The organism is Pseudomonas sp. BN415, from assembly GCF_029871195.1.
Taxonomy (GTDB): domain Bacteria; phylum Pseudomonadota; class Gammaproteobacteria; order Pseudomonadales; family Pseudomonadaceae; genus Metapseudomonas; species Metapseudomonas resinovorans.
In genome coordinates this window covers 1-56,673 of sequence record NZ_SSOK01000053.1, presented here as the reverse complement: position 1 = coordinate 56,673, position 56,673 = coordinate 1, and the positions used below count along the sequence as shown (strand labels likewise).

Sequence of the window (56,673 nt, the reverse complement as noted above, 5' to 3'; positions counted from 1 at the left end):
GCGTCCTCGATATTGCCATCATTGGCGCAGGGCTAGCTGGTCTGACGGCTGCCCGCGATTTGCAAGCTTCGGGCTGCGACTCTTTCGTTGTCCTGGAGGCAAGAGACCGGGTCGGCGGCAGAACACTCAACCACGACTTGGGCTCGGGATATATCTCCGAGGTCGGTGGACAGTGGATTGGGCCTGGGCAGACTGCAGTTGCTGATCTTGCAAGGGAGCTGGAGGTCGGAACATTTCCGACCTACTACGAAGGCAAGACCGTCTTCCTTAGTGGGGAGAAAGGGCGTCTGGCGCTGGACCTACAAGGTGGCTTTGGCACCAATGAGGAGATCGCCGCCAAGCTCAGTCAACTCTCCCGAGAGGTTCCTTCGGGGGCACCCTGGAAGTCACCAAGAGCAGCCGAGCTGGATAAGCTTTCAGCCGGCGATTGGCTCTCGCAGCAAAACATCAAGCCTGAGGATCGTAGAGGCTGGGATGTCAGCTTTGCTCTGACTTGCGGCATAACGCCTTCGAAAATGGGGCTTCTGCATTTCCTGTCGATGATCAACTCGGCGGACTGTCAGTACTCGAGGCTTGAATCGATCAAGGACAGCGCACAGGGCACCCGACTAGTAGGTGGCTCGCAGATTCTTTCCATTCGTATGGCCGAGCAGCTTGGCGATAAAGTTCGTCTTTCCTGCCCCGTGCGAAGTGTCTCTGGTTGGAATACGGATGTCGTCGCTCTGCATACCGATCAAGGCACAATCCGCGCCCGACGAGTGATCATGGCTGTTCATCCGGCCCTCTGTAACCAGATCCAATTCACGCCTGCATTGCCAACTGGCCGAGCGGCGTTGCAGCGAGCTTGGCCGGCTCACAGCCCAGCTCGTAAGACAGCAATGGTCTACAAGCGACCGTTCTGGCGGGACAAGGGCCTCAATGGGCATACCCACCAAATTGACGTTAACGGTGCCGTGCTTTGGGCTTGGGATAACTCGCCGCCAGGTGCAGAGATCGGCGTTATCAATGCCTTTATAACCAACGCCCAGCTGCCATCCGGTCACCAGGATGCGATGAAAATATTGTCCGAAATCTATGCGCGAGCCCTTGGTGACGAGGCTCTCAATCCGGTGGCTTATTACGATCACGATTGGGGGTTAGCCGACTCTTGGAGCCTTACCTGTATTTCAGCGATTCCGCCTGGCTTCTGGACCACCCACGGCGAGTCATTACGCCCGCCATGCGGCAACTTGTTCTGGTCGGGCACTGAGACCGCGGATATTTGGGCTGGTTATATGGATGGGGCCGTACGCTCGGGCCGCCAGAGTGCTCTGCAGGCGCTCAATTCCCTGCGCCAGGTTTGAGGAGGCTGCTATGAAGAAAAAATTATTGTTGGGTTTGGGCGTTCTATTTGCGATCCTGCTGGGTGTTTACGGGCGTGACGCGATCGGCCTGTACTATCTCGTGGACACCATTGAAACCGATGCTAAAGCACATGATGCAGACGCTGGAGTGTGGCCCCAAGTGGTTGACGGGTGTAATGGTTGCCATGGCTCGCAAGGTAATTCTTTGCATCAGCGCTACCCGAGTCTGGCAGGGCAGCCAGCTGCCTATATAGAAACCCAGCTTCGCAACTTCGCGAGTGGTGAGCGTTCGTACCCCGCCATGGGGCCAATGGCGATGATCCTCAGTGAAGAAGAAATCAAAACCTTAGCGGACTACTACGCTCGGCACAAAGCCGCTGAAAACACTTGGTTCAAGCCTGATCCCTCGCTTCGTGAGCAAGGTATGCAACTTGTGAAGGCCGGCGCCTGTGCTGCTTGCCATGGTGAAAATCTGATGGGGCAGGGCGCGTTCCCACGCCTTGCAAGCCAAGGTGCCGATTACCTAATGGCTCAGTTGGATGCCTTTGCTGATGGGCGGCGGGTGGATCCGGCCGGTTCGATGCAAGCCATTACCGCGAAACTGACCGCGGATGAGCGCAAGGCTATTTCCCATTATCTGGCGTCGCTTGCTCCCAAAACGCAGTGAAGCTGTAGCATCCATTTATTTGAAGAGTATTAAGCTATGGAACTCAAAGAGATTCTGGCGTTGCTTTCGTGCGTCTTGCTCATATTGTCGGGAGTGGTGTACGGAACAAAATTTGTTCGAAAGCGAAACTTTTTGCTCGGCTTCGAGTTTTTAATTGTCGCGTTCTCGGCCTCGAACTTCTTGATCTACCTGTTGACTGAGATTAAAATCAACTATGATATTTCATTTTTTCTTGACGCCTTTTCGAGGGCCTTTGGTATTCCAATTGTCGCTGTGCTTGGTCTGATGGCTTTAACCCACGACTACAAGCCTTCGGCATTCAAGGATGTTTTAATATTTGCGATTACATTCGCAGGCACTTTTGTGCTGATCTCCGCCGATTTTATGGCTCAGCCTTTGCCGTACTTCTATGTGGTCATGTGGGCTGCTTACACGCTTTACATTTCCTACTTCATTATCAGGCTGATCGGGTTGGGCGAGAAGTTGCACGCCATCGGAATGACACTTTCTGCTTTGCTTGGATTGGCGGTAGCCTGCATTTACGATTTTGTCCCTATCCCTGGGGATGAGTCCAAGGTGATATTCCTGACGATCGCGCTAAGCAGTTGGGCCTACATGATGGTTCAGCAGTATTATGCTTATCTGGCCTTCGAGCGTGCCAAAGTGGCAGTGTCTGGCTCGCGTTGATATGTGCGCCCTCGCCTTGTAGGTGTGGCAGGGCAGCCGCGCTGAATTACCTAGCTTTGAACCGGTTCATCCTCTACGCAGGTGTGCCGGTTCCTTTTTTTGTGTAGGTAACGCCTGCCAACTTTCCAGATCACTGGGTTAGGCTTTGCCTGTAACCGATGCACTGTGCAAGGCAGTGTAGTGGTCCACCTATCCCGGACAGTGGGTTAAGTTTTTCGTCGGCAACGGCGGGTGCTAGCCCATGGTTGAATTTATGCGGCCTGAGCCAGATGTAGCGATGCATGAGGTAATGGCTGATGCATCGCCGAGCTGTAGCCGGTCGGTGGAATCCACTCCGACTTCAGGCTGCGAAAAAACCGCTCCATCCGGTATCGTCACAGCCGCTGTCGAAACAGACCGCTGGCATATTGGCTGCCCTAATCCGAATGGAACAGCACGTGCTGTGGTTTGCCACGTTGTTCGTAGGCCATGTCTAAAGCTTTAATCACCAGCTCGGCATCCGGCGTGATCGAGAACGCCCGGCCAACGACCCGCCAGGTATGCAGGTCCAGCAGCGCCGCCAGGTAATGCCGGCGGCCTTGTGCCCAGATGTAGGTGATACCGCCGCCCCAAACTTGGTTGGGGCGCTCGGTGGTGAACTCGCGGTTCAGCCGGTTCGGGATATCTGGCTGGGCCGTAGCCTACTTGTAACCTACAGCCCAGCCAGATACTGATACTCGAAGTATTCGTGGTGGGCCAGTCATGCAGAAAGTCGGGTTGAACCAGCCATCCGTGGCTGACTCTCTGAGTGCTCAGTGGGTTACCGACACACAGGGTCGGCGGTGACAGGGTCTTGTGTCTTGCGATTCTCCCACTGCAGGAGAAGGGAGAGGGCGCACGGGAGGACGGTGAGTGTTACAACCGTCGCGACGGCTAGCCCACCAATCACGGCGAACGCCATCGGTCCCCAGAATATTTGAGGAGCAATCGGGATCATGCCGAGAATTGCTGCGCAGGCCGTTAGGACAATCGGGCGAGCCCGATGCTGGGCGGCACCTGCAATTGCGTCGTGCGGAGTCCTACCTGTACGCACCAAGATGTCTACTTCCTCGATCAGGATGATCGCATTTCGGACGATCATTCCGACCAGCGCAATGACCCCAAGTTGTGCTACGAAACCCATTGGCGTTGCGGTTGGTAGAAGCGCCAACACAACGCCGATCAGACCGAAAGGTGCCATCGCGAGCGCCAGGAACATCCGAGAGAAGCTGCGCAGCTGCACCATTAGCAGCACGCACATCACTAGAGCGGTCAAAGGGAGGACGGCAGCGACTGAGTCACTGCCTTTCGCGGCTTCCTCGACAGCACCGCCTGTTTCGATCTTGTAGCCCTTGGGAAGCGTAGCGGCGAGTTGTGCTACTGAGGGTGCCAGTGCTTGCACGACGGTCGCTGCCTCTAGACCTTCACCTACATCCCCTTGGACGGTGACGAGAGGGAGGCGTTGACGTCGCCAAACGATAGGATCCTCAACGCCGTAGCGGAGCTCGGCGATCTGCGACAACGGAATCGTATGGCCCCCAGAGGTTCTGATTTGCAAGTTTGCGAGTGTTGTAAGGTCGGTGCGTTCACCGACTTGCGCCCGCACGACGACATCGACGAGTCGGTTTTGATCGCGCACTGTCGTGACAGTCGTGCCAGAGAAGATCGTTGCCATGTTGTTGGCAACCTCTTCGGACGAGAGTCCCAGCGCTCTTGCTTGGGTCTGGTTGATTGAAACGAGAACACTTCTTTGTGGTTCACCCGATAGCAGATGTACTTCACGGGTGTCCGGGTTATCCGAGAGCAGATTGGCGAGTTGCGAGGCAATGTCACGAACTTGTGTCTGATCAGGACCGGTGACGCGGTACTTGAGTGGCCAGCCAACGGGGGGGCCGAGTTCTAGAGGTGTTGCTCGGGCAATGAGATTCGGGAACTCTGTTTTGAACGTTGCGGCGAGTTTGGCCTGCAGAGCGTCCCGTTCTTCGATGCCTTTGGTTACCACCACAGACTGGGTGACGTTGTCATTCTGCAGCAGTACCTCCATCGGTAGGTAGAAGCGAATGGCACCGGAGCCTATATAGGTCGAGAAACGATCTACGTTAGGGTCTTGCTTTAGCAGCTTTTCAAGCTTCAATGCCTCTCGCTCTGTAGCATCCAGCGACGCATTCTGCGGCAGCGTAAGGCTGATCAGGAGTTCTGGACGATCGGAGGGAGGAAAGAACTGTTGCTCCAGATAAGCCGAAGCACCGAGCGACAAGATAAACGCCAGGCCGGCAACCGAGAGGGTAATTGCACGATGACCCAGGGACCAGGACAGGGCGCGATTGTAAGCAGCCATGATGCGACCGTCTGCATGGCCTTGCTGGGGCATGGATTTGGGCAGGATCAGGGTACCGAGCAACGGTGAAAACAAGACCGCGACCACCCAGGATGCCGACAGCGAGATCAGCACCACCATGAACATCGAGTAGCAGTACTCACCTGCGCTCGATGCCGCAAAGCCTACCGGGATAAACCCGGCGATCATGACGAGCGTGCCGGTCAGCATTGGAAAGGCGGTCGAGTCATAGGCAAAGCTTGCCGCCCGTTTGAGGCTCCAACCCTCTTCAAGCTTTCCGACCATGGCCTCGACAGTAATCATTGCATCGTCAACGAGCAGGCCGAGAGCGATGATCAGAGCACCGAGCGAGATGCGCTGGAGACCTATGCCGGTTAACTCCATCCCTATAAAGGTCAGCGCCAGGACGAAGGGGATAGAGATGCTGACGACAAGGCCGGCTCTCACACCGAGTGAAAGGAACGAGACCGCGAGCACGATCAAGACTGCTTCGGTGAGTACTGTAAGGAACCCATTCACAGCTTGCTTCACAACGGTCGATTGGTCTGCGACCTGATGCATATCGATGCCGTGGGGGAGTGAGAGCCTGATCGCATCCATGCGGTCGCGCACACGTTGTCCAAACTCTAGGAGGTTACCTCCTGTTGCCATGGATATGGCCAGGCCGAGCGCTTTCTCACCGTTGACCCGGAACTGCGGCGCGGGTGGGTCGGCAGGAATTCGCCGAACGGTGGCGAGCTCGGCCAATGGAACAAAGCGGTCATTGGCGCGTAAAGTCATGTTGCGCAGACTTTCTTCGGATTCGAAGCCGCCACTGACACGGAGTGCGATCTTGTCAGCTGCTAGGCGAATCGTGCCCGCGGGTCTGACCGCATTCTGGGCGTTTATGGATCGAAGTACAGCCTCTTCATCCAGTCCATAAGCAGCGAGTCGCCCGGGAGAGAACTCCACCGAGATTTGTTCCTCTTGCACGCCGAGTAACTGCACCTTGCCGATGCCAGGAATCCGAAGTAGTTCTGCTCTGATATCTTCGAGGTGGTCACGGAGTTCCCGGGCTGAGAAGCCCTCGGCGGTGAAGCCATAGATCTGGCCGTACGTGTCACCGAATTCATCGTCGAAGAAAGGACCGTGTACCCCACTGGGCAGTGTCGATGAAATATCCGAGAGCTTCTTGCGCACCTGGTACCAGGCGTCAGGGACAATGCGCGCTGGGGCGTCGTCGCGCAGGTTCACCATTATCACGGTCTCGCCGGGGCGAGTGTAGCTATCGATGCGGTCGAGATAGGGGATTTCCTCGAGCTTTCTTTCCAAACGATCGGTAAGAAGTTTCGTCGTGTCATCGATTGTCGCACCTGGCCAATAGGCAGAAACCACCATGGTCTTGATGGTGAACGCGGGATCCTCATTTCGACTCAGTCTTGTGTAGCTGAGCGCTCCAGCCAGTAACGTGATCAACATGAGAAAGAAGATCAGCGGCTTCTGTTCAATGGCCCAGGCTGAGAGGTTGAAATTTTTCCGGTTCCCTTCGTGGAAAGTGTTGGGGCTCATTTCACTGCCTCTGCGGCTTTGTAGGCGATCTTTTGGCCAGGCCTGAGTTTGCTCACGCCGGCGGTTACGACAGCCTCACCTTCATTGAGTCCTGATTCGATCAGTACTTGAGCTGCTGTATAGCGCGCGACTACGACGGACTTACGGATGAGCACGTGACTAGTTGGCTCCACCACAAACACGGCGGGTTTGCCATCTTGGCTGGTCAAGGCCGAGGCCGGGAGCGCAAAGAGGGGGACACCAGGTTGGATTAGGCGTCCTGTTACAGTCGCGCCCAGCGTCATGGCATCAGGGGCGTTGGGCAGGGCTATGCGGACACGGTAGGTACGAGTTGCAGGGTCTGCCGTCGGGCTGGCATCTCGGATGGAGCCTATGACTCTGATCGAAGGGTCTGATACGAGCGCCACTTCCACCTGAACATCAGATGGCACACGGGTGTAGATCCGCTCTGATACGTTGAATACCGCGTCACGCTCGTGCGTTGAAGCCAGCTTGACTGCGGGCTGCCCGGCGTCGACGACCTGTCCAGGGTTCACTGTGACCGCACTGACGGTGGCATCATCAGGTGCGCGCAGCTCGGTGTAGGTGAGTCTGTTACGCGCGGTTTTCAAGCCCGTCTTGGCGACGTTGAGTCTTGCGTTTGCGGCACGCCAGTTGGCTTCAGCCTCATCGACCCTGGCGCGCGCAACAAAGTCCTTCATAAAGAGGGCACGCTGCCGCTCGAGCTCTGATCTTGCTAAGCCCTCGGTTGCTTCGGCACTTTTCACTTCGGCTTCGGCGCTCAGGACTTCGTTCTCAGCGTCATGAGGATCCAGCGTCGCCAACAATTGCCCTTTGGTGACGCTCATGCCGACTTCTACTGTGCGAGTCGCGACTCGGCCACCGATGCGAAAGCCGAGATTTGTTTCGGTATTGGCTTGGATTTCACCTGTCTGTGCGACCTCTTCACCTACGGATGACGCCTTTGCAATCTCAGTGCGGACTGGTCGCGGAGGTTCTGCGACTACCTGGGTTTCATCTTGGCAACCTAGAAGAATGAGCAAGAGGCTGCCAACACAGCCGGAGGACAGAATCGCTTTGAGTCGTTTCATATCTTTCTCTTCGCTCAAGGACAAGAGACGCTGTATACGCAGGTATGTGGGCGCGTCTCTGAAAGGAGTGTTGTGAGCGGGCAGGGCAGGGAGGATGTCGTATGCTTGATAGATATCAGGAATGTGTGTGCTGGCATGGGGTCCCTCAGTCAAAGTCGCTCGGTGACCGGGGCTCTAGAGTGTGGGGGCATGCGCATTGACAAGTATGGTGGATTGCATGCACCCACCTCCGGTGGGTGCAGCCAACGCTAACCTTTTCCAGGTTGGCAAATGCCAATTAGGACGAGGCAACCCACTCAGCACCGCGCTCGGCGATCATTATAGTTGGTGCGTTGGTATTGCCTCCGACCAAGGTTGGCATGATTGAGGCGTCTATGACTCGTAGGCCTTCGATACCCCGGACTCGCAATTGACTGTCGACTACAGCCATTTCGTCCTGGCCCATTTTGCATGTACCCACTGGGTGGTAAATAGAGTCGGTGCGCTTGCGTAGAAGCTCGATCAGTTGCTCGTCGCTGTGCAGGTTTTTGCTGTAGATATCCTTGAGCCCGAAGCGCGCCATAGCGGGCTGGTCGACGATCTCCCTGGCAATTCGATAGCCCTTGAGCAACGTTGTTACATCGTCTTCGTGACTCAGGAAATTTGGATCAATACGCGGTGCTGAATGTGGATTGGCTGACGCCAGGCCTACGCTGCCAATGCTTTTTGGGCGCAGCACACACACATGACAACTAAATCCGTGCCCCCAATGTAGCTTGCGATTGTGGTCGTCAACCGCACCAATCACCGAATGAAGTTGGATGTCCGGCCGCGCCAGATTCGGATCGGTTTTCAGGAAGCCGCCGCCTTCTGCGCAGTTGCTCGACATGGGGCCCTTTTGCTTACGGATGTAGTCGAGCAGCGCCTTGCCCATTTTGGGGCTGCCAGTGATCGAAACGCCCAGCAGCGACGTATCTTGGCTCTTATAGCAGAGCACCACGTCGGGGTGATCCTGCAGGTTCTGACCGACTCCCGGCAACTCGTGCTGCACGGTGATGCCCTGAGGCTTGAGTTCGGCCTCAGGGCCTATGCCTGAGAGCATCAGCAGGTGCGGGCTGCCGAAAGCGCCTGCGGCTAGCAGCACTTCCTTACGCGCTTTCAGTTGAACCTGAACGCCCTGGATTAAAGCCTGCACGCCGACAGCTTTCTTGCCTCTAAGGACGATGCGCTCGGCGTGGGCCCCGGTCATCACGGTCAAATTGCTACGTTCGCGAATCGGTTTCAGGAAGGCCGTGGCAGTGCTCCAGCGCCGGCCATTGCGGATGGTCACGTCGTAGTAGCCGACGCCTTCTTGCTGTTCGCCATTGAAGTCAGGGTTAAAACGATGACCAGCAGATAGGGCGGCTTGTACAAAGGCTTCAGTGGCCGCATGCCGATGGGCCTTGCCAACGTAAAGCTCGCCGTCGCCCCCATGGAGCTCGGTGCTGCCGCTGTGGTGCATCTCACTCTTGCGGAAATAGGGCAGCACGTCAGCGAATGACCAGCCATCGTTTCCCAGGGCCTGCCAGTCGTCAAAGTCACTTTGATGTCCGCGAATATAGATCATGCCGTTGATCGAGCTGCTACCTCCGAGAACCTTGCCGCGCGGTTGGTATCCGATTCGGTCGCTCAGTCCAGGCTGAGCAATGGTCTTGAAGGCCCAGTTGACATGGCGAGTCGGTACGATTGCAGCCACGCCAACCGGCATATGGATAAGCGGCGAGCTGTCTTCAGGTCCTGCCTCTAGCAGACAGACGCGGACATCTGGATCGGCACTGAGACGATTAGCGAGGACACAGCCAGCAGAGCCGGCACCAACGATGATGTAGTCGAATTCCATCATGGGCTCTCAAATAGGCAAGGGTAAAAAAGGTAGAGGGTAGAAGCTGGGTACATTCCAGAATCTCTCGCTTATCCCCAGCCAGCATGTTGGTTAATGAAGTTCCGAATGCTTTTCGCTGCCTCTTGCGCCTGGGGTAAGGCCGGGACCATCTGAAAGACATGGGGAAGCCGCTTCCAAACCTCCAACTGGACCGGTACACCGGCAGCATTCGCCCTGCTAGCCGCTTGGGTGGAGTCATCCAGGAGCATTTCCGTGCTTCCTACCTGAAATAGCAGTGGTGGCAGACCTTCAAAGTCACCGAATAGCGGGGATACTGAAGGCTGTGAGTAGCTTTGGCCTGGGGCGTAGAAGCGGCGAATACCAACAGCGAACGCAAGGGTGAAAATTGGGTCCCGGTGCGCATTGTCCAAAGCACTGGCGCCACTGAGCGTGAGGTCCAGAAATGGAGACAGCAGCACTGCGCAACTGGGCGGCGGCAGCTTTTGGTTTTTTAGCTGCTGCAAGGTTGCCAGCACCAGATTGCCGCCGGCGGAGTCGCCAGCGATCACGATGTCCTTTCCCTGGTAACCCTGATCCAATAACCAGCGATAGGTTTTCAGGCAGTCTTCCAACGCCGCCGGGTAGGGGTGTTCTGGTGCCAAACGGTAGTCGACCATCAGTGCGCGGGTTTTAAGGGGGGCGCACCAGGAAGCGACCATGGCGGAGTAGGTATTAGGCGTATAGGCCACAAAGGCTCCACCATGGATATAGAGAAGGACTCGATCTTTCTGATAGTTCGCAGGGGTCAACCAATGTGCGGCAATCCCATTGCAGTCGACACTTTTTTTCTGCGCGTGCTGCAACTCGGAGCGAGATGCTTGGCGATCCAGTTGGCTGAATTTTCCTCGGAGTGTCGAAATGTCGATGTGCAGCCCATGCCGAGATTTCACCAGCATTCGAAGCAGCAAATTGAGCATTTCACTCATCCAGCGGCCCTTAGAGGGCTGTAGAGTTCGAGTGAAGGCATTTTGCTTGTGCTTGAACATGGTGCCACCTCAGTTTGGGATTGTATTAGTGGTGGGGCGGAGGCCGGCGCAAAGGCGGCTTGCTCCGCAGTCATTGTTGAAGCCTGCATGACGCTGTAGTGATGAAGTGGGGCCTTGCATCGTGACTCTCGTCTGTAGGCCAGAGTTGCTCACCGCCAGCAGCGGATCTCCGTGCTGGCGGTCGAGGTTCTGCTTTCCGGACGCAATACCGGACGGATTCAGCTGGCGATTGATGAGGGCTCCTTGATGGAGACCCCCTGCTTGGCACGGAGGAACTCCAGGCGCCCATCTTCAACTGTGTCCTTGAGCAGCATCTTTTTGTCTCTCCCGTAGTGCATGAACACCTGCCAGGGGTAGGACTTGCCCTGACGCGGGAGAAGTTTCTGGTCGCGCTCGAGATAGCCGGACTTCAGGGAGCTCATGATGCTGACGTCCAGAGCGCAATTGTCATTGTCGTGGGGCGTTACGACATCGAAGCCGTTCTGCTCCATATGCTTGAACAGGCGGCAGAGGTATTCCGCAGTCAGGTGGAGCTTCAACGTCCAAGAGATATTGGTGTAGCCGAAGATCCAGGCCATGTTCGGAAGGTTCTCAAGCAGCACTCCCTTGTAGGTCATCTGCTCTCCGACCGGGTAGGGTGTGCCGTCCACCGAGAGTGACATCCCCCCCAGCATCTGCATCTTGAGTCCGGTAGCAGTGATGATGATGTCGGCTGGCAGTAGCTTGCCCGATTTCAGCAGGATGCCGTTCTCGGTGAAGCGTTCGATGTGGCCGGTCTCTACAGAGGCCTTGCCATTGCGTATGGCCTTGAATAGGTCACCGTCTGGAACCGCGCAGATTCGCTCGTCCCAAGGCATATAGGTGGGGGTAAAGTGGCGCATATCTGCGTCTGGCCCAATCTGGCCTTTCACATGCGAAAGCATCACGCGGCGCATCAGCTTTGGCCATTTCTTGCAAGCGATGTAGACGAAGCGATAAAGCATGATATTGCGCTTGCGCGCCAACCATTTAGCCCAGCCTGCCGGCAGGACACGAGACAGTAGGGTAGTGATCTTGTCCTGCGCGGGAAGCGAGTAGATGTAGGAGGGCGAGCGCTGCAGCATGGTGATGTGCTCGGTTTTATCCGCCATGGCAGGAATCAGCGTAGCGGCGGTTGCACCGCTCCCGATCACGACAACCTTCTTGCCCCTGTAGTCCAGGTCTTCGGGCCAGTGCTGGGGGTGGACGCGGATGCCTTTGAACTCTTCTTCACCTGGAAAGCTCGGGAGAAAACCTTCGTCATGGTTGTAGTAGCCAGTGCAGCACAGCAGGTACTTGCAGCTGAAGTACTGAACCTTTCCACTTGGCTCATGCATGGCAGTGAGATGCCAGAGCCGCTGCTGGCTTGACCAATTGGCGCTGGTGATCTTCAGGCCAAAGCGAATCTTTTCGCTCAAGCCGTATTGGTTCGCAGTGCTCTGAATATAGCGTCGAATCTCTGCTCCCTCTGCCAGCACCTTAGGGCTGTCCCAGAGGTGGAACTTGTAGCCATAGCTGAGCATATCGGAGTCGGATCGTATTCCCGGATAGCGAAAGAGGTCCCAGGTTCCGCCAATGCAGTCACGGCGCTCCAAAATGGCGAGGCTGCGGTTGGGGAACGCTTCTGTCAGATGGCAGGCCATCCCAATTCCTGACAGGCCAGCACCGATGATCAAAGTGTCGAAGTGAAGGTTGCTCATAAGGCTCTCCTTGCCTGAGTCAACAGGCAGGGCAATCAATTGGCTAATGGGTGCCGGTGTTGAAGGCCCCAGTGATTTGCACGCGTCAGCTGCTCAGGTTGTGTCTAGGTCAGTGCGCCACGGATTGCCGCGTAAGTGGCCCTGTCAGTTCGCTTAGTGCGGCCGAAGGAGCGGCAGGTGTGTTGCTGGCTGTGGCGAAATCGATAGACCCTTTCATGAGCTGAGCTCCTGGAGCTGTTGTTGTTTTTAAGCACTGTAATCCGGAGATCAAATTTACGCAACTAGTGTTATGATAATTGTTGTGATGGTAAAGGTGCGCCATGTGGCAGCAGGGCTCGCGAGCAGGGAGGCACTGGGTGAAATGGCGAGTACTGGTGGGCGTCCTTGCCCACGCAGTGTCGAGGATGTCTAGCGCGCAGTAGGTGTTAGGCCTGCCAGGTAGTGCGTCACGGCTTCGATTTCATCATCGGTGAGCATTCTGGCTAGCACATTCATAGTCTGGGCAGGGTCCTGTCGTTGACCTTGGCGGAAAGCGTTCAGCTGGTCCCGCAGGTACTGTTGGCCCTGACCGGCGATACGTGGGCCAAGAGGGTTTCCTGAAAGATCGCCACCATGGCAAGCGACGCATCCGCGGTCGGTAATGGTGTCTTTTCCTTGTTGCGCGAGTGTGTCGTTATGCTCTGGGGTTTCTGTAATGCTCGGGCGTTGACGGGCGAAGTGGTCCGCTAGGGTCTCGATCTCGGCATCGCTCAAGCTTGCTGCGAGTGGCCCCATCTGTGGGCTATTTCGTTGCCCGCTGGCGAAGGCCTGTAACTGCATCTTGATGTAACTCGCAGGTTGACCGGCGAGAGCTGCGTACTGCCCATTACTGGGCTGGCCTCCACTGCCGTGACAGAATGTGCAGGTGTCCTGAATCTGCGGCCAGGTGCCGACACTGGATTCATAGTCTGCGTAGTAGTGATCCAGTGCACCCATGAATCGATAGCCCGAAACGAGTTCCGGGCCCACGACGGCGGTTGTTGCTGTGATACCCGTGGCGAGCACTGCAGCGCTTATGAGAAATGCTCGTTTCATCCTGCAGTGCTCCGTTCGCCAGTGAGTGCATGCAGTGCTTCGAGAGCAGAACGTCGCCCCGAGCGCACTGCGCCTTCCATACCACTTGCCCAAATATCGGCAGTCTCAGTGCCGGACCAGATCAATCGGCCAACCGCTGGCTTCAAGTAGCGGCCCCAGCGCGTAAGGAACCCGGGAGGGATAGAGCCCACGCAAGTCAGCGTCCAGGAGTCAACTTTGCCCCAGTCGTGGTCATGGAACTGTTTGGGGCTCAGGGCTTCATCGCCCAGAGCCTTGGCGTAGATGGTCGCGAGGGTACTTTGCGCCTGGCTGGCATCAAGAGGCAGCTGGGCCGTCCGCACAAAGGCCGCCAGAACGCCAAGGCTGCCATCCTGTGGTGAGTTGTCGTAGGAAAGAATCAGGGGGCCGTCGGCCTGGGAGACTTGTCCATTTAAGCCTTTGTCCCGCCAGAATGGGCGTTCGTAGACATGTACGGTCTTTCGCATCGGTGCGTGGGATGGCCAGAGGCGCTGCAGCTGTGCGCGACCCTCTGGTAGCGGTGGGTCGAACACGATCTGATTACACAGACCTGGGTGCAGCGTGACGATGACTTGTCTAGAGCGAATGACTCCTTGGTCGGTGTGTATTTCGACGATGTCGCGATCCCAGTCGACGATCTTTCGGACTGGGCATGAGAGCTTGACCTTGTCGCCCAGGTCTTCTGCCATCCTGATACTGAGGGCCTGGGAACCGCCCACTATTCGGGTTTCTTGGGCGCCGTCTTTGAATCTTTCCAGCTTCTCGATGCTGCAGTCGGCCGAATTGACGATGGAAAGGTAGTACAGTAGCGAGAGGTTTGCCGGAGGGGTGCCTGTGGTGAGGCCAATCGATAAATCGAAGCTGAGCTTGGCCTCATTGTCGATGCCTTGCTGTGCCAACCACTGGCCCACCGACAGTTTGTCGAGCCTGGCAGCATCTACTGCCGTCCAGGGCTCTTTGCTGGGAACTCCGCGAGCCAGTTCATTGATCTTTTCTGCGACCGGTAAGCTCAGGCCGTCGCTGATGTCCTGCTCGTACTTGGCATCCCCTACTAGGTAGACGTTCTTGCCTTGGTAGTAGGAGGGAAAGGTGCCGATTCCCAGCTCTCTGGCAAGATCGAATATTGCGGTCTGGCTGGGGCCTATCCATTGACCGCCTGCTTCGGATATGACGCCATCTCCGAGGTCGTGGTTATAGGTGCGTCCCCCTACTCGGTTCCTCGCTTCCAGTACGACGAAGGACTCGCAGCCTGCTCGTTGAAGATCGCGTGCTGCAGTTAGGCCGGCCAAACCTCCGCCGATGATGGCAACGTCAAGGGCTTTGCCCTTGTCGGGGGTAAGTGTCTGGGCCAGGGCACGCCCATTCAGAGAGAGTCCACCGACCAAGGTGGAAGTGCCCAAGGCTTGCAAGAGCAGGCGGCGCCGCTGTCCTAGCTGGGAGAGGTCGCCATTGTCCGAGTCCATCTTCGCCTCCGTGTATTTACATAACGAGTGTTCCGTAAATATACATCGTCGCCGCTGTAAAGCAAGGGCTGGTGCGGGGGTTCGGTTGGTGTGGTCGTCAGTAGCTCGGTATGTCTCATTCCTGCTGTAGAGCGCTCTTTTTCACAGCGAGGCTGAGGAGGCTCTTGGCCTTCGCGGAGATGGATGGGCTCTGTATACGGAGGCGCCGTGGCTTGAGCAGCTCACCTCATTTCAAGGGTGGCTGTCAGTCCAAGCTGCTTTGATGGCATGCCTTTTCTCAGTTGATAGCTCTTCACTCATATATAGGCGTCGCCGCTCATGTTGGGTTGGGGTGATCCGTTCCGCGGCTAACTGCTGGTTGTCCAACGGGCGCTGACTGGTGCTGGGGATGAAGTGGTTCCGCTTTGAATTGCGGGTGGCAATCTCAGGTTGCAGTAGGTAGTTGATGAAACGGTGTGCCCCGGATGCGTTACTGGAGCTGGCGGGGATGGCCAGGCTGTGGATGAACAGCAGGCTGCCTTCCTCCGGGATGACGTAACGCAGACCGTCATCGAGGTCGGCTTTCGAGACCTGGCCGCTCCACGTCATGGCAGCGCATATCGTTCCTTCTGTAAGTCGGGAGGCGATTGAGGTGCCAGGTTGTGGAGGCTTAGTTAGGCCCAGTCTGCGAATCTCGCCGATGGCTTTCTCTATGCTTTGAACGTTGCTGCTGCGCAGGCTTCTGCCTTTGTACGTTAGATACAGCGAAAGAATCTGTATCGGCTCGTCCTGCACCATTACCCCGCATCCCTTCAATCTGTCGAATTTTGCTGGGTCGAACAGGAGACTCCAGCTATTAGGCGTGGGGGTCTGCAGGGCCTCGGATGCCGCGCGTTCGTTGATGAGCAAGCCGACCGTGCCCCATGTGTATGGGGTGGCATAAAGGTCGGTGTTGGTTCTGGCGTTTTGTCTCAGCAGCAGTTCTTTGCTGATCCTTGACCGATTCGGTAGCTCGCGAAATTCAAGCGGAACCAACTGATTCTCTTTGATCAGGAAGTCGACTTGCATGTCGGTGGGGACTATCACGTCGTAACGCTTTCCCGAGTCCAGGTCGGCGTCCAATTGGGCTGAAGAGGCGTAGGTGGTGTGTTCAACCTTGATGCCGGAGTCGCGCTCGAAATCCTTTAGAACGCTAGAGTCAAAATAGTTGGCCCAGCTGTGGACCTTGATGACTTCCTTGGCGGCTGCATGAGTTGATGTGGCAACGAGAAATATCCCTAGCAAAACCTTGACGTGCATGTGGGGGCTCCGTCGGGTGGGCAAACTGACCCTGGCGTTAATCGGCTCTTTGACCGGTTTTGGTGCCGCTAAGCGACTAGGTAGTCGCTGGATAAGCCCCCATGCATGGCTGGGGGCTATCTGAGAGATGAGATTGATGTCCAGTTGACTGCGCCGCTATAGGGCAACGTTGTCTACTGGCGTTCATTGGACTCCTTCGGATCTGCGGAGTCGTTCTGCAAGCTATTGGCTGGAACGGTGTAGCAGCTCCAGTTGCTCATGATTCATGCTGAGCGATTTATTATATCGAATGTTTTCTAAATTGCACGGCTAATGCTGGGCTGCCAAGAGGGGTTTAGGTATGGCTCTGTAAGGCGAGCAGCACAGAGCCCCGGCTCGGAGCAATGCCGTGCTGTGCGGGAGGAGGTGTCGCGGGGCGAGGCGTCGACTTATTTGGCTTTAGCCGGCTTCTTCTGCGTAGCGGGAGAGATCAGGGTAATTAGGGCGTCGAGAAGGGCTCTCGCCCGCTTATCGCTGAAGCGCTCGGGTTCTATGGGGAGCATCATCATCCAGCCGTCGCTCATCGCGCTGAGTTGATCAGCAAGCAAGTCGGCCGCGATATCCTTTCGGATCAGTCCCTGCTTTTGTCCTCTCTTTAGCGCGGCTGTGAATACTTCTCGAAATCGGGCATAGCGCTGCTTGATGACGTCCGCAAAAGCGGGCTCCTGTCGGGCGTGAGATAGCAGTTGAAGCCATGCAAGCCACGAGATTTGTTCGTCGGTATTAGTCCAGTCGAGCAATTGCGTAACCAGTGCCCTGACATCGATGTGCTCTTGGCGTTCCATCAGCGTATCGACTTTATCGAAAAGATCCTGGGCGACTGCTGAGACCATTTCCTCTTTATTTGCAAAATAGTACGTCACTGCCCCCGTCGTATAACCCGCTCTCTTCGCGACTTTGCGGAGTGAGGCGCCAGCATAGCCTTCCTCGGCGATGACTGAGACAACTGCTGCGAGCAACTCACCCCTTTTGGCGTTGTGATCGCCAACGGGGCGCCCACGGCGGGCCGCGGGTTCTTGCTTATCCTTACGCACTCTGTGATTGCTCCTTTGGGGTTTATCAGGTTGTGAGTCGTTCATGGCAATTAAAGGGTAGGGGCGGGAGAGCTGGTCGTTTGCAGGTCGCCCAGCATAGGGAATTTGTGCGCACAAATCATCCACGTAGTCCTACTGGTCATGGTCATAGGAGGCTATTGCTTGTGCCGACCGTACCGAGCGAGGGCGGGCATGTTGTCCTAATCGCGCATTGGCTTGGCGGTTTCGAGTTGGCCGCAGCCTGCCACAGCAACTGCCCGAATCTCGATGTGTAGCTCAGGCATGGCCAGCTCTAAGATGCCGATTGCTGTCCAGGAAGGATACTGGCTGCGAAAATATTGGTCTTTGACTTTGCTGAACGTTTGCATGTCGCCATGCAAGTTGGTGTGGAATGACATGAGCTCAACTACATCAGCAAGGCTGGCGCCAGCGGCATCCAAGGCGCGCTGTAGGGATTGGAACGCGAGGTGCGATTGTTCCTCGACCCCTTTGCCTGGGCGCAGGCTGGCGTCCAGACCAACTTGCCCTGAGACCCAGATCATGTCCCCCACTCGTGTCGCCTGGGGAAAGTGATAGTTGTCGTAGAGTGCTTGGGTGGACGGTGTGTTGAAATGGCGTCTCTTTGGGCTCGTGCTGCTCATTATCCGACTCTCGGCTAAACGAGTTGACGAAAGGTTGGATGGCGGAACGGGGCGCCCGGCTCGAGGTTCGATAGCTCCTCGGTGAAGAGGAATCCTTGGCGGGGATAACCTGAGGCGCTCGGCTGGGGAAGTGGGTTGAAAGTCGCATCATCACCAAAGAAGCGAAATACAAAGGTGTGTCGGTCCGGAAAGGCTTCGTCGACAGGAGCGCCTCCGTGCAGTGTCCCAGGATGGATTAGCAGCACATCTCCAGGCTCGGTTGGCCATGACAGAACTTCATAGGCATCTGGTTTCAGTTTCCGCTCCGCTTCGATATCGGGAAGGCGAGGCCACAGCCCGCCGCCATGTAGTGGCTGAGTAGGGTCGTTGGGATCGAGGAAGGTGGTGCCATCGTAGCGTGGGCCTAGATGAGACCCGCGAATTACCTCTAGCGCATTTTCTTTCGGGACTGACTCGAAGCTGATCCAAGCGTTGGCCCAGTGCATGCCTGCCCAAGGTAGGTAGGACGTATCTTGGTGCCAGAGAGTACGTGACCCTTTCCCTCCGGCCTTCAGGAAAATCTCTTCTGCGAAATACCAGACGTGGTTTGAGTTCCACAGCTCTGCAAGCAGATTTCCGAATGGCAGCTTGGCAACCAGATTTTCCAGGTGTTCCTTGGCGCGAGGGTTGGCGTTGTCGACATGTGACTGCTGTACGGTGCCGTCAAACATGCGGAATGCGTTAGGACCATGGTTTTCCACTGCCCAGTCGAAAGCTGCTTGGCAGAGTGCTAGTTGATCCGGGCTCAGCAGGCCTTTGATCACAACCGCACCGTCTTCGAGGAATGCTTTGCGGAGAGTGCTCTTCATGTTGCTTTCTCCCTAGGTTTGCGTATGGCGATTTGAAGCTAGCAAGCTTTTTATGTTGACGCAACAACTGTTATGATAAATCATGAGTCGATCCTTCTCGGCCTCGGATGGCCCACCGAAAAGCGTGCTAGCAGGGCTATGGGGGATAGGGTGGTGGGTTGTTCGTTAATTTCTGCTGCTAGCAAACCCAGCGCTTAAGTGGCGCAGCTCCTTTGTGCTGAGGTGCTCCTGGGGTTGCAGATTGCTTGAGGGGGTTGAATGCGCACGAGGATTACTGAGCTCACTGGGACGCGTTACCCAATTGTCCAGGGTGGAATGCAATGGGTAGGGCGAGCCGAATTGGCCAGCGCGGTATCGAATGCTGGTGCTCTGGGGATCCTAACGGCCCTGACACAACCTACTCCGGCCGATCTTGTCGCGGAGATCAAGCGATGCCGTGCTCTGACGGACAAGCCTTTCGGCGTCAATCTCACGATTCTTCCTACTACGACTCCGCCACCCTATGAGGAGTATGTCGCTGCCATTATCGAGACTGGCGTGAAGGTGGTTGAGACAGCCGGTCGTAGCCCTGCCGAGTACATTGCGAGGTTCAAGGCAGCTGGGGTCAAGATCATTCATAAGTGCACGTCGGTGCGCCACGCGCTATCGGCGGAGCGTGCTGGGGTCGATGCAGTCAGTATTGATGGGTTTGAGGCTGCGGGGCACCCGGGCGAGGATGATGTGCCTGGCTTGGTTCTAATTCCGGCTGCAACGGCCGCTCTGCGGATACCAGTGCTGGCATCTGGAGGCATAGCGGATGGTCGCGGCATGGCAGCTGCACTGATGTTGGGTGCTGACGGTATCAACATGGGAACGCGCTTCATGTTGACAAAGGAGGCGCCGATTCATGCTGCAATCAAGTCGGCAATTAGCGCGGGCAGTGAGCGGGATACGCGATTGATCTTCCGGCCCTTCCGCAATACCGGACGGGTTTTCAGTAATGCGGTATCAGAAGCGGTTGCCGAGATCGAAAGCTACCCCAACGCACAGTTTGAAGATATCCGGCCTTTGGTCGCAGGGGCGCGAGGTCGTGCAGCATTGGAGGCCGGCGAGGTCGACGGTGGCATTCTGTGGGCAGGGCAAGCCATTGGGTTGATTGACGATATACCTACCTGCTCTCAGCTCGTCGAGCGCATCGTTGAGGACTGTCGGCGAGCTATCGCTCGCGGTGCTCAACTGGCAGGAGAGTAGGCATGTACTACGAAACGATCCGTTACGAGGTCGGGCGTGATGGCATCCTGCTGCTTACTTTGGCGCGGCAAGAGCGCCTCAACGCCTTTACTGTTGAGATGTGCAACGAGTTGGTTCACGCATTTGAGCTGGCCAGCGCCGACGATGCTGTAAGGGCCATCGTAGTCACAGGTGAAGGGCGAGCATTCTGTGCGGGTATGGATCTTTCCGTCGATGGCAACGTCTTCGGCCTAGATGAAAGCTTAAGCCCAACGCTTGAAGATGTACGGGAAAGAGGCAACGCACCGGAAATACTGCATGGCGTGCGTGACACCGCTGGGCGGGTTGTGCTCGCCATGTACGCTTGTCTCAAGCCTACTGTCGGGGCGATTAATGGTGCGGCCGTGGGTGTGGGCTCCACCATGCTGCTGCCAGTGGACTTTCGCTTCGCCTCGGACAAGGCTCGCTTCGGTTTCGTATTTAGCAAGCTGGGCGTCACACCAGAGGGGTGCTCCACCTGGTTCTTGCCTCGTATCGTAGGTATGGAGCAGGCCATGGAGTGGCTTTATCGGGCGGAAATTTTCGATGCCGCAGAGGCCTTGCAAAAGGGGCTAGTGCGGGCGGTAGTGCCTGCTGATCGCTTGCTAGATGAATCACGCTCATTCGCCTTGTCCTTGATTCGAGATCGCTCTCCCGTATCGATTGCGCTGATCCGGCAAATGCTCTTGTGCAATGCAAGCAAGACCTCCCCCCTTGAGGCTCATGAGGTCGAGTCGCTGGCGATGTTCTACACGAGCCAGGCCGATGGGCGCGAAGGTGTTCGGGCCTTCCTGGATAAACGCTCACCGCGCTTCTCGAGCAGGGCCTCGGCCATGCCGCCGTTCTATCCCTGGGAATAAATCTCGTAGCTGGACCTGGTTGGCAACATTGGAGCCCGCCATCTGGTCGGTGACGAGTTTGCCATCAACTGATCATTCGGTCCTGCCAGCGCTAGAAGTGCTTGCCTGCAGAGCGCTTTAGGGCAGTAGTGCCCTTGAGGAGACGTTGTCGTGCTTAAGAAGCTTCCACTGGATTTTAAGTTGTCTCTGCTACCTGCCGTAGCCTTGCTTGGCCTCCTGCTGTTTGTCGTTTACACCTCGGTACAACTAGGGGCCAACGACGAGCGCTTGGATGCCCTTGAGAGTTACAGCTTTCCCACTCTTGAGAAGGCAGACGCCGTGATTTTTCAGTTTTCACGGCTGCCTGGCTTATTCAATAGTTCGGTGGCTGCTGGCGAGCTATCGACATTGGCTCAGGCCGGTCAGATCTTGGGTGAGGTTGACGTTCTCTTCCAGGGGCTGAACGATCTGACCCGCAATAATGCCGAACGAGCTGCGGAGTTGGAGGGCTGGAGGCAAGCTATTGCCCGCTATGCCGACAACGCCATGGCTGCATCCGAACAGTTGATCAAGGGCAGTGCCGGCTTTGAGGATCTGCGACCCAGTCTGGACCGCATGGCCAGTGACCTGGCTACCGCGCAAAAGCTTGGCGAGGCCTTCCGCAACAACGCGTACAAGGACTTCCAGAACACTCTGGGCCAAGCCCGCACCGACAACGCTGAGACCACGCGCACCGGCTATATCCTCAGTGCTTTGTTGATGACTCTGGTGGGGCTAGGTGCCTGGCTCATCATCCGGGGCATCATGATCAATGTGCACGGCGTGATTGAGTCATTGCAGTCCATCGCTGGGGGGGACGGCGATCTGACTCGCAGGGTTAACGTCGACTCGCATGATGAGATCGGCACCATGATCCGGCTCTTCAATGCCTTTCTGGACAAGCTGCAGGCCACCATTAGCCAGGTTGTAGGTGCGGCCAAACCATTGGGACAGATTTCACAGGAACTGTACCGATTGACAAAGCAGTCCGAGGAGCGGGCCAAGTCTCAGCAGGGCCATACCGACAGCATTGGTCACGACATCCAGACCATGACCAGCAGCATCAGGGAAGTTGCGCAGCGTTCAGAGCAGGCATCGGAAGGGGCCGGGGCCGCTTCGCGTCAGGCCGACGCCGCTCGTGCCAGCATCGGCAGCCTGTCAAACAGCATCAACGATCTTGGAAGCAGCGTGATGGGCGCTGTACAGGCAATGCGGCAGCTGGAAGAAGAGACACAGCAGGTGGGCTCGGTACTCACCGTGATTCGTAGCATTGCCGAGCAGACAAACCTGCTGGCGCTCAACGCTGCAATTGAAGCCGCGCGTGCAGGGGAGCAGGGGCGAGGATTTGCCGTGGTGGCAGATGAAGTACGCAACTTGGCGCAGAAGACTACAGCTTCCACTGCCGAGATCCAGCAGATCATCCAGCGGCTGCAGAACAGCGCAAACGGTGTGCTCAACGTCATGACCGCTAATGGCGACAAGGCCCAGCACAGCATCGAGCGTTCAGTGGAAGCCACCCGGATGCTCGAGTCCATCGCCGTCGCGGTCGGCCAAATCGATGACCTAAATGCCGGCATCGCTCAGCTCACTCGTGAGCAGATTGGTCTTTCCAGCTCCATTCAACAAGAAACCCAGGTCGTTCAAGAGGATGCCCAGGCAACTGCGAATGGCGCCGGAGCTACCGCACGTCTGGGCGAGCAACTGGTTAGCACAGGTGATCACCTGCGTGCGGCGACCGCCCAATTTCGTGTTTAACCCTCCATCGGAGCACAACCGCATGACTACAAATCGTGTCCTTGGCCTGGTCGTTTGTCTGGCCAGCACTTCGGCATTCGCACTGGAATCAGGTGAGGTCCTAATCAATGGCTTCGGCACTGTCGGCGTCACCCATTTGGGTGGCGAAGGGGATGGTCGAGGCTACGGCGTCTCTGGACAGACCACTGACTCCTGGCGTGGCGAGCAATTGAGTAAGTTCGGTGCTCAGCTTAGCTACGGCATTACCGACACCGTCGGGTTGACTCTGCAGGCCACCGCTAAGGCCTACGCAGACGAGTGGAAGGCCAACTTGGAATGGGCCTACCTGTCGTGGCAGAGCACGGACAACTTGATGCTCCGTTTTGGCCGTCTGCGCACCCCGGTTTACATGTATTCAGAGAGCATCGATGTGGGTTTCAGTTACCCCTGGTTGCGCTTGCCAGACGAGGTCTACAGCCAGGTTCAACTCTCCAACTATGAAGGCGCGGACCTGATATACAGCCTGCCTTCATCGATTGGCTTGACTTCCATTCAGGTTGCAATTGGTCAAGCCAAGAATCGAGAGGAATTTTATTTTGACGACAAGTTCGATGTTGATTACAGCAAGATTTTCGGAGCAAGCGTGAGCTTGGCTACCAACGATATGGGGTCATTCCGCTTGGGTTACGTTGAAGCGGATATCGAGACCGAGATCCGCGGAAGCTACATCGACATCTTCGGTAATCCGGGCTCAGATGCCTTGCTGGCTTTGGACAAAGACAAGGGCAAGTTCACCTCGTTTGGTTACCAGTACGACAATGGTACTTGGATATCTGCCAACGAGTGGACCCATCTTCAGGTGGAGCGAGATGGAGCAGGTAGTACTGAGGCTTTTTACCTAATGGGGGGGCGCCGCTTCTACGACCTTCTGGTCCATCTTACTTATGCCCAGTTAGACGAGGATGAGGGGCGGCAGAGTTCCTGGACTTTTGGCCTGAACTATAACGTCCTGCCAACTGTAGTGCTGAAGGGGGAATACAAGCGCGTCGATACCCGCAGCGGTTATGACGGGGTGTTCGTACGTAACTCGCAGGAGATCTACGATAACGCGGCCAACAATATTACTAATGGGGCCTTTGGTGTTCCGGTTCGCAACTACGACGGTGACATTATCAGTGTCGGCGTTGATTTCGTGTTTTGAGGGTCAGGTATATGAAGCAGATTGTTCGTATCTTCCTCGCTGCATCGAGTTTGACTGTCACTGCCGTGGCGCAGGCCGAGGTGGCTGTGATTATTAATGCCGGCTCGTCGGCGGCGCCAACACAGGCCGAGGTGGCCAATATCTTCCTTGGCAAGAGCAAGTCATTAAAGGGCGTGGATCAGAAAGACTGGACGCCAACCAAAGAGAAGTTTTATTCCGCCGTAACCAGCAAAGATGAGGCACAGTTGAAGTCCTATTGGTCCGGGCTGGTATTTACCGGTAAAGGCCAGCCGCTTCCGAGCGTACTGGGTGATGCTGAGGTGGTAGAGAAAGTCTCTTCGGCAGATGATGTTATCGGTTACGTGGACAAGAGTGCCGTGACTGATAATGTCAAGGTCATTCTGACGCTTCCTTGATGCCTGTATAGTTATTCGCTTCACAATATTTGATTTTCTAACCGGAGGATGAGTATGGGTGTTCTCGATTGGAAACATTGGCTTGTGGTGTTGTTGGTTGTTTTGGTGCTGTTTGGCGGTAGGCGTCTACGACATCTAGGTAGCGATCTGGGAGAGGCAGTAAAGGGCTTTCGGAGGTCAGTTGGCTCGGAAGACGTTCTGGTCGAGCAGCAGCGGGAAAACACCAAATAAAGCAATTGGTGACATATCAGGGAGCAGATGGCCAGGTCGCCGTGTAAATCAGGGGCCAGAAATGATTTTCTCTGGTTGTGTGCTTCCTATTATTTTGGTTGACTATTTATGTTTGGCTTTCATGATCCTTTGATGAGTTTTAATGAGGGGCCCAAGACACCGTTCGATGCTGGCTTTCAATCCGGAGTTCATCAAGGGACGCTTTTCGATTGCCCTTATGGTCATGCAACTAACGGTGAGCTTCGACTGCGCCACGAATGGCTTGATGGATATATGACGGCATTATCGGAAATGGGGCTGTCGAGCCCGCTCTAGGTTCGCGCGCTAGAACTCAATCGCGGATCAGGGTCAAATGTCTAGTTTCCAGGAAATCCCCGGCATTATTCGCTCGCCACGTTTGCTGACTATTGTGTACGTCGAAACCGATCTCGATAGGCTGTGGGGGTCATTTTCGTGCGCTCGTGAAACAGCCGTGTGAATGAACTGGTGTCCGAATAGCCGGCCTCGCCGATAAGCGTCTCTATGTTCAGGTCGGTGATCTCCATTAGCAGTTTGGCCGCTTCTATTCTGAGATTTTGAGGATAGGTCAGAGACTGCATACCAAGCGCAGCATTGAATCGACGGGTGAGTGTGCGTTGGCTGACTGCTAGGGCATCGGCCAGGGCCTTTATGGTCAGGGGCTTACGCAGATCTTGCTGCAACCGGTACTGGGCTCTGGCGACCAGGCTGTCGCCATGGTCGCTAGCGTCAGAGAGCGGAAGGAAAGGGGCCTGCGCCGTTTGGCCGACATCAACCAATAGAGTCTTGGCGCACAATGAGGCTATGGCTGGCGAGAAGAAGCGCTCAACCATTCCAAGAGCCAGGTGTTGATAGGTAGGGATGCCTCCGGCGCAGATCAGACGCTCTGGTCTGTCCCAGAACTCGTGGACAGGTAGTCCACGCATGGCGCGTACCGGAGCGTTGTACGGCTTCATGGATGATTCTTTTGATGGCAGGGGGGGCGCCCCCTGCTCTTCAGTGGGAGGTTGCAGTCGCGATACCTAGTCCAGTCTCGGCACGCACCATCTGGTCATCGAAGCCTTGGCGATCCTTGGCAGCCTGAGCGCTGCGGTCGAACTTCGACACCAGAACGAGCACCAGGAAGGCCAGCGGCATAGAGAACAGTGCCGGGTGGTCGTAGGGGAAGATGGCCTGATCATGCCCAAGCACGGTTACCCAGACGGTGGGAGATAGGATCACCAGGGTCAGTGCCGATAGCAGTCCTGCGAGCCCCCCACAGATCGCGCCACGTGTGGTCAGGCCTCGCCAGTACATGGCCATGATCAGTACCGGGAAGTTGGCCGAGGCGGCGATGCCGAAGGTCAGCCCTACCAGAAAGGCGATGTTCACCTGCTCGAAGAGGATGCCCAGTGCGATGGCCACCAGCCCCAGACCCACAACCGCCAGGCGTGAAACCTTCATCTCCTCTGCCTCGCTGGCCTCGCCACGCTTGATCACTGTGACATAGAGGTCATGAGAGATAGCGGAGGCGCCAGCCAGAGTTAGCCCTGCTACCACTGCAAGGATGGTGGCGAAGGCCACAGCCGACAGGAAACCGAGGAACAGGCTGCCCCCGACGGCTTTGGCCAAGTGCATGGCCACCATGTTTCCGCCGCCCACCAGAGCGCCGCCCAATTGCCCATTCACGAAGTACTGTGGGTCGGTGCCAACTATGACGATAGCGGCGAAGCCCAAGACGCAGACCACCAGGAAGAAGAACCCGATAAACCCTGAGGCGTAGAACACCGACTTACGAGCTTCGCGTGCATTAGGTACGGTGAAAAAGCGCATCAGAATATGCGGCAGGCCGGCCAGGCCGAACACCAGGCCAAGCGCCATGGAGGCGACATTTAGCGGGTTCGACAACATGCTTCCGGGACCCATGATGTTCCATCCGTTGGCGTGGGTTTCTACTGCCCGTTTGGCCAGTGTCTCCAGGCTGAAGCCGAACTCTGCGAGGGCGAGCAGCATCAAGGTGGTGCCACCGGCCAGCAGCAGGACAGCCTTGATGATCTGAACCCAGGTAGTCGCCAGCATGCCGCCGAAGATGACATAGACCAGCATGAGTGCACCCACCACCACCACGGCGACAGCATAGTCCAAGCCGAACAGCAGCTTGATCAATTGCCCGGCACCGACCATCTGCAGAAGCAAGTAGCAACACACCACTGTCAACGATCCGCAAGCGGCAAGTACCCGGATGCGTCGCTGGTCGAGACGGAAAGAGACGATGTCGGCGAAGGTATAGCGTCCGAGGTTGCGCAAGCGCTCGGCCATCAGGAAGGTGAGGATAGGCCAGCCAATGAAGAATCCGGCGACATAGATGAAACCGTCATAGCCCTTGGCGAACACGAGGCTGGAGAGGCCCAACAGGGTAGAGGCCGACATGTAGTCGCCGGCGATGGCCAGGCCGTTCTGGAAGCCGCTGATTCCTCCGCCAGCGGTGTAGAAGTCATGGGTTGATTGAGTGCGACGTGATGCCCACCAGGTGATGACTAGGGTGGCGAACACGAACAGCATGAACATGCCAATGGCATCCAGGTTGAGCGGCTGCTTGCCGCCGTCGGCGGCGCTGGCCAGCAGGGGAAGGGCGCTGAAACCGGCAGCAAGGCCGCAGGTGTAGATACGTTTCATACCTGGCTCTCCGTGATGATGCTGTCGCCAAGACGGTCGAAGTGCTTATTGGCACGGTGCACGTACCAGCCGGTAAGCAGCCAAGTGGTAAGCAGCAGGAGTGTCCCCAGAGGTATGCCCATACTGAGGTGGCTGCCAGGGTAGAGCGGCTGTTGCAGTAGCTCCGGTCGCATCGCGGCAACCCCCATGAACAGGAAGTAACCAGCGAGCACCAAAGCGGAAAGCAACCAACTGGTGCGCGAACGGGTCCGGGTAAGTTCGATGAACTTGGGGTTCTGCCGGATGCGCCGATAGTGCTCGGCATGTGGATCAGGCATACAGGTCCTGAGGCCTCCGATTGTTTTTGTTATAGGACTGGGCGTCGACCTACCGTTGGGCAGGTCGCTGGTTGGTGCCGATAGGGGGGCTCAGGGCCAGGTGTAATCGACGTAGCGTTCGCGCAATGTCTTCTTACTGACCTTGCCGGTGGCTGTATGGGGCAGCTCGTCCAGTAACTCGCTGGCATCCGGTAGCCACCATTTCGGCACCTTGCCCTCGAGGAAAGTGATCAGTTCCGCATGGCTCGGTGCGGCATCGGCCAATCTGGGAACAATCACCAGTAGGGGGCGTTCGCTCCAGCGCGGATGAGGAACGCCCACCACTGCCGCTTCAGCCACTTGTGGGTGGGCCATCACGGCGTTCTCGATTTCCACCGAGCAGATCCATTCCCCGCCGGACTTGATCACGTCCTTGATGCGGTCGGTGATCTGCATATAACCCCGAGGGTCGATGGTGGCGACATCGCCGGTATCGAACCAGTCTTCCGAACTGTCCTGGCCGTAATAGCCGTTGCGTACCCAGGGGCCGCGTACCTGCAGGGCGCCTGACGCGATGCCGTCATGCGGCAGTCGCTGGCCGGCTTCGTCAACGATGCGCATCTCCACGCCAAACAGAGAACGTCCAGACTTGAGCAACTGAGGTCCGCGGGCCGCATCATCCAGCTCGTCATACCAGGGCTGATGGCGGTTGTAGCTGCCCATGGGGCTCATCTCGGTCATGCCCCAGCCGTTCTCCAAGGCCACGCCGTGCCGGCCCATGTCCTCGATCAGAGCCAGCGGGCAGGCGGCGCCGCCGGTCACGGCACGCTGCAGGCTGGGCACCTCAAGGTCATGGGTTTTCAGATATTGGTTGATGTTGGCCCAGAGAGTCGGAACCGCGAGGGAGAAGGTGACGCCTTCGTCGTTGATCAACTGCACCATTGCCGCTGCATCGCCAACCTTAGGCCCTGGCAGTACCAGCTTGGCGCCAACCATCACAGCGTTGTAGGGCATGCCCCAAGCGCTGACATGGAACATCGGTACCATGGGCATCACCACGTCGATAGCGCGCAGGCCGACGTTGTCGGCCATGTTCTGCGCCATGCCATGGAGCACCGTGCTTCGGTGGCTGGTCAGTACTCCCTTGGGATTGCCAGTGGTGCCCGAGGTGTAGCAGAGGCCGCTGGCCTGGCGTTCGTCGATCTCGGGCCAGGCATAGTCCTCGGCCGCCTCGGCCAGCAGTATCTCGAAGCTCAGCAGGTTGGGCAGGCTGCTGGCGGGCAATTCGTCAGCTCCGCAAAGGGCGATGAAATGGCGTACCGAGACCAGTTCGTTCTGCAACTCTTCCACCAGGGGGATGAACTGTGGATCGATAAACAGCACATCGTCTTCCGCATGGCGAATGATGTAGCTGATCTGCTCGGGGAAGAGTTTGGGGTTGATGGTGTGGCAGACCCGCCCCGAACAGGGCGCGGCGTAGTGCAGCTCAAAATGCCGATGATCGTTCCAGGCCAGGGTGCCGATTCGTGCACCTGGTGGGCAGTTTAGGGCTTCCAGAGCATTGGCCAGCCTGTTGACCCGAGCGAATGCCTGAGCGTAGCTGTAGCGATGCACGCGTCCGTCGGCGAACAGGGAAACGATCTCGGTGTCGGCTGCAACCTGCAGGGCATGCCGCATGATCGCGGTGATCCCGAGGTTGAAGTTCATCATCATGCCTTGCACAGGTGACCTCCTGCCTTGTTCTTGTAAGAAGATCTTTGAGTCACCAGCTAAATGGCCGATGACCTCTTGGTAGGGCAGGAGCAAGGGGTGTGCCAGAGGTTTCCGATGCTTTACTTTTTTAGTAAAACGTCATTAAAACAATGGTTTATGGATTCTTTTGGTGTGATCTGAACGGCACCAGCCGTGCGGTGGACCCCATTCTTGTTTCAGGATTGAACTGGGTTTTAGTGGGGGTGTTTCACTTCTGCAAGCTGCTTGCTGCATCCCGTAGACGCCGCCAAAGGGTGGTGCGACTTATGCCAAGGCGCTGTGCAGCCTCGTCCATGTTGCCATCACAGGCCGCGAGCACTCTCTTTACATGCGCAATTTCACGTTCTTTTCTGACTTGACGTAGCTCCTCGGCGCTTGCTGATTCACTAACAGCCTGTTGCTGTTGAGTGCTTTCCTTGAACAGCTCCGGGAATAGCTGATGCTGTTGTTTGCTGACTCTTTCGTGACCGAGTGCCTGGACGGACAGGGCAGCGCGTTCGACCAGGTTCTCTAGCTCGCGAATGTTGCCCGGCCAGTGATGGGCTTGCAGGTTCGGCATCAGGCGGTCCAAAAGCGCTTGGCCTTCGATCGCCACGAGTGGGGGCAGTCGCTGCAGGATGGCTTTGGTCAGCAGCGGAATATCCGAAGCGCGCTCGCGCAGAGGGGGAACCGCCAGGCGCAGAATGTTCAGGCGGTAGTAGAGGTCTTCGCGAAAGCGGCCGTCGCTGATCCTCCCTGGTAGGTCGCAATGTGTGGCGGCTACTATGCGGATGTCCACTGGGGTTGGTTCAGATGCCCCCAGCCGCAAGACCTCGCGCTCCTGCAGTACTCGTAGCAAGCGAGTCTGCAACGGGACTGGCATATCGCCGATCTCGTCAAGAAAGAGCGTACCGGTATGCGCTGCTTCGATCAGTCCAGCCTTGCCGCCCTTGCGTGATCCGGTGAAAGCGCCCTCTTCATACCCGAATAGCTCGCTTTCCAGCAGTGTCTCTGGGAAAGCCGCACAGTTGATCGCGACAAAAGGACCGGTTTGGCGTGGGCTGGCGTTATGTAGGCTTTGCGCCAATAGCTCCTTGCCGGTCCCACTTTCGCCCGTAATCAGCACGGTGGAGTCGGTTTCAGCGTAGCGGTGCGCTAGTTCCAGTACCGAGCGGAAGCCCGGAGTGTTTCCCAGAATCTGGTCGAAGCGGTAGCGTGCGATGAATTGCCTGGGGCGTGCCTGACTGCGAATGCGTCGATCGGCGCGCTGGATGGCGTTGGTTTCCTGGCAGGAAATGACCGCACCATCGGGTTTGCCATTTTCAATGATGGGGCTGATGTTGGCCGCTATGATCCGTCCGGCGGCCCGAATGATTCGGTTCTCCTCAGCCTCGCCGCTGCGCAGCGTATCGCCGATGTCTAGTTCAGGTATCAGCTCGGCTAGCGGGCGATTGCGCGCCCACTCGACAGTGATGTCCAGCAGCTTGGCCATGCGAGGGTTGAGCGACTGCACGACGCCGGCGGCGTCCACGGCGATGACTCCGTCGCTGAGGTTGCGCAGTACGGCGCTCATGCGCTGTTGCTGAATCAACACCTGTGCTCGGCTGCGAGAGATCGCCAGTGTTTCGTCGAGGGTTCGGCGAATCGCATCGGCATTGAGTGCCAGCACGCCTTTGGCTCCGGCTGTTTCGGCAAGCTCCACCGCGGCAGATGAGCCCACGATGACCCGGTAGCCGTCGTCGACCAGCTGGAGGATGCGCTGGCGTGCCTCTTCAAGGCTGGAGTAAGTGGCCTGTCTCAGATCGACGGTGAAGAGCGATGCCATGGCATCCAGTTCGGGATGACCGCGTTGAAAACTGACAATGCCGACTTTGGTTGCTTGAGCTCTGGCCAGATCCAGTGCGCGGATCAGGTCGTATTCCCCCATGCGAATCGACAGCGTGCTGGTCGAGATGTGGCGTCGCAAATAGTCGGCTGTCGCGCCGGAGCAGATGATGACGTCGACATCCTGTTTATCCTCCAGCGCTCTCCCAGTCTGCTTGAGTTCGGTGACGGTAGTTTCGACCAGCTCGATGTGGGCGCGCCCCTGATATTCGGGCATCACCTGCTGGACGATTCGAGCCATCCGGCTCGGGCCATCGGGCATGCGCAGGTGGGTGATTAGAGCGACGATCCTGGGTAGATAGCGGTCTTCTTGCATGGCGGCACACATTCTCAGAAGGGCTTTCTAGGTTGAAACGAATATTTCAAATTTGCAAAGATGGAATCACGTTATCTCTGGCCATGATGCTCTTGTGTGTCGTGTATAGCTTTGTTTTTTAAAGAAAAAATATGAATTTGTGCTGACTGGAACGTCTCTTGCTCTCTGCCACATAGGTAACCTTTGTGAGCAGAGATAGCCGATGTACAGCACTTCATCATCAACTGGGGGCGGGTATCCCCGGATCGACATTCCAGACGCACTGGAGTCCTTGGCCTCTTTCCTGGCCCAGCAAACCGGAAGCAAGGAAGTACGAGTCCACAGCTGTGAACGTCTGTCCGGTGGCGCCATTCAGGAGAACTGGCTGCTGAGGGCTCATCTGCAAGATGGCGACCGGCAAGTCGAGCGTCACTGGGTGCTACGTACCGACGCGGCGTCTTCCGTCGCGGTTAGCATGAGTCGGGAGCAGGAGTTTGCCGTTTTACAGGCAGTCCATATGGCTGGTGTCAAGGTGCCAGAACCCCTTTGGCTGTGTCGCGACCCGAAGGTAATTGGCCGCGACTTCTTCATCATGCAGGCCCTGTCCGGCTCCGCCAGCGGATACCGGCTCAGCACTGACCAGACCCTAGAGCCGCAACGGGCCGAGCTGTGCCGGGAGCTGGGGCGTAGTCTGGCCTTCTTGCACTCCATTACGCCAGATCATCCCGCGCTAGGTTTCCTGCCCTCTGCGGTGGCTGATCCTGCTCAGGCCAGCATCGATCAGTACCGTCTTTACCTAGACGCTCTGCCAGGTAGTCATCCCGTCATCGAGTGGGGGCTGCGCTGGTGCGAGCTGAATCGGCCTGAGCCGCTCTCTTCGCGACTAATCCATCGTGACTACCGCACTGGCAACTACATGGTTGATCAAGGTCGTTTAAGTGGCGTGCTGGATTGGGAGTTCGCCGGCTGGGGGGACCCCCGCGAGGATCTCGGTTGGTTCACTGCCAAGTGTTGGCGATTCGCCCGTCCCGACCGGCATGCGGGCGGTGTAGGGCGCATCGACGACTTTCTAGACGGCTACCAGTCGGTGTCTGGCTGTCGCCCGAGCGCCAATGAACTCAAATTCTGGCAACTCATGGCCCATCTCCGTTGGGCAGTGGTTGCCCTGCAGCAGGCCCAACGTCACCTGACAGGACAGCAGCGCTCCCTTGAGCTGGCACTGACTGGGCGGATGGTTCCTGAGTTGGAGTACGAGATCCTCAGTCTGAGTGGAGGCGCGTGATGAATAGTCCGAATGCGAGGGAGCTGCTGGCAACCGCCCGCGAGCTACTGCTGGGGCAACTACTGGCCAAGTTGCCGAGTGACCTGCATTACGAGTGCCGGATGGTTGCCAGTGCCATTGCGATTGCAGTGCGCGAGATCGAGCAGGGAGAGCACTGCAAACAGGCCGAGGAGGGCGAGTTGGCTCGACTGCTTGCGACCCACAGTCTGGCTGGACTCACTGCAAGTGACGCCCGCGCGTTGCTGACGCAATTTATCCGGCAAGGCTTTTACGACCAGCCGGGACAGGAACAGCAAGCGTTGCTGGCTGCTTTGCGCGGGATGACCCGCGCTAGGTTGGCTGTGAGCAACCCCAAGGCTGTTGCCGATGACTGCTGAGCAATTGACAACTACGAGTCGACGGCGCTGCTACCTCGTACGCCACGGCCACGTTGACTACTTCGACTTGCAGGGCAAGCCACTCGATCCTCGCGCGGTACAGTTGTCTCGCCGCGGCGCGCAGCAGGCTTGGCAGCTTGGGCAGGTGATGCAGGATCTGCCAATTGATCGGGTGCTGTGTTCCGATTATCCGCGAGCCAGGCAAACCCTTGATCTGCTGTTAGTCGGGCGGGAAGCACCGATCGACTTTTTGCCTGCGTTGCGTGAGATCCGTGCGGGGCGGCTACGCGATATCCCTGCGGCAGGTCTGCGAGACACCATAACCGGTGCCTATCGGAGCGCGGCCAAACCCGGGGCGACCTTTCTGGGGGGCGAGCGCTGGGATGAGTTCCAGGGGCGGATATTGGCGCAGTTTTTTGACTTGCTCGCGGAGCCGGCCTGGGAGAGTGCGCTGATCGTTAGCCACGATGCGGTCAATCGCGTTCTGCTCGCATGGGCGGCGGGTGTTGGACTCAAGGGTATTGCAGCCTTCGAGCAAGACACTGCCTGCCTCAACATCCTCGATGTCGACAGCCTCGGTCCCGAGGTCCTGGGCGGGATCATCCGTACGCTCAATTTCACCCCATACAACCCTCACAAGACCGGTCTATCCGGCACTGTGCTGGAGAACATGTTCAGCGCGCTTAAGCCCGCTGCTCTTGAGTCCTGATGTTTTTGACGACTATAGGAAGACTGATATGAACTTCGCCTTTTCAGATGACCTGCTGGCCCTCCAAGCCAAAGTGCGCGACTTCATTGCCAATGAAATCATCCCAATGGAGCGGGATCCGCGGCAGACAGCTCACGGTCCGTCCCAGGAGCTGCGCCAGGCGCTGGTGGAGAAGGCCCGAGTTCAGGGCTTGCTGACACCGCATGCTTCCCGTGAGATGGGGGGGCTGGGACTCTCCCATGTCGCCAAGGCGGTGATCTTCGAGGAGGCAGCCTATTCGCCACTCGGGCCGACGGCCATGAACATCCACGCGCCGGACGAAGGCAATATCCACCTCATGGAAGTGGTGGCGACCGAAGCGCAGAAGGATCGTTGGCTGCGGCCGCTTGTGCAGGGGCATATCCGTTCCTGCTTCGCCATGACCGAGCCTTCGCCGGGGGCGGGTTCCGACCCCTCGATGCTTACCACCACCGCAGTGCGCGACGGCGACGACTACGTAATTAACGGCCGCAAGTGGCTGATCACCGGTGCGGAAGGCGCTAGTTTCGCCATCATCATGGCGCGCACCGAGGACGGTAACGCCACTATGTTTCTCACTGATACCGATCGGCCCGGTTTCATTCTTGAGCGCATGATGGATTCGTTGGACACGTGCTTTACCGGCGGTCATGCGGTACTGCGGTTCGAGAATCTGCGTGTGCCTGCTAGTGACGTGCTCGGTGAGGTGGGTAAAGGCTTCCGTTACGCCCAGGTGAGGCTGGCGCCGGCGCGCTTGACGCATTGTATGCGTTGGCTCGGGCAAGCCCGTCGTGCGCATGACGTCGCCAGTCGCTATGCCAGCCGTCGAGAGTCATTCGGGCGCAAGTTGGGGGAGCATCAGGGCGTCGGTTTCATGCTGGCAGACAATGAAATGGACCTGCTCACTACGCGTTTGACCATCTGGCATTGTGCGTGGGTACTGGATCAGGGCGAGCGCGGTAACTTTGAGTCGAGTATGGCCAAGGTGATTAGCTCGGAGGGCATCTGGCGGGTGATCGACCGCAGCGTTCAGATTCTGGGGGGGCAGGGTGTGACCAGTGAGGCGATCATTGACCGGATCTTCCGTGATGCTCGTGGGTTTCGCATTTACGACGGCCCCAATGAAGTTCACCGCATGAGTCTGGCACGTAAGATCCTGGCCCGCTTGGATGGGGGTGTGCAGTGAGCCGCTCGCCTGCGCATTTGTTCAACCTAAGCGGTAAGTGTGCTTTGGTCACTGGGGCTTCTAGTGGGTTGGGCTGGCATTTCGCCCGAACCCTAGCCGCCGCAGGCGCTCGAGTCGCGCTGGCCGCGAGGCGGGTAGAGCGTATGGAGGAGTTGGTCAGAGACCTGCAGTTTGAGGGGTACGAAGCCAAGGCCTATAGCCTAGATGTGACATCTCGTCAGTCCGTGGTCGATTGTCTTGCGGCGATTCGTGCGGATTTCGGACGTATCGATATCCTGGTCAACAACGCCGGGATTAGCGATACCAAGCGTGCCCTCGATTACGAGGATCAGGATTGGCAAGCAATTCTGGACACCAATCTCAAAGGCGCGTGGATGACTGCCCAAGAGGTGGCGCGCGGCATGGTGGATGCCGGGCATGGTGGAAGTCTGATCAACATCACGTCCATTCTGGCGGCGCGAGTAGGGGGTGGTGTCGGCCCTTACTGCGCAGCGAAGGCGGGGTTGAGTCATCTCACTCGTTCCATGGCATTGGAGCTGGCGCGTCATGACATTCGAGTTAACGCTATAGCTCCGGGCTATGTAGTCACTGAGATCAACGAGTCATTCCTTGCTGGCGAGGCTGGTGAGCGGCTCAGGTCGCGCATACCGTCCAGGCGTTTCTGCAGTCCCAGTGATCTCGATGGCGCTCTGTTACTGCTGGCATCCGAGGCTGGGAGGGGTATGAGTGGCGCCGAAATCATAGTTGATGGCGGCCATGCCTGCTCCGGGCTCTGATCTTCAGCCGCCTGTTGCTCCATTTGGCTGTGAACCCAAGAGGTCACAATCAACGGTGGAGTCGGCAAGCAGGGTGTGTGGGGGCGTAGTGCCTTTAAGTTGCCGCTGCCACGGGAAAGGCCCGAGGCTGCTTCTGTCGATGAGGGCGGCCCATGGCGCCGGTGGTCGGCTCCGATCGATCAAGTTGGCAGTGACGCCTTCACTCCTTACCTTTCAGCATTACCTGTGGGGGACGCAGTGGCCCGGCTGTGCTTCCTGATCTACGCCAGTTCGCGTATGAGCTCTGGATGCTTGCTCAGGATACGGATCAAGACGGTGGCCTGGTCGTTGGGCTTTGAGCGGTTTTGTTCCCAGTTCTTGAGGGTCGCTGGCTTGGCGTGAATGGCCTGCGCAAATACACCCTGGGACATCTGTAGCTTTTCGCGCAGTGCGACTATCTCTGCACCTGTCGCGGGTTCGATTGGCTTGTATTCGACCTTGTGGGTGCGCAGCGTACGCTTGCCTTCACGTGCTGCGGCCAGGTCGTCGAAGCCTTCGATCAGCTCGGAAAAGATATCGCGTTTGGTCATGGTGCTTGCCTCGCCTTCACTTCGCGCTCAAGGAGCGCTTTCAACTGCATGCGCTGGTCACTGCTCAGGTCATCGAGTTCGTCTTTGTCATACAGGGTGAAGAGCCAGAACTGCAGACAGCTGTGCCAGTAGTAGTAAATCACCCGAACTCCACCGCGCTTCCCTTTGTTGCGCCTGATCGATCCGAAGCGGACCTTCCTCAGACCACCGCTGTTGGCGATGACTGCGCCAGCCTCCGGGTTGGCCAAGAGCATCTGCTGGAATAGAGAGTACTCGTCGTCATCCAGGTGGGCTTTTCGATTGCGCTCAAAGGGTGACAGCTCAACGAACAATGCTTTCATATATGTGCGCTATTTGCGTATATTTAATGGTGGGTGTCTTCTTGTCAAGAAATGAGCAGGTGGCCAGATACAAGAAATGCGGCAACCTGGCTGGGCTGCCGCTAAGACGTTTTTCTGAGAGGGCTCGCCGCGAGGGTAGATCTTGTGCCTGGGGCGATCAGGCAATTTCCTTCTGTGATGTGTGATCCGGCAGCAACGCCTGGCTTTCCGCCGGGCTCACCCGCCTGATAAACCGCGCCAATTGTTCGGCCGGCTCTCCTTCGCGCCGTATCAGGTAGGTGGTCAGCATTGCGGGGCAGCCGGCCAGCGGCCGGGCCACGACGTCCGGGTTGTTGAGTTCGGTGATCCGCGCTAGGCTGGAGAACCCCAACCCATATCCCGCGGCTACCAAGGCCATCATCAGGTCCAGGGTGGGGACGCGGTCGGCGATGGTCAGCCCTGTGTCTACGGTGCTCAGTACCCGCTGCAGCTGTTGCCAGAAACCTTCGCAGACCTGCGGATCGCAGAGCACCAGCGGGTAGCGCACCACCTCGTCGAGCGGCACGCGTCGATAGGTCAGCAGCGGGTGGCGGGCCGGCACCGCCACCACCAGCGGATCAAACCAGACCGGCTCGGCTACCAGCCCTTCGCCCACTTCGTTGGATTGAGCGAGCCCGATGTCGAACAGGTCATCGCTCAGGCCCCTGACCTGTTCGCTGAAGGTAACCTCCGACAGGCAGATCTCGACCTCTGGTTCTTCCTCGCGGCACTGGGCGAGCAAGGCGGCCAGGCGTGCCTGGGGTATGCCATCTGATAGCGCGACGCGAATGCGCCCGCGGTAGCCGGCCGCTGCGCTCTTGACGCTGGCCTTGGCCTGGTCGACCACGGCCAGCACCCGACGCGCTTCTTCCAAGAGCACCTTGCCAGCCCAGGTCAGGCGCGTGCGCCGCGTGGTGCGTTCGAACAGCTGCACGCCCAGGCGGTACTCCAGCTCCTTGATGATCCGCGACAGGGGCGACTGTTCGATATGCAGGCGCGCGGCGGCACGGGCGAAGTGCAGTTCTTCTGCGACGGCGATGAAACAGCGAAGGTGGCGCAGTTCCACGGCCTTTCCTCCGTCAGTTGTAGGGTTCGGCTTGCACGCCGCCATTCCAGGTTGGCGGACGACGCAGGTTGACTATCTGCAGCAGGGCACCCAGGGCGGCGACACCACCGGCACTGGCGGCCAGGGTCCAGGTGGGCATTTGCAACAGCAGCACGAAGCCGCCGGCCGCGGCGCCGATGGCGCTGCCCAGGTAGAGCGCCGACTCGTTCAACGCGATGGCCAGGTTACCGTCGCCCTGGGCCTGGCGTGCCAAGATCAGTTCGTTGTTCTGCGGCACCTGCAGCGCCCAGCCGACCGCGCCCCACAGGGTGATGGGCAGTATCACCAGCCAGGTGCTGAGGGCCGCTGTCAGCGGCAGCACGAACAGCGAAACGGCGAGGATCAGCATGATGGCGAAGGTCAGCACCGGTCCCTTGATTCGATCCACCAGCGGGCCGATCAGGAAGCTGCCCAGCACGCCGCCGATGCCCCAGACCCACAGATAGGGCGTGACCGAACGCACTTCGCCGTAGGCCGGGTCAGCCAGCAGCGGGGCGATGAAGGTATACATGCCGAGGCTGGCAATGGCGGCCAGCAGCGACACCAGCAGGATGACCAGCACATGGCCGTCGCCGATGATCGCCAGCTTCTGGCCCAGCGTGGTGGCGGTGGCCGCTGGCAGTGAAGGGAGCTTCAGCAGCAGGCCGAAGAAGGCCACCATGCCAAGCAGGGTGACCAGCCAAAGGGCGGCCTGCCAGCCGAGCTGTTCGGCGATCAGTAGGCTGAGTGGCACGCCGAGCACCACGCCGCTGGCCATGCCACCCATGATGATGGCGATGGCTTTGCCGCGGCGCTCCGGGATGGACACGGCGGCCGAGGCGCCGATTCCCATGGCCAGGTAGACGCCGGCGCCGATACCGGCGATGGCGCGCCAGACCATCAGTGCGGTGAAACTCTCGGCCAGCGCGCTGGCGGCGTTGGCGATGACGAACAGGCCCAGGGCCAGCAGCAGGCCGGCGCGCTGGCGATGCGCCGGAGTCAGGGCGACGAAGATCGGCGAACCCAGGCCGTAGGCCAGGGTGAAGGCGGTAACCAGCTGGGCGGCCACCGCGACGGAGACCGCGAACGAGGCCTCGATCATCGGGATCAGCCCGGCGGTGACATAGGAGGCCATGCCAAGGGCGAAGGCCCCAAGCGCTATGAGGTAGATGGGTGATTGGTTGGGTGTGTGCATGCTCGGACTCGCTTGCGTTGCAGGAACGCGTGGGTGGTACAACGAAGGGATATGGCCCCGCACCGGGGCCACATCCGGTTGGGGACTAGAGTCCGAGGCTGACGTCGTACTCGTTCAGCCAGGTGTTGAGGCCGACCGCCAGCTCCATGCCCATGCGCTCGTACATGGGCGAGACACTGCCGAGCGGCTTGGCCAGGGTTTGTTGAATACGGCCGCTGTCGAGCAGGGGCGTCACCGGGGCGTTGCGATTGGCCTGGATGGCGGCCAGGGCATCACGCAGGGCTTGCTCGTAGGCCGGGTCTTGGGTCGAGGGGTAGGGGCTCTTGACCCGCTCGCTGATCGACGCCGGCAGCAGGTCGCGGGTCGCCGCACGCAGGATGCTTTTCTCCCGCCCATCGAAGGCCTTCATCGCCCAGGGGATGTTGAAGGCGTACTCGACCAAGCGGTGATCACAGAAGGGCACACGCACTTCGAGGCCGACGGCCATGCTCATGCGGTCCTTGCGGTCGAGCAGGGTCTGCACGAAGCGTGTCAGGTTGACGTAGCTCATCTGCCGCATGCGTTGGTCGACCGCACTTTCGCCCGGCAGTACCGGCGCCTCGGCGATGGCCTGGGCGTAGCTGTCGCGCAGGAAGCTGTGCATGTCCAGTTGGGCCAGCAGGCCCGGGTCGAACAGGGTCTTGCCGTCGAAGTACTTGCCGGTGACCGATGTCAGCCAGGGGAAGGTGTCGGCCTGGATCGCCTCCGGATCGTGGAACCAGCGGTAGCCACCGAACACCTCGTCCGCGCTCTCGCCGGACAGCGCCACCGTCGAGTGCTTGCGGACCTCCTGGAACAGCCGGTAGAGCGACGGCCACATGTCGCCCCAGAAAGCCGGTGGCAGGTCGAGGGCGCGGACGATCTGCGCACGCAGCGCCGGGTCGGCCAGCTCGCGGCTGTCGAGGATGATCTCCTGGTGGCTGGAGCGGATCATCTCCACCAGGTCGCGCACGAAGGGAGCGTCCGGCGTGCCGCGCACGGCATCGCCGGTGAAGCCGCTGCCGTGGTCGACGAAGTCGACGGAGAAGGAGCGGATGTTCTCCTTGCCTGCGGCCAGCAGCTTCTTCGAGGCCAGCGCGGTGATGATCGAGGAGTCAAGTCCGCCGGAGAGCAGGCTGCACAGCGGCACGTCGGCGACGATCTGGCGGCCGACGATGTCCTCCAGCAGGTCGCGGGTATGGCGGATGGTGTCGTCCAGCGTGTGTTCGTGCTCGCGTGCTTCTAGCTTCCAGTAGTGGCGACGGCCCAGGCCCTGGCGGTTGATGCGCACGATCTCGCCGGGCATCACCTCGCGCATGCCATCGAACACGGCATGGCCTGGCGTCTTCACCATCTCCAGGATTTCGCGCAGGCCGTCTGCACGCACTTTGCGCGGCACCAGCGGGTTAGCCAGTAGTGCCTTGGGCTCGGAGCCGAACACCACGCCGTCAGAAGTGGGGAAGTAGTACAGCGGCTTGATGCCCATGCGGTCGCGGATCAGCAGCAGCTCCTGTGAGCGCAGATCCCAGATGGCAAAGGCATACATGCCGTTGAGTTGCTCGACGAAGGCCTCACCCCATTCGACATAGGCGTGCAGCACCACCTCGGTGTCGCTGCGGGTTTTGAACTCATGACCGAGTCGCTGCAACTCGGTGCGCAGTTCGCGGAAGTTGTAGACCTCGCCGCTGTAGGTGATGGCAGCGACCTCGCGCGGGCCACCGTGCATCGCCGTCATCGGCTGGCGACCGCCCTTCAGGTCGATGATCGACAGGCGCCGATGGCCCAGGCCGACTGGCCCGTCGATCCACAGCCCGCCGGCATCCGGCCCGCGCAGGGCCATGGTTTCGGTCATGCGCTGCAGGGTGTCGCGTTGCGTTTCCAGGTTCTGGCTGTAGGACAGCCATCCAGCGATTCCACACATAGTCGTTCTCCTTGTGATTGGGTTACCCGAGGCTTTCCAGGTCGCTGTCCTCGGCCAGCAGCACGCGCGTCTCGCCATGGACGTAGCGCGTCGGTGCTGGGGTTTGGGCATGGGTTTCCAGGTCGTTGAGCAGGCGCTGCAGCGCCACGGCGGTGTCGAGGCCGGCGAAGGGCTGGCGGGGCGGTTCTTTGAGCGCTACGGCGCGCACCACCTGCCGGCACAGCCGCGAGAGCTTGTGCAGGGTGTCCAGCCCTGGCTCTTCGGGGGCGGTGGCGAACTCGTGCAGCAACTCCTCGGCGCCGTTGGTGCCGCGCGTCCAGATGCGCAACTGGTCGTGATCCCAGCGCGGGGTGTCGAAAACCAGGCGCGCATGGATCAGCCGGGCGTCGCGGTCGACGAAGCTGAAGTCCACGGTGCGCTGACGCGCGATGTTGACGAAGCTGGCGTAGCCAGTGACCCGCGCCTCGCCCAGGCTGGCGGTGAGCTGCACGGTATCGAGCACCTCTGCGCCGGAGATGGAGAAATCCGAGCGCACGCCGAGCACCCCATCGAGCCGGAGCTGGCCGGCGCGTGGGCAAATCCAGCCGAGCAGATCCAGGGCGTGGATCACCTCGCTGGTCACGCCGCAGGTGGGGCGGTAGTCGTTGATGCGATCCTTGCCCCAATGAAAGCTGGCACGCACCAACTGCCAGTCATGGCGCTCGACCCACTCGCGCAACTGCCGGGTCGCGTCCGAGTAGCGCTCCACCAGATCCAGGGCAAAGCCACTGACCTGATCCAGCTCACCTAGCAGCTCGTCCAGGTCGTCGCTCGGCGTGACCAGCGGCTTTTCGCAGAGCACGAAGCCCCGGTAGCCGGCCAGCTGCTTGAGCACGGGCGCATGGCTGTGGTCGTTGACGCTGACCACCACGATGTCTGGCGCGAACACCTGCAGCGCCTGGCCGACGCTGTCGAAGTAGGGCAGCTCGGTCGTCTTCTGTCGGCGCCCCACATAGGCCAGCGACAGCGGCAGGCCGGTACTCGTGGCGATATGCTCGAAGGCGCGGCGGTAGCGGGTGCCGGCGTATCCCAGGCCGATGATCAGGATCTTCATGCCGAGGCCTCCTGACGGATCAGCAGGCTCTCGTCGCTGACGGCGAAACCCAGGGTCTGGTACAGCGTGCCGGCGGCCTCAGTGCTCTGCAGCACCACGCAGCCGACGCCGCGGTTGGCGAACCAGCGCAGCAGGTGCTGCATCAATTGCCGGGCGATGCCGCGACCCCGCCACTGCGGCTCCACCACCACTGATTGCACCCAGCCGGACAGGCCATTGAGGCAGCCCGGCGCCGGCGCACGCTGGTCGATAATGGCGGTCACACAGCCCAGCACCTGACCGGACTCCTTGTGCTCGGCGGCGAGGATCTGCACGCAATCGCTCTCGCTCAGGCGGCTGCTCAGCCAGGTGCGGTAGGCCGCCCGCCAGCGCACCGCGTCCTCCAGCGTCCTGCTCGAATAGCTGGCGGTGGTGCCGTCCAGCAGATACGCGCGCAGATCCACCAGCCTGGGCAGGTCGGCCTGGGTCGCCGGGCGCACGGTGAGGAAGGATTGCTCCATCTCAGGCCACCTCCGCAGCGAACGCCCGGGAGGCCAGCGGAATGCTGAAATGCTCGAAGGTCTCGCGCAGCGACCGTGCCAGGTGTTCAATCTGCGCATCGCTGTGGTTCGGCGTAGCGTTGACGCGGAAGCGCTCCGTCCCTACCGGCACGGATGGATAGTTGATCGGCTGCAGGTACACACCATGGTTATGCAGCAGGCGCTCGGCAGCTGCCTTGCAGCGCTTGGCTTCACCTACCAGTACCGGCAGCACATGGGTTTTTGAGCAGGGCATCACCGGCACGTCGTAATGCTTGAGGCGCTCGCGCAGCTTGGTGGTCTGGGCATGCAGGTGATCGCGCTCGGTACTGCTGGCCTTGAGGTGCTCGACGCTGGCCAGGCAGCCTGCGGTGATCGCCGGCGGCAGCGAGGTGGTGAAGATGAAGCCAGTGGCGAAGGAGCGCACCGCATCGACGATCACTTGGGTCGAGGCGATATAGCCGCCGATCACACCGATGGCCTTGGCCATGGTGCCCTGGATGATGTCCACCTGATCGGCCACGCCCAGCTCGGCGGCGATACCGGCGCCGCGCGGGCCGTACATGCCTACCGCATGCACCTCGTCGAGATAGGTGAGGGCGTTGTAGCGCTTGGCTACCGCGACGATCTCGGCGATAGGGGCAATATCGCCGTCCATCGAGTAGACCGACTCGAACACCACGATCTTCGGCTGGCCCTGCGGGTAGCTGGCGAGGATCTGTTCGAGGTGAGCGACATCGTTGTGGCGGAAGATCTGGCGCTCGTTTGGCGTGGAGCGGATGCCGTTGACGATGGAGGCGTGGTTCAGCTCGTCGCTGATCACCACGCAGTCGGGGATGCGCCGCAGCAGGCATTGCAGGGTGGCATCGTTGGAGCCGAAGCCGGTGGGGAAGACCAGCGCCGCTTCCTTGTCGTGCCAGTCGGCCAGGCTCGCCTCCAGGCTGGCGTACAGCTCGTGCGAGCCGCCGATATTGCGCGAGCCGCCGGAGCCGGCGCCGTAGGTCTCCAGCGCGTCGTGCATCTGCTCGCGCACGGTTGGGTGCTGCGACATGCCGAGGTAGTCGTTGCTGCACCAGACCACCACCGGATCCTGCTCGCGACCGTCCAGCTTGGCCAGTGGGTACTGGCCGCAGATGCGGCTGAGGGTGGTGAAGGTGCGGTACTGGTTGGAGGACTTCAATGTCTCCAGTTGTTCCCGAAGAAGTGCTTGGTACATCCGTTTATCTCCTTAGCAAATGGGTGACACGTCTCTGCTGACTTCCTCATCTAGCGAGAGCCCTGGCCCGGGCATTTGCGGCCAGGTCGAGGTATTCTTCTCGGGATTTATAGGGGTTACAATTTGACTGTTTATCCTAGTACTGGAGGTAACCGGATGAGCGCGCCCCGCACAGCCGAACGCACTCGGGTAGAGCTGGCCGAATTCCTGCGTAGTCGCCGCGAGCGCATCTCGCCGGAAGAGGTGGGGCTACCCGCCGGCAGCCGAAGGCGCACGCCCGGGTTGCGCCGCGAGGAGGTGGCCGCGTTGGCGGGAGTAGGTTTGTCCTGGTACACCTGGCTCGAACAAGGGCGGGACATCAGCGTGTCCTCCAGCTTCCTCGACAACCTTTCCCGAGCTCTCAAGCTGGATGCCACCGAGCGTCGTCACCTGTTCCTGCTCGCTCACCAGCGCCTGCCGCCCGAGCCGGGGAAGACCTGGTGCACGGTGCCGGCGCTGATTCACCGGCTGATGGCCGACCTGCCGTCACGTCCGGCCTACGTGCTCAACCTGCGCTGGGATGTGTTGGCCTGGAACGCCGCAGCGGATCGGGTGTTCGGTTTCTCCGCGCTGCCCGCCGATCGCCGCAATCTGCTGTGGATGCTGTTCACCAGCCCGGCCATGTACGCGCTGTTCGACCCATGGGATGAACAAGCACTGCAGATCCTCTCCAGCTTCCGCCGCGACTTCGTGCGGGCGACCCAGGATCCGGATATCGCTGCGCTGGTGAAGGACCTGGAGAAGGCCTCGCCGGACTTTAGGGACTGGTGGCGGCAGCAGGACATCCATGGCGCTTGCCAGGGGATCCGTCATCTGAAGATCGAGGCGGTCGGCCAGGTGGTGTTCGAACACACCACGCTGACCATCGACGAGGATCGCCATTTGCGCCTGGTCTACTACGCGGCCAAGGAGGGCATGCCGCAGAGTCGTGCGTTCGAGCAGTGGCTGCTGCAGGAGCCGGCGCTGATATAAGCCCCGGCGCCTGTTGCTCAGCTAATCGACGGCCCGCGCTGGCGACCCAGTTGCCAGGACGCGCTGTTGCCCTGGATCACCGCCGACACGCTCTGCCCGAGCCGCTGCTCGATCACCGGCTTCCACGGCACCAGGCTGAAGCCGATGCCATCGTCGAGCAGGGCAAAGCGGCCGCTGGCCAGTTGCACGCTGCGCCGGTAGATCCCACTGATGCGCTGGCCCTCGACCGCCGAGCGGTACTGCAGGCCCGTCTGCGCTGAGATCTCGCGCGCCGCTGCCGTCAGCTCCCGCCCGCGCAGGGTGGCCAGCAGGTTGCGTGCGAGCACCACGCGTTGGCCCTGGCGTTCTGCCAGGCCCTGTTCCACCAGGAAATCCGCACGCTGTCGCAACGCTTCGCGCATCTCCTTGCCGAAGCCCTTGTCGACCAGCTCGCGGTTGCCGCCGATCAGCTGTTGGTCCAGCCAGGTCGCGCCGACGGCGCGCACCTGCTGCTCAAGGGGCAGCGGCGTGCGCAGCTCGACGGCGACGTCGCCCAGGCGGCGGGCGTCATGCTGCCGGCCTTGCTCTGGCAGATCGGCTGGCACCCGCCAGACCCCCTCGGTCAGCCGCTCGACGATACCAGCCCGACGCAAGGCTTCCAGGCGCCGGATGTGGCGCTCGACCAATGCTTCGGGATCCCGTCCTGCGACTGCCTGTGATCGCGCCAGGGCCAGGTGGTGATCGGGGCGATACAGGCCATCGGCAGCCAGCGCGGCAATCGAGCGATCCACTGCGCGCGGCTCGCTCAGACTGCGTGTTTCCACCACACCGCCGATGGGGTAGTCGGCCAGTTCCGCGCGGGCCGGCAGCGTCAGGTAATGCGCCTTGCCGTCGAGACCGTCGACCACCAGGTAGCCGCGGTCGTGTAGCTCGTCGGCCAGCCCCTTGGCCATGATTCGACCGACCACTTCGGGACCATCCTTGCCCGGCTCGAAGACTGTCAGCTCTCGCTGCACGCTACCCATGGCCCGCTGCATCGTGCGCACGATATCGCCTCGCTCGCCCATGGCGCGCAAGGTGGCCTCGGCGCGGTTGTGCATCCTCCAGTATCCGGGGCGATCCTCGTGGGCCAGGCCCAGCTGTTGCAGATGCTGCAAGCGGCCGATCAGAAATTGCCGCTGGGGGTGGTAGGCGAGGGCTTTCAGGCGCAGCTCGCCTGCCCGATGCGCACGTTCCAGGGTGCGGTCCAGGTGGGTCCAGCGCTCCTGCTGCACCTCGCGCTGCAGGCTTAGTTGGACCTCCAGCTCGGTGCGCGGCCCCAGCCATTCGGTGGCCAGCTCCGCGGCTCGGTTGCGCATGCCTTCGGCGATGTAGTCGCGGGCGATCACCAGGTCCTTGCCGGTGTCGTCCTTGCCGCGCAGGACGATGTGGGTGTGCGGGTTGTCGGTGTTCCAGTGGTCGACTGCTACCCAGTCGAGGCGGGTGCCAAGGTCGGCCTCCATCCGGCTCATCAGGTGGCGGGTATAAGTGCGCAGGTCGTCGAGCTGCTCGGCATCCTCGGGCGAGACGATGAAGCGAAACTGATGGCGGTCGTCCCGGCCGCGCTCCTCGAACGCATTGAGGTCGGCCTGGTCGGTCAGCGGCCCGTAGGCCTGGCCCGGATCGCCCTCGCGACTGACGCCGTCGCGCTCGATGTAGCGCAGGTGGCTGAGCGTCGAGCGCTTGCCTGCCTGGCGCAGGTTCACCAGGCGGGTCTTGATGGTGACGCGGCGGGCGTTGGACGGCAGTTGCTGCCCGCTGAAACGAGCGGCGACATGCCCGCGGCCGAGGCGGGCGCCGGGCTGCTGGCCGGCCTTGCGCGGCTTGCCGGTACCGGCTTTGTTGGCCTGGCGCAGCACCTGGTTGACGAAGGGTTGGCCGCGTTGCTGCGGCTTGCCCGGCTGCGGGCGAAAGCGCAATTCGTCGTCCTGACGACTTCCCTTGCTCATATCTAAGACTCCTCCAAATTGATCGCGGTACGGCGTATCAGGCACGCTCCCAGGCCGTTGCCGCTGTGGTGCGAACACGATTTCGGCACCTGGCGACACCGGCGCTGTGTCGCCGCCAACCCCCGTGCAGACTGCTTCCTGGGCCAACGAAGTGCCGCCCCCTTTTATCTTGCCCTCCGCTTTTTCCCGGCCTTGGCGCTCCTGGACTCGGTGATCAGGTAGGACGGAGGAGACCTCGGCGCAGGTCTGAGCAGGCAGGCGAGGGCATGACCAACGGCACAGTGGCGGCGCTCGGCTGCGCACCCCGAGCACACACCATCTGCGGTCGGGTCGACATGGGAACGACCCGCTCATCGACGCGACTCCATCCACAACGGCTGCGCCCGACCGATCACCGTGCTGGCCGGGACAGGCCCGAAGTAGCGGCTGTCGAATGACTCCAGGTTGGTGCTTAGCAGGAAGAGTTCATCGCCAGTCAGGCGCCGGCATTCTTGCCAGGCCGGCAGCGTGCGACCTTGTCGATCCTTGCGCAGTTGCCTGGCGACCAACGCGCCGTCGATGAGCACCTGATTGCCCTGCACGCACACCTGCTGCGGTGCCCTGGCCGCCACAGATTTCAATAGCGGTACGTTCGCTGGCAGGTAACCCCGTCGTACCGCCAGCCTCATCACCCCGGGCGGCAGGTGGACCAGCACCAGGTTGCCAACTGAAATCGAGCTGGCAGGCCCGATGCGGTAACAGCCGATGGGCACGCTGTCGGAGGCGTTGTAGACGAGCAGCGGCGGCGATGTCGCGCACGCTGCCCATCCCAGGAAGATCAGGCTGCCAGCAACCAGTGCCAGTGGCTGCCACGCACCACGCGTACCCGCTGTCATGGCGTGGCCTCCGGAAACTGCCGCTCCAGCACCTCGCGCAGCATCTCCGCCATCGTCACGCCGCGGTCGAAGGCCGCCAGCTTGATGCGCGTACGCAGTGCCGGCGTGATATCCAGTGTCAGCCGTGCCGTATAGCGTTCGACCTTGCCGTTGTCGATGGCCGCGCCTTGGCGTATCCAGGCCTCGGCCTGTGGATCGGCCAACGGGCGTGCACCGATGCCGATGCGCTTGCCGCTCATGGCGACCACCTCAACAGCTCATCCACCAGGCTGCTGACCTCGCGTGCGGCGGCGCTATCCGGGGCCAGTTCGCGTGCCAGGCGACCGGCTGCCACGCTCTCGGCGAAGACGATGCGCTGGCGCACCTCGGCCTGCAGGGCGGGCAGTGGCTGGTCGGCCAGGGCGCCGCGGGCTTCCCGGCCAATCACCGTGGTACTGATGCGTCGGTTGATGGCGAATGCCGCGCGCAGGGTAGGGCGGAACACCTGCGCCTCGCGGATCAGATTGACCATCTCGGCGCTGGCCCAGAGGTCATAGGGACTGGGCTGCACCGGGATCAAGACACGATCGGCCGCCAGCAGCGCCGAGCGGGCGAGGGCGGCGATGCGGGGAGGGCCGTCGATGATCACGTGGTCGGCGCGTCGGGCCAGCTCCGGGGCCTCCTGGTGCAGCGTCTCGCGTGCCAGGCCAACCGCGCTGAACAGCCGTGGCAACCCCTGTTGGCTGCGTCGCTGGGTCCAGTCCAGGGCGGAGCCCTGAGGGTCGGCATCGAGCAGGATCACGTTCAGCCCGCGCAGGGCCAGTTCGCCAGCGATGTGGGTGGCCAGGGTGGTCTTGCCGACCCCGCCTTTTTGGTTGAGCAGGGCGATGATCATGGCCGGATCTCCCCAGCCAAGTCGCCCTGATCAACGCCTGTCCACAGATGAGCGCTGGCCCAATAACAAGTTAGAGCTTTTAAGTTAGTAAAGTTAAGGGAGGCTGGAGGCCCCGCCAGCCGTGGCTTGCAGAGCAGTTTGTGCGCCTGATAGCACGATAGTCGTGCGCCTGATAGCACGAGCCCGGTTGCGCCTGATAGCACGAGTGAATTCACAGCTTTTCCGCAGGTTATCCCCGTGCCGTCTACGGCACGGGCCGAAAGGCCAGCAGCTCGATCGAAGGCGGCATCCGGACGATGTCCAGGTGGTACCCCGGTAGCGATTGGCGAGTGACCAGGGTGCGCAGGTCGAGGGCGAAGTCCGAGTAGCGCGCCGTGCTCCCCGATTTGCGGTAAAGGTGGCGAAAGTCGAACTGCCAGCCGTCCTCCTGTTTGCCGCCGTGCTTGCGCACCAGGCGGTACAGCCAGCGCTCGATGCCGCCGGTGAGGCGGAAGTAGGCCGGGTCGATGGTCAGTACCAGGGCCTGGTCGAGCACCCCGCTGTAGAACCAGTCCGGCAGGATCAGCTCGATGCCTAGCGGACGGCCATCTGCCGCGGCCAATTCCTTCCACTCGTTGATCCAGGAAAAGCGGTGCAGGCGCCGGCCGGTGGTCTCGCGGATCGAGGTGGCCACGCTGGTCGACTGCAGCCGATCCAGAGCGGCCTTGAGGCGCTGGTAGTCGCGGAGCGAAGTGCCACGGCCGATGAAGCGCAGGATCTGGTAGGGCGTCGCCCGCATCAGGCGCGACGTGGGGATACCCGCATCGCGCGCCTCGACGATCTGGCTGGCCGCCCAGATCAGGATGTCGGCATCCCAGATCGTGGCGATGCCATGTTCCAGCGTGCCCTCCACACGTACCGTCACCTCGCCGGAGCGAAAGTCGATGGGGACCGTGCGCCGCGACTTGGCCAGCGAGAAGAACGGATGCGCCATCAGGTCCTGGGCGTCGCGCGGTGCGATGTCGCCCGGCAGGGCGCGGAACAGATCCAGTTGCTCGCTCTGTACGGGTTGATCGAGCACGCCAGGATTCATGGGCAAGGGCTTCACTGTTCATCACGCGCAGCTCCCGGGTGGCGGTCGAGGTACTCGGGATCGAAGGTGGTCTCGAAACTGCGCTCACTGGCCCAGGTTTCGAGATCGGTCAGGGCATACATCACCCGGCGACCGAACTTGTGAAAGCGCGGCCCGCCGCCGATCACGCGCTGCTTCTCCAGCGTGCGCGGCGAAAGCCGCAGAAAGGCCGCTGCTTCGCTGTTGGTGAGGTAGCGAGGGGCAGGGGAGGCCTGTGGCGCATGCGGGCCACTAGCGCTCGCAACGGGCCTCATGGCATGGGCCGTCGGCCCGGCTTTGCGGTGCAGGGGGGAGTCGAGATCGACGTGATGCGAATGCCGGGAAAGATCGGGTGAGTGCGACATGGTGTGTCCTCCGTTGACGTGGGAGGTGCACCGTGCGACAGCCGTCGCGCTCGATCATGCCGGGTTGGGTCTGGGCGAATGCGAAGGCAAGAGCGGCGTGGATTGATACCCGAAAGGTCTGGGCGCTGACCTAGCACGCCCATCTATGCGTGTGACCGTCCGTGATGCACAAACGCACAGAGCTCCGTGCTTGCAGCACTACGGATTGGCGGATCTACGGCTTTCTGCAAAACCGGAAAATCGCATCGGCGGATTTCCGTAAATCCGTAAAAGCGTAAATCCGCTTCTCCACACATCCGTAAATCCGTAGAAGCGGATCGGCGGATTTGTGCAAAGACGTAAGTCCGTAACGGTCTGAATCAGCAGCCCCACAGGGCGTCTGCTTCGAGGGGGCGTGCCTGGTGCCGGTACCCGTGCATTAGCTTCCCGGGTGGGGCGCGCGGGTGGCCGACAGGAAAGGGGCGCAAAAAACTAAGGCACCGGGCCAATCCCGGTGCCCGCAGCTCACACTACTTGTTCCAGAACACATGCACCTGCTCGAAGCCTGTCTCCAGGGTGAACAGGTCGCCGCCGATCTCCATGGGTGGTGGCGACCGGTATCCAGTGGTGATCTGGATCTACTCGGCGAGGCGAAATGCCGAGGCCATTCTTTCCTGTTCTTTCGCGCTGACGCCCAACTTTTTGGCCGCAGGTCGCCAGAGCAGTCGAACCTTTGCCTGAAAGTCTTCGATGATTTCCAGAGCTTCCTGCTGCTTGAGCCGGAAGTAGCCGGCAACAGAAATAGCCAAGTCCAGGTCGAGAGCGTTGTCGGACTCCGAGACGTTCAGCTTCAGCCCGTCGGAGTAGGGCACCGGATTCATATCGTAGGCCGCGGAAAGCTGCCATCCCTTGCCTGGGAAGAGGATAAAACCATGGTTGCGCAAGTGGTCATCGGTATTGCTGACTAGCATGTTGAAAACGATGCGCTTCCACAGCTCCTGAAGATCAGCTTCTGGCGTGGCTCCGTGCCGTATCAGCACTTCGGCGATTTCCAGGTAGCTGGCGCCGGTTGAGTGGTCATCGCCATCCACATGCTCCGTCATGGTCATGGCAGAGGCGAAGTGTAATCTCTTGCCCGTGGCGGTGCGGTCGAAGCGCTTGACCATGAAGCAGTGATGGTTGCTGGCATATTTCCCCGCGGTGGCTTCCGCCACGCGCAAGCCGCAGGCGTTGGCCAGGATATTGACCACCATTTCCCAGGCGCCGACATCGTATTCGTCGTTGTTGCTGGGGAACTTGGCGATCCACAAGCTGTTGTCCGGATCTACCACGCTGGCTTTGGGCCGGGCGCCACCCAGTGAGCCGCCCGGGGCTATCAGCATCTTCAACCAGTCTCGGCCGTCACTCATGTCCTCGCCCTGTTCGAAGCGCCTGGAGGCCTCTTCAAGCTCGCGCATACTGGTCATGGGCGGTGCCGCCATGTCGTGGTGGTCATCTAGGAACGGTCCATCCACATCCGTCTTGAAGCGTATGGCTCCTGCTCGGAAGCTATCGTGGACGCCCAGCAGATAGTCGGACTCGAATAGCTTCGAGCCCTCTACGGCGGCCCCAGCTCGCATGTCCCGTTCATGCCTGCGCCGCATCAGCAAACGCCCCCAGCGGTCAGGCGATGCGTCGGCGAAGATACCGAAAGTGGCTGCACCCTGGGCGGAGAACTGGCGCCCCGCGAATGGCTGGAGCCGCGGATCAAGCAGCGCTTGTTGCGCCAGGCCAGCCAATGCCGCGTCGGCGAATTCGAACTCGAACCGCTCGGTACCGCGTGTGCGCTGGCAATGCAGGGTACCCAAGCTTTGCGGGCCATCGAGCCCCACCCAATCGGCGAAGACCAGGATCTGGCTAGCCATTGAGTTCCTCCATCAACTGGGCTGCCAGGTCGGCGCCGGTAACGACTTTCTTCCGGGCTGATTTGGCTTTGGAGGAGACTTGCTCAATGGTCTTGGAATGTGTCGTCGCAGGACGCTGGGGCTCACCGACTGTCGACTTGATCAGCTCTCCCGCAGCCGGTTTTGAGGCGCTTCGTTGAGAAGTGGGCTGGCGTGGCGGGGCCGGCTTGTTCTTGCTGGCAGTCGTCCTCGACGGTGACAGGGCTGCATCCTGCAGGTGGCGACCAAGTTCATCATGCAAAGCTATCTGAGCAATGTCTTTTTCCAGCCCCAGGACCTGCAGCACGGCCATGTAGGCACCAAGGGTCACGCCGGCGCTGCCTTGCTCAAGAGACCTGAGGGTCGGCAGAGACATGCCGGCCCGCTCGGCCATTTGCTTGGCCGTGATCTTGCGACGCTTGCGCGCGAGTATCAGACGCTCGCCAAGCTCTGCGAGCAGTCGATCAGATCCGGGCAGCAGTGGGGCGGTGCGCTTTGCCATTTGGAAAATATTCTTTCAGAAAAAGTCTGATGATGAAGGAATAATAGCACCTGCCCTCTCATTTTTCTCTAGGACAGGGTTCTAGGGTAAAACTATTACTTAACTTTTACCAAAAAGATGAAGCAATATTTTCACTCTTATGAAGGGTGATAGGTCCCGGAGCACACCGCCAGGGGCATTCATGAATGCTGCTTAGCGCCACGGCTGCTTCAGATCGAATCTTCCCGTATGCACAACGTGTCGCCGTTTCTGGATTCTGGCGACATGTTTTGTTTTCGTGTCGCTGGTGACGACATGTGGGCACACCGTATTTTCGAAACGGCGTCATTACGACGTAATGGCTCAAGACTCGGTGAATAGTGAGGAGCGCCATGGGACGCCTGATGAGGGCTGAGATACTGCTCGCCTGCTTCTCGCTGATGGCTGGGTGCGTGCAGCACCCGATCAGCCTCCAGGGTGGGGCGCGCGGGTGTCCGAACGGACAGGGGCGCAAAAAACAAGGGCACCGGGTTAATCCCGGTACCCTCAGCCTGTGCTACCTGTTCCAGAACACATGCACCTGCTCGAAGCTCGTTTCGAGGGTGAACAGATCGCCGCCGATCTCCATGTCGCGGGCCATGGCTCGGTAGTCAATGTAGTGGGCGAGATGTTGAGGAATGCTGGTGGTCTGCTCAGTGAGTTCCTGGGCATAGTCGGCCAGCGAGGCGTAGCAACCGCAGTAGTCCTCCTCGGCGGTCTTGCGCGCTTGCTCCAGATCGTTGAAATGGGAGAGCAGGGCGCCGCCAAAGTCGGGGTACTCCTCCATGAAGCAGGCGATCTCGTGGGCGGCGTGCAGCCCCTCGTATTCGCCAAGGCGGTAGCCGTCGAAGCCCTCGAAGTCGTGGATGGCGTACTCCTCTGCACCCTCGACGGGCGAGGCTGCCAGCATCGCGTCGACCTTCGCCTGGATGTCATCCATGTCCAGGGTTGCATCGATCCAGACACCATGCAGATGACCGGCGTTGTAGGCGGCCAGGTCGGCAACGTAGATCCTGATTTCTTCGTTCATGGTTTTCGCTCCTTCGTCTTCAGGGTTCTGCGCTTGCGTCGCGCATGAACCCCTGCCGACTAGGGCGACTAAGGCCGTCGTGAAAAAATCCAGAAAAATCGCGGAGGCTCCACCCAGCGCAGCGGCCGGGTGGAAACCGTCTATTTTTCTTGAGTTTGAGGGGGCAAGAACCCCTGCTCTGGGAAAAGAGAAGCGTCAGCACCCTGTGGTGACCTGCCACGTTGATCCGACGCGGCTACTCCGCTCAATGGCAAGCTTGTTGCTCAAGAGATGGCTGGGTGTACCTACTACTCTCGCCATTGGGCATACTCGGTTGGCCTGAGGATGGCTGGGAATGGCCTGGGTCCTCCGCGTCACTCACAAATCCTGGAAAGGGATAGATAGCAGAAGGAGCAGGGATGGGCGTATTCACTCCCGCTGGAGAAACACGCGTCGCGGTCCTGGTCGATTGCGACAACGTATCTCCCGAGATTCTGGAACACGCGCTGCGTGTCGTTGCCCAGTTCGGGCGTGTGGTGCTTCGCAGAGGTTATGGAAACCACGGATCGCTGGCCAACAAATGGCAGGAAGCCTTGGTTCGCTTGGCATTCACGCCATGCCTTCAGTACCAGTACGCAGCGGGCAAGAATACTTCGGATATCGCGTTGGCGCTCGATGCCCTGGAAGCGCTCTTCGACCATCGGGTCGACACCTTCTGCCTGGTCACTAGCGACTCGGACTTTGCCTACCTCTGCCGCAAGCTCCGTGAGCGGGGAGCCACGGTCTGCATTGTCGGTGAGTCCAAAACGCCCGCCGCACTTCGCAATGCCAGCGATCAGTTCTTCGAATGGAGTCGTGACGAGCACGCCGAAGAACCCGCGGAGCAGACCGAGAAACCTGCCGCCAAGCCTGATGCCGGTCTGAAAGTTGAGCCCGCGAAGCCTGACTCCGCAAAGCCTGCCGTCAAACGCAGGCCGAGGTTCGTTGTGGATGCAGTGTCCTTACTTGCCGCTAGGACCAGCGAGGGCAAGGTTACGCTGAGCGCTCTGGGGCAATACCTGAAACGAACTGATCCAGCATTTTCACCCAGCGCATACGGTCACTCGGGCCTGCTCGACATGATCAAGACCTACGACCTGCTACAGCTCGTCCAAGAAAACGGTGGCCACTGGAGCGTGAGCCTTGCCGCACGCGAAGAAGCCGCGCCCGAAGTCATCAACTGATCCGCATCTTGCAAAAAAGGGGGCCAGGCCCCCTTGGCTCAGATGAGCCCATGCTCCGCGAAGGAGACTGACCGGGTTCCTGCGATGATGATGTGATCCAGCGTGCGCACATCCACCAGTGCTAATGCTTCCTTGATGCGCCGGGTGATCGACTTGTCCGCTTCGCTGGGCTCTGGATTACCGCTGGGATGGTTGTGAGCGATGATCGCCGCGGCTGCATTCAGGTGCAGAGCTTCTTTGACGACCTCACGTGGATAGACCGCTGTGCTGTCGATAGTGCCCTGGAAAAGCTCGACGTACTGGATCAGTCGATGCTTGGCGTCCAGGAACAATACCGCGAACACCTCGCGCTCGTAGCTGGCCAGCTTGGCGCGAAGATAGTCCTTGACCACATCCGGCGAAGTGAAGCTGGCACCACGCTGCAGCTTGCAATCGATGGCCTGGCGCGCGGCTTCAAGGATCTGATCGGCTGATGCCGGCAGATAGCACCCTTGGTCGTCACGCACGAGCAGGGTAGCGGCGATAGCTGGGATAGGTTGCGACATGGTCGTTCTCCGGTTACTCGGGCGGAATTGCCCGATCCCGGACCAGCACGGCGCAGCGCAGCAGTCAGGGGGCGAAAGCCGGCCTGGCCGCAAGCGTGCTCCGCACGCGCAGCCCTTGACGGCGAGAACGTCGTGATAGGGTGAAGGGAAACAGCAAGACCGCCCTCCGGACTTTCATGTGGCACCAACGGCAAGCGAAGCGCGCAGGCCCAAGGGGCCGGAGAGGAAATGCGCGTCCCCCAAGAAAGCCCATCGCTAAGCAGAAAGCTCGAGCCGGCTGAACCGGCTCGCGCTTCCAGCCTACAGCGTCAAAGGCAGATCCTTGATCCGCTGCTCATTGCGCTGCAGTGAACTCAGCCGCTGGTGAATACGGCTCAGAAAGCCGACCTCGAAGGCACGCCTTTCCATTGCGCAGGGAAGAAGATCACGCTCCGCGATCATGATCGCCCAGAGCCAGCCGCTGCGAGCGTTGTCGAGCCAGGTCTGGGCCAATCCCACGCCTTGGTTGAATGCCTGTCGGCAGTCCGCGGCCCAGATGATCTCCATGCCTGGATGACCATCGTGTGGCGGGAGGCAAGTCATGACGCCCTCGCTCATCGGGCACCTCCTCGTGCTTCAGAAAGCGCACGGCGGAACAGCACGACCATCTCGTCGAGCAGATCCTGGGCCGAGTAGGCCGCAATCCGTAAGCGCAGATTCTCTGATTGGAATCCATCCGGCCCGGCCATTTGGTCCAGCAGATTGCCGAGCATGGTTGCGCGCAGTTCAGCTGCAGCCTCGACGGGTAGGGGAGAACGCTCGGATTCATGCAGCGGGCTTGGCCGCCTGGGAAAGGGTATAACGCAGGTTTCGAACTCAGCCATGGCACACCTCCAGAACAGAGGTGAACAAGACCAGAATCCCAAGGCGGAGCTCTCGGGTAAAAAGGAGGTAGCGCATTTTCCTTATGCTCCTTGGACGGATTAAGGAGCCGCCTACCAGCCTTCTCACGAGCATAGGAGGCGGACCGTGCAAGGGTGAGAATCCGGCGTCCAAGGAAACCGGCCAGGCAAAAGCCCGCCTCACACGGTCCGCCATAGAAACGCAGTAGCACAATGCGTAAACATTGGCTCTGCTCTACAGCGCTACCGCGCCTTGGACAACATTCGGGTTCTCACGCCCGGTCATGGGATTGACCATGACGGGCGCACTCTAGCCTGCGGGTTCCAGGTTGGCAACCTACTGTGGCGTAGTTGGATTGGTCGTCAATTTCAGTGGTCAAGCGGATCGTCGCGGCGACCTGAATCCAGAAGCAATGGAACGCGCCTCACCTTGAGGTGTAGTGGTCTACTGATCCCAGACACCGATTTAGGCGAGAATCCTCGCCGTGAGAGAGGTGTCTGATGAGCAAGCAACAACGTACGTTTTCCGCCGAGTTCAAGCGAGAGGCCGCCGCCCTGGTGCTGGACCAAGGCTACAGCCATATCGAAGCCTGCCCTTCGCTGGGGGGGGGATTCGGCCTTGCGCCGTTGGGTGAAACAGCTCCAGGCGGAACGCCAAGGCGTGACCCCGAAGAGCAAGGCGCTGACGCCCGAGCAGCAGAAGATCCAGGAGCTGGAGGCCCGGATCAGCCGGCTGGAGCGGGAGAAAGCGATCCTAAAAAACCGCCTCCCCGGCGCACCGCGGCCCATTGGGATAGAAACACGGTCACTACA

51 protein-coding genes and 3 pseudogenes (1 of these 54 only partly in view) are annotated in these 56,673 nt (G+C 59.6%); 17 read left to right on the top strand and 37 right to left on the bottom strand.

Annotated elements, in window-relative coordinates; translation table 11 throughout:
- The 3 genes in view from E8F20_RS13390 to E8F20_RS13380 are tightly spaced (at most 36 nt apart) and all read left to right on the top strand, a layout consistent with a single transcriptional unit that may run on beyond the window.
- Positions 1-1,343: the 3' portion of an FAD-dependent oxidoreductase gene (locus tag E8F20_RS13390; protein WP_280284145.1), read on the top strand. 157 nt of this gene lie to the left of the window's left edge; 1,343 of the gene's 1,500 nt are visible here — the last part of the coding sequence; its start codon lies beyond the left edge, outside the window; it ends in the stop codon at positions 1,341-1,343.
- Between the two features lie 10 nt (positions 1,344-1,353).
- Entirely contained in the window at positions 1,354-2,010 is a 657-nt protein-coding gene (locus E8F20_RS13385) for a c-type cytochrome (RefSeq protein WP_280284144.1), read from the top strand.
- A gap of 36 nt (positions 2,011-2,046) precedes the next feature.
- A complete protein-coding gene (locus E8F20_RS13380) occupies positions 2,047-2,697 on the top strand; it encodes a hypothetical protein (protein ID WP_280284143.1) in 651 nt (216 codons plus the stop codon).
- Positions 2,698-2,827: 130 nt separating this feature from the next.
- On the opposite strand, the pseudogene E8F20_RS13375 reads toward E8F20_RS13380, so the two are convergent.
- The 12 genes and pseudogenes from E8F20_RS13375 to E8F20_RS13320 all read right to left on the bottom strand — a co-directional run.
- Positions 2,828-3,386, bottom strand: a pseudogene (locus E8F20_RS13375) (DDE-type integrase/transposase/recombinase); the annotation flags it as partial.
- Positions 3,387-3,496: 110 nt separating this feature from the next.
- Positions 3,497-6,601, bottom strand: coding sequence for an efflux RND transporter permease subunit (locus E8F20_RS13370; protein WP_280284142.1), 3,105 nt, complete (start codon positions 6,599-6,601; stop codon positions 3,497-3,499).
- Positions 6,598-7,692: an efflux RND transporter periplasmic adaptor subunit gene (locus E8F20_RS13365; protein ID WP_280284141.1), complete on the bottom strand. Its 1,095-nt coding sequence runs from the start codon at positions 7,690-7,692 to the stop codon at positions 6,598-6,600. Before E8F20_RS13365 ends, E8F20_RS13370 begins: the two co-directional genes overlap by 4 nt.
- A gap of 277 nt (positions 7,693-7,969) precedes the next feature.
- The gene (locus E8F20_RS13360) at positions 7,970-9,550 is read right to left on the bottom strand and encodes a choline dehydrogenase (RefSeq protein ID WP_280284343.1); all 1,581 of its coding nucleotides are present in this window, start codon (positions 9,548-9,550) and stop codon (positions 7,970-7,972) included.
- A gap of 71 nt (positions 9,551-9,621) precedes the next feature.
- Positions 9,622-10,578, bottom strand: coding sequence for an alpha/beta hydrolase (locus E8F20_RS13355; protein ID WP_280284140.1), 957 nt, complete (start codon positions 10,576-10,578; stop codon positions 9,622-9,624).
- 218 nt (positions 10,579-10,796) lie between these two features.
- Entirely contained in the window at positions 10,797-12,296 is a 1,500-nt protein-coding gene (locus E8F20_RS13350) for an NAD(P)/FAD-dependent oxidoreductase (RefSeq protein WP_280284139.1), read from the bottom strand.
- Positions 12,297-12,704: 408 nt separating this feature from the next.
- Positions 12,705-13,370: a c-type cytochrome gene (locus E8F20_RS13345; RefSeq protein ID WP_280284138.1), complete on the bottom strand. Its 666-nt coding sequence runs from the start codon at positions 13,368-13,370 to the stop codon at positions 12,705-12,707.
- Positions 13,367-14,851, bottom strand: a complete 1,485-nt coding sequence (locus E8F20_RS13340) for an FAD-dependent oxidoreductase (protein ID WP_280284137.1) — start codon at positions 14,849-14,851, stop codon at positions 13,367-13,369. The genes E8F20_RS13345 and E8F20_RS13340 overlap by 4 nt, the downstream gene beginning before the upstream one ends.
- A gap of 231 nt (positions 14,852-15,082) precedes the next feature.
- On the bottom strand, positions 15,083-16,129 hold the full coding sequence (locus tag E8F20_RS13335) for an extracellular solute-binding protein (protein ID WP_280284136.1): 1,047 nt from the start codon (positions 16,127-16,129) through the stop codon (positions 15,083-15,085).
- Positions 16,130-16,557: 428 nt separating this feature from the next.
- On the bottom strand, positions 16,558-17,202 hold the full coding sequence (locus tag E8F20_RS13330) for a TetR/AcrR family transcriptional regulator (protein WP_280284135.1): 645 nt from the start codon (positions 17,200-17,202) through the stop codon (positions 16,558-16,560).
- A gap of 200 nt (positions 17,203-17,402) precedes the next feature.
- Entirely contained in the window at positions 17,403-17,843 is a 441-nt protein-coding gene (locus tag E8F20_RS13325; RefSeq protein WP_280284134.1) for a RidA family protein, read from the bottom strand.
- A 14-nt stretch (positions 17,844-17,857) separates the two neighbouring features.
- Positions 17,858-18,691, bottom strand: a complete 834-nt coding sequence (locus E8F20_RS13320) for a phytanoyl-CoA dioxygenase family protein (protein ID WP_280284133.1) — start codon at positions 18,689-18,691, stop codon at positions 17,858-17,860.
- A 258-nt stretch (positions 18,692-18,949) separates the two neighbouring features.
- Here E8F20_RS13320 and E8F20_RS13315 point away from each other — a divergent pair, with 258 nt between their 5' ends.
- The 6 genes and pseudogenes from E8F20_RS13315 to tatA all read left to right on the top strand — a co-directional run.
- Complete coding sequence (locus tag E8F20_RS13315) at positions 18,950-19,921, top strand: nitronate monooxygenase family protein (RefSeq protein ID WP_280284132.1); 972 nt, start codon at positions 18,950-18,952, stop codon at positions 19,919-19,921.
- Positions 19,922-19,923: 2 nt separating this feature from the next.
- A complete protein-coding gene (locus E8F20_RS13310; RefSeq protein WP_280284131.1) occupies positions 19,924-20,799 on the top strand; it encodes a crotonase/enoyl-CoA hydratase family protein in 876 nt (291 codons plus the stop codon).
- A 150-nt stretch (positions 20,800-20,949) separates the two neighbouring features.
- On the top strand, positions 20,950-22,572 hold the full coding sequence (locus E8F20_RS13305; RefSeq protein ID WP_280284130.1) for a methyl-accepting chemotaxis protein: 1,623 nt from the start codon (positions 20,950-20,952) through the stop codon (positions 22,570-22,572).
- Positions 22,573-22,594: 22 nt separating this feature from the next.
- Positions 22,595-23,752 carry a porin gene (locus E8F20_RS13300; protein ID WP_280284129.1) on the top strand — a complete coding sequence of 386 codons (1,158 nt, stop codon included), beginning with the start codon at positions 22,595-22,597 and terminating at the stop codon, positions 23,750-23,752.
- Positions 23,753-23,763: 11 nt separating this feature from the next.
- Positions 23,764-24,168 carry a phosphate ABC transporter substrate-binding protein gene (locus E8F20_RS13295; protein WP_280284128.1) on the top strand — a complete coding sequence of 135 codons (405 nt, stop codon included), beginning with the start codon at positions 23,764-23,766 and terminating at the stop codon, positions 24,166-24,168.
- 54 nt (positions 24,169-24,222) lie between these two features.
- A pseudogene (gene tatA / locus E8F20_RS13290) lies at positions 24,223-24,360 on the top strand (twin-arginine translocase TatA/TatE family subunit); the annotation flags it as partial.
- 443 nt (positions 24,361-24,803) lie between these two features.
- On the opposite strand, the gene E8F20_RS13285 reads toward tatA, so the two are convergent.
- The 5 genes from E8F20_RS13285 to prpR all read right to left on the bottom strand — a co-directional run bounded on the left by E8F20_RS13285 (position 24,804) and on the right by prpR (position 31,299).
- Positions 24,804-25,373, bottom strand: coding sequence for a helix-turn-helix domain-containing protein (locus E8F20_RS13285; RefSeq protein WP_280284127.1), 570 nt, complete (start codon positions 25,371-25,373; stop codon positions 24,804-24,806).
- Between the two features lie 40 nt (positions 25,374-25,413).
- Entirely contained in the window at positions 25,414-27,072 is a 1,659-nt protein-coding gene (locus E8F20_RS13280) for a cation acetate symporter (protein WP_280284126.1), read from the bottom strand.
- Entirely contained in the window at positions 27,069-27,389 is a 321-nt protein-coding gene (locus E8F20_RS13275) for a DUF485 domain-containing protein (protein ID WP_280284125.1), read from the bottom strand. Before E8F20_RS13275 ends, E8F20_RS13280 begins: the two co-directional genes overlap by 4 nt.
- A 90-nt stretch (positions 27,390-27,479) precedes the next feature.
- A complete protein-coding gene (locus E8F20_RS13270; RefSeq protein ID WP_280284342.1) occupies positions 27,480-29,081 on the bottom strand; it encodes a long-chain fatty acid--CoA ligase in 1,602 nt (533 codons plus the stop codon).
- A gap of 247 nt (positions 29,082-29,328) precedes the next feature.
- Entirely contained in the window at positions 29,329-31,299 is a 1,971-nt protein-coding gene (gene prpR / locus E8F20_RS13265) for a propionate catabolism operon regulatory protein PrpR (RefSeq protein ID WP_280284124.1), read from the bottom strand.
- Positions 31,300-31,501: 202 nt separating this feature from the next.
- Here prpR and E8F20_RS13260 point away from each other — a divergent pair, with 202 nt between their 5' ends.
- The 5 genes from E8F20_RS13260 to E8F20_RS13240 are packed head-to-tail and all read left to right on the top strand — an operon-like array spanning position 31,502 to position 35,626.
- A complete protein-coding gene (locus E8F20_RS13260) occupies positions 31,502-32,560 on the top strand; it encodes a phosphotransferase family protein (RefSeq protein WP_280284123.1) in 1,059 nt (352 codons plus the stop codon).
- Entirely contained in the window at positions 32,560-32,937 is a 378-nt protein-coding gene (locus tag E8F20_RS13255; RefSeq protein ID WP_280284122.1) for a DUF6285 domain-containing protein, read from the top strand. Before E8F20_RS13260 ends, E8F20_RS13255 begins: the two co-directional genes overlap by 1 nt.
- Entirely contained in the window at positions 32,927-33,646 is a 720-nt protein-coding gene (locus E8F20_RS13250) for a histidine phosphatase family protein (protein WP_280284121.1), read from the top strand. Before E8F20_RS13255 ends, E8F20_RS13250 begins: the two co-directional genes overlap by 11 nt.
- 28 nt (positions 33,647-33,674) lie before the next feature.
- Positions 33,675-34,850, top strand: coding sequence for an acyl-CoA dehydrogenase family protein (locus tag E8F20_RS13245; protein WP_280284120.1), 1,176 nt, complete (start codon positions 33,675-33,677; stop codon positions 34,848-34,850).
- Entirely contained in the window at positions 34,847-35,626 is a 780-nt protein-coding gene (locus E8F20_RS13240; RefSeq protein WP_088193786.1) for a glucose 1-dehydrogenase, read from the top strand. Before E8F20_RS13245 ends, E8F20_RS13240 begins: the two co-directional genes overlap by 4 nt.
- A gap of 260 nt (positions 35,627-35,886) precedes the next feature.
- Here E8F20_RS13240 and E8F20_RS13235 read toward each other — a convergent pair whose 3' ends face one another.
- The 8 genes from E8F20_RS13235 to hemA all read right to left on the bottom strand — a co-directional run bounded on the left by E8F20_RS13235 (position 35,887) and on the right by hemA (position 43,599).
- On the bottom strand, positions 35,887-36,195 hold the full coding sequence (locus E8F20_RS13235) for a transcriptional regulator (protein WP_074879837.1): 309 nt from the start codon (positions 36,193-36,195) through the stop codon (positions 35,887-35,889).
- Positions 36,192-36,536: a toxin gene (locus E8F20_RS13230; RefSeq protein WP_280284119.1), complete on the bottom strand. Its 345-nt coding sequence runs from the start codon at positions 36,534-36,536 to the stop codon at positions 36,192-36,194. Before E8F20_RS13230 ends, E8F20_RS13235 begins: the two co-directional genes overlap by 4 nt.
- Positions 36,537-36,693: 157 nt before the next feature.
- Positions 36,694-37,620, bottom strand: coding sequence for a LysR family transcriptional regulator (locus tag E8F20_RS13225; protein WP_280284118.1), 927 nt, complete (start codon positions 37,618-37,620; stop codon positions 36,694-36,696).
- 13 nt (positions 37,621-37,633) lie between these two features.
- Positions 37,634-38,833 (bottom strand): MFS transporter, encoded by a 1,200-nt coding sequence (locus tag E8F20_RS13220; protein ID WP_280284117.1) that lies wholly within the window; start codon positions 38,831-38,833, stop codon positions 37,634-37,636.
- 85 nt (positions 38,834-38,918) lie between these two features.
- The gene (gene asnB / locus E8F20_RS13215; RefSeq protein WP_280284116.1) at positions 38,919-40,772 is read right to left on the bottom strand and encodes an asparagine synthase (glutamine-hydrolyzing); all 1,854 of its coding nucleotides are present in this window, start codon (positions 40,770-40,772) and stop codon (positions 38,919-38,921) included.
- A gap of 22 nt (positions 40,773-40,794) precedes the next feature.
- Complete coding sequence (locus E8F20_RS13210) at positions 40,795-41,865, bottom strand: Gfo/Idh/MocA family oxidoreductase (protein WP_280284115.1); 1,071 nt, start codon at positions 41,863-41,865, stop codon at positions 40,795-40,797.
- Positions 41,862-42,365 (bottom strand): GNAT family N-acetyltransferase, encoded by a 504-nt coding sequence (locus tag E8F20_RS13205; RefSeq protein ID WP_280284114.1) that lies wholly within the window; start codon positions 42,363-42,365, stop codon positions 41,862-41,864. The genes E8F20_RS13210 and E8F20_RS13205 overlap by 4 nt, the downstream gene beginning before the upstream one ends.
- Position 42,366: 1 nt before the next feature.
- A complete protein-coding gene (hemA, locus tag E8F20_RS13200) occupies positions 42,367-43,599 on the bottom strand; it encodes a 5-aminolevulinate synthase (protein WP_280284113.1) in 1,233 nt (410 codons plus the stop codon).
- 156 nt (positions 43,600-43,755) lie between these two features.
- On the opposite strand from hemA, the gene E8F20_RS13195 reads away from it, so the two are divergent.
- Positions 43,756-44,610: a helix-turn-helix transcriptional regulator gene (locus tag E8F20_RS13195; protein ID WP_280284112.1), complete on the top strand. Its 855-nt coding sequence runs from the start codon at positions 43,756-43,758 to the stop codon at positions 44,608-44,610.
- Between the two features lie 17 nt (positions 44,611-44,627).
- On the opposite strand, the gene E8F20_RS13190 is transcribed toward E8F20_RS13195, so the two are convergent.
- The 9 genes from E8F20_RS13190 to E8F20_RS13150 form a co-directional block, all read right to left on the bottom strand.
- Positions 44,628-46,577 (bottom strand): relaxase/mobilization nuclease and DUF3363 domain-containing protein, encoded by a 1,950-nt coding sequence (locus tag E8F20_RS13190; RefSeq protein WP_280284111.1) that lies wholly within the window; start codon positions 46,575-46,577, stop codon positions 44,628-44,630.
- A 350-nt stretch (positions 46,578-46,927) separates the two neighbouring features.
- Positions 46,928-47,452 carry a S26 family signal peptidase gene (locus tag E8F20_RS13185; protein WP_280284110.1) on the bottom strand — a complete coding sequence of 175 codons (525 nt, stop codon included), beginning with the start codon at positions 47,450-47,452 and terminating at the stop codon, positions 46,928-46,930.
- A complete protein-coding gene (locus tag E8F20_RS13180) occupies positions 47,449-47,691 on the bottom strand; it encodes a hypothetical protein (RefSeq protein ID WP_280284109.1) in 243 nt (80 codons plus the stop codon). Before E8F20_RS13180 ends, E8F20_RS13185 begins: the two co-directional genes overlap by 4 nt.
- On the bottom strand, positions 47,688-48,326 hold the full coding sequence (gene parA / locus E8F20_RS13175; protein ID WP_280284108.1) for a ParA family partition ATPase: 639 nt from the start codon (positions 48,324-48,326) through the stop codon (positions 47,688-47,690). Before parA ends, E8F20_RS13180 begins: the two co-directional genes overlap by 4 nt.
- A gap of 244 nt (positions 48,327-48,570) precedes the next feature.
- A complete protein-coding gene (locus E8F20_RS13170; RefSeq protein ID WP_280284107.1) occupies positions 48,571-49,398 on the bottom strand; it encodes a replication initiator protein A in 828 nt (275 codons plus the stop codon).
- An 11-nt stretch (positions 49,399-49,409) separates the two neighbouring features.
- Positions 49,410-49,691 carry a helix-turn-helix domain-containing protein gene (locus E8F20_RS13165; RefSeq protein WP_280284341.1) on the bottom strand — a complete coding sequence of 94 codons (282 nt, stop codon included), beginning with the start codon at positions 49,689-49,691 and terminating at the stop codon, positions 49,410-49,412.
- Between the two features lie 707 nt (positions 49,692-50,398).
- Complete coding sequence (locus E8F20_RS13160) at positions 50,399-51,664, bottom strand: HipA domain-containing protein (RefSeq protein WP_280284106.1); 1,266 nt, start codon at positions 51,662-51,664, stop codon at positions 50,399-50,401.
- On the bottom strand, positions 51,657-52,184 hold the full coding sequence (locus E8F20_RS13155; RefSeq protein WP_280284105.1) for a helix-turn-helix transcriptional regulator: 528 nt from the start codon (positions 52,182-52,184) through the stop codon (positions 51,657-51,659). The genes E8F20_RS13160 and E8F20_RS13155 overlap by 8 nt, the downstream gene beginning before the upstream one ends.
- A 535-nt stretch (positions 52,185-52,719) precedes the next feature.
- Entirely contained in the window at positions 52,720-53,232 is a 513-nt protein-coding gene (locus E8F20_RS13150) for an antirestriction protein ArdA (RefSeq protein ID WP_280284104.1), read from the bottom strand.
- A gap of 398 nt (positions 53,233-53,630) precedes the next feature.
- On the opposite strand from E8F20_RS13150, the gene E8F20_RS13145 reads away from it, so the two are divergent.
- Positions 53,631-54,434 (top strand): NYN domain-containing protein, encoded by an 804-nt coding sequence (locus E8F20_RS13145; RefSeq protein WP_280284103.1) that lies wholly within the window; start codon positions 53,631-53,633, stop codon positions 54,432-54,434.
- A gap of 38 nt (positions 54,435-54,472) precedes the next feature.
- Here E8F20_RS13145 and radC read toward each other — a convergent pair whose 3' ends face one another.
- From radC to E8F20_RS13130, 3 genes are all read right to left on the bottom strand, one after another.
- Positions 54,473-54,979: a DNA repair protein RadC gene (gene radC / locus E8F20_RS13140; RefSeq protein ID WP_280284102.1), complete on the bottom strand. Its 507-nt coding sequence runs from the start codon at positions 54,977-54,979 to the stop codon at positions 54,473-54,475.
- Between the two features lie 300 nt (positions 54,980-55,279).
- The gene (locus E8F20_RS13135) at positions 55,280-55,576 is read right to left on the bottom strand and encodes a LasR-specific antiactivator QslA (RefSeq protein WP_280284101.1); all 297 of its coding nucleotides are present in this window, start codon (positions 55,574-55,576) and stop codon (positions 55,280-55,282) included.
- On the bottom strand, positions 55,573-55,842 hold the full coding sequence (locus tag E8F20_RS13130; protein ID WP_280284100.1) for a hypothetical protein: 270 nt from the start codon (positions 55,840-55,842) through the stop codon (positions 55,573-55,575). Before E8F20_RS13130 ends, E8F20_RS13135 begins: the two co-directional genes overlap by 4 nt.
- Positions 55,843-56,361: 519 nt before the next feature.
- On the opposite strand from E8F20_RS13130, the pseudogene E8F20_RS13125 reads away from it, so the two are divergent.
- A pseudogene (locus tag E8F20_RS13125) lies at positions 56,362-56,673 on the top strand (transposase); the annotation flags it as partial.

Excerpts from the sequence above, each read along its gene's own strand:
- E8F20_RS13385 (WP_280284144.1), top strand. The coding sequence starts at position 1,354 with ATGAAGAAAAAATTATTGTTGGGTTTGGGCGTTCTATTTGCGATCCTG.
- E8F20_RS13380 (WP_280284143.1), top strand. The coding sequence starts at position 2,047 with ATGGAACTCAAAGAGATTCTGGCGTTGCTTTCGTGCGTCTTGCTCATA.
- E8F20_RS13370 (WP_280284142.1), bottom strand. The coding sequence starts at position 6,601 with ATGAGCCCCAACACTTTCCACGAAGGGAACCGGAAAAATTTCAACCTC.
- E8F20_RS13365 (WP_280284141.1), bottom strand. The coding sequence starts at position 7,692 with ATGAAACGACTCAAAGCGATTCTGTCCTCCGGCTGTGTTGGCAGCCTC.
- E8F20_RS13360 (WP_280284343.1), bottom strand. The coding sequence starts at position 9,550 with ATGGAATTCGACTACATCATCGTTGGTGCCGGCTCTGCTGGCTGTGTC.
- E8F20_RS13355 (WP_280284140.1), bottom strand. The coding sequence starts at position 10,578 with ATGTTCAAGCACAAGCAAAATGCCTTCACTCGAACTCTACAGCCCTCT.
- E8F20_RS13350 (WP_280284139.1), bottom strand. The coding sequence starts at position 12,296 with ATGAGCAACCTTCACTTCGACACTTTGATCATCGGTGCTGGCCTGTCA.
- E8F20_RS13345 (WP_280284138.1), bottom strand. The coding sequence starts at position 13,370 with ATGAAACGAGCATTTCTCATAAGCGCTGCAGTGCTCGCCACGGGTATC.
- E8F20_RS13340 (WP_280284137.1), bottom strand. The coding sequence starts at position 14,851 with ATGGACTCGGACAATGGCGACCTCTCCCAGCTAGGACAGCGGCGCCGC.
- E8F20_RS13335 (WP_280284136.1), bottom strand. The coding sequence starts at position 16,129 with ATGCACGTCAAGGTTTTGCTAGGGATATTTCTCGTTGCCACATCAACT.
- E8F20_RS13325 (WP_280284134.1), bottom strand. The coding sequence starts at position 17,843 with ATGAGCAGCACGAGCCCAAAGAGACGCCATTTCAACACACCGTCCACC.
- E8F20_RS13320 (WP_280284133.1), bottom strand. The coding sequence starts at position 18,691 with ATGAAGAGCACTCTCCGCAAAGCATTCCTCGAAGACGGTGCGGTTGTG.
- E8F20_RS13315 (WP_280284132.1), top strand. The coding sequence starts at position 18,950 with ATGCGCACGAGGATTACTGAGCTCACTGGGACGCGTTACCCAATTGTC.
- E8F20_RS13310 (WP_280284131.1), top strand. The coding sequence starts at position 19,924 with ATGTACTACGAAACGATCCGTTACGAGGTCGGGCGTGATGGCATCCTG.
- E8F20_RS13300 (WP_280284129.1), top strand. The coding sequence starts at position 22,595 with ATGACTACAAATCGTGTCCTTGGCCTGGTCGTTTGTCTGGCCAGCACT.
- E8F20_RS13295 (WP_280284128.1), top strand. The coding sequence starts at position 23,764 with ATGAAGCAGATTGTTCGTATCTTCCTCGCTGCATCGAGTTTGACTGTC.
- E8F20_RS13285 (WP_280284127.1), bottom strand. The coding sequence starts at position 25,373 with ATGAAGCCGTACAACGCTCCGGTACGCGCCATGCGTGGACTACCTGTC.
- E8F20_RS13280 (WP_280284126.1), bottom strand. The coding sequence starts at position 27,072 with ATGAAACGTATCTACACCTGCGGCCTTGCTGCCGGTTTCAGCGCCCTT.
- E8F20_RS13275 (WP_280284125.1), bottom strand. The coding sequence starts at position 27,389 with ATGCCTGATCCACATGCCGAGCACTATCGGCGCATCCGGCAGAACCCC.
- E8F20_RS13270 (WP_280284342.1), bottom strand. The coding sequence starts at position 29,081 with ATGATGATGAACTTCAACCTCGGGATCACCGCGATCATGCGGCATGCC.
- prpR (WP_280284124.1), bottom strand. The coding sequence starts at position 31,299 with ATGCAAGAAGACCGCTATCTACCCAGGATCGTCGCTCTAATCACCCAC.
- E8F20_RS13260 (WP_280284123.1), top strand. The coding sequence starts at position 31,502 with ATGTACAGCACTTCATCATCAACTGGGGGCGGGTATCCCCGGATCGAC.
- E8F20_RS13255 (WP_280284122.1), top strand. The coding sequence starts at position 32,560 with ATGAATAGTCCGAATGCGAGGGAGCTGCTGGCAACCGCCCGCGAGCTA.
- E8F20_RS13250 (WP_280284121.1), top strand. The coding sequence starts at position 32,927 with ATGACTGCTGAGCAATTGACAACTACGAGTCGACGGCGCTGCTACCTC.
- E8F20_RS13245 (WP_280284120.1), top strand. The coding sequence starts at position 33,675 with ATGAACTTCGCCTTTTCAGATGACCTGCTGGCCCTCCAAGCCAAAGTG.
- E8F20_RS13235 (WP_074879837.1), bottom strand. The coding sequence starts at position 36,195 with ATGACCAAACGCGATATCTTTTCCGAGCTGATCGAAGGCTTCGACGAC.
- E8F20_RS13230 (WP_280284119.1), bottom strand. The coding sequence starts at position 36,536 with ATGAAAGCATTGTTCGTTGAGCTGTCACCCTTTGAGCGCAATCGAAAA.
- E8F20_RS13220 (WP_280284117.1), bottom strand. The coding sequence starts at position 38,833 with ATGCACACACCCAACCAATCACCCATCTACCTCATAGCGCTTGGGGCC.
- asnB (WP_280284116.1), bottom strand. The coding sequence starts at position 40,772 with ATGTGTGGAATCGCTGGATGGCTGTCCTACAGCCAGAACCTGGAAACG.
- E8F20_RS13210 (WP_280284115.1), bottom strand. The coding sequence starts at position 41,865 with ATGAAGATCCTGATCATCGGCCTGGGATACGCCGGCACCCGCTACCGC.
- E8F20_RS13205 (WP_280284114.1), bottom strand. The coding sequence starts at position 42,365 with ATGGAGCAATCCTTCCTCACCGTGCGCCCGGCGACCCAGGCCGACCTG.
- hemA (WP_280284113.1), bottom strand. The coding sequence starts at position 43,599 with ATGTACCAAGCACTTCTTCGGGAACAACTGGAGACATTGAAGTCCTCC.
- E8F20_RS13195 (WP_280284112.1), top strand. The coding sequence starts at position 43,756 with ATGAGCGCGCCCCGCACAGCCGAACGCACTCGGGTAGAGCTGGCCGAA.
- E8F20_RS13190 (WP_280284111.1), bottom strand. The coding sequence starts at position 46,577 with ATGAGCAAGGGAAGTCGTCAGGACGACGAATTGCGCTTTCGCCCGCAG.
- E8F20_RS13185 (WP_280284110.1), bottom strand. The coding sequence starts at position 47,452 with ATGACAGCGGGTACGCGTGGTGCGTGGCAGCCACTGGCACTGGTTGCT.
- E8F20_RS13180 (WP_280284109.1), bottom strand. The coding sequence starts at position 47,691 with ATGAGCGGCAAGCGCATCGGCATCGGTGCACGCCCGTTGGCCGATCCA.
- parA (WP_280284108.1), bottom strand. The coding sequence starts at position 48,326 with ATGATCATCGCCCTGCTCAACCAAAAAGGCGGGGTCGGCAAGACCACC.
- E8F20_RS13170 (WP_280284107.1), bottom strand. The coding sequence starts at position 49,398 with ATGAATCCTGGCGTGCTCGATCAACCCGTACAGAGCGAGCAACTGGAT.
- E8F20_RS13165 (WP_280284341.1), bottom strand. The coding sequence starts at position 49,691 with ATGAGGCCCGTTGCGAGCGCTAGTGGCCCGCATGCGCCACAGGCCTCC.
- E8F20_RS13160 (WP_280284106.1), bottom strand. The coding sequence starts at position 51,664 with ATGGCTAGCCAGATCCTGGTCTTCGCCGATTGGGTGGGGCTCGATGGC.
- E8F20_RS13155 (WP_280284105.1), bottom strand. The coding sequence starts at position 52,184 with ATGGCAAAGCGCACCGCCCCACTGCTGCCCGGATCTGATCGACTGCTC.
- E8F20_RS13150 (WP_280284104.1), bottom strand. The coding sequence starts at position 53,232 with ATGAACGAAGAAATCAGGATCTACGTTGCCGACCTGGCCGCCTACAAC.
- E8F20_RS13145 (WP_280284103.1), top strand. The coding sequence starts at position 53,631 with ATGGGCGTATTCACTCCCGCTGGAGAAACACGCGTCGCGGTCCTGGTC.
- radC (WP_280284102.1), bottom strand. The coding sequence starts at position 54,979 with ATGTCGCAACCTATCCCAGCTATCGCCGCTACCCTGCTCGTGCGTGAC.
- E8F20_RS13135 (WP_280284101.1), bottom strand. The coding sequence starts at position 55,576 with ATGAGCGAGGGCGTCATGACTTGCCTCCCGCCACACGATGGTCATCCA.
- E8F20_RS13130 (WP_280284100.1), bottom strand. The coding sequence starts at position 55,842 with ATGGCTGAGTTCGAAACCTGCGTTATACCCTTTCCCAGGCGGCCAAGC.